Source organism: Streptomyces sp. NPDC028368 (assembly GCF_055565615.1).
The window spans coordinates 1-57,671 of record NZ_JBVHTY010000019.1 but is presented as its reverse complement, the minus strand read 5'-3'; the positions used below and the strand labels follow the sequence as shown (position 1 = coordinate 57,671).

At 71.7% G+C, this 57,671-nt stretch carries 47 protein-coding genes, 1 tRNA gene and 1 rRNA gene (1 of these 49 running past the window's edge); 17 read left to right on the top strand and 32 right to left on the bottom strand.

Annotated elements, in window-relative coordinates:
* A protein-coding gene (locus ACZ4S3_RS33655) for a trypsin-like serine peptidase (RefSeq protein WP_467941317.1) crosses the window boundary here: on the top strand, positions 1-459 show its 3' portion. It extends 729 nt beyond the left edge of the window; only the last 459 of its 1,188 coding nucleotides appear in the window; the start codon falls outside the window, past its left edge; the stop codon is at positions 457-459.
* Between the two features lie 127 nt (positions 460-586).
* Here ACZ4S3_RS33655 and hflX read toward each other — a convergent pair whose 3' ends face one another.
* The 6 genes from hflX to miaA form a co-directional block, all read right to left on the bottom strand.
* The gene (gene hflX / locus ACZ4S3_RS33650; protein ID WP_467941314.1) at positions 587-2,074 is read right to left on the bottom strand and encodes a GTPase HflX; all 1,488 of its coding nucleotides are present in this window, start codon (positions 2,072-2,074) and stop codon (positions 587-589) included.
* 223 nt (positions 2,075-2,297) lie between these two features.
* On the bottom strand, positions 2,298-3,824 hold the full coding sequence (locus ACZ4S3_RS33645) for a M1 family metallopeptidase (protein WP_467941310.1): 1,527 nt from the start codon (positions 3,822-3,824) through the stop codon (positions 2,298-2,300).
* 109 nt (positions 3,825-3,933) lie between these two features.
* Positions 3,934-6,105 carry a RelA/SpoT family protein gene (locus tag ACZ4S3_RS33640; protein WP_467941306.1) on the bottom strand — a complete coding sequence of 724 codons (2,172 nt, stop codon included), beginning with the start codon at positions 6,103-6,105 and terminating at the stop codon, positions 3,934-3,936.
* A 160-nt stretch (positions 6,106-6,265) separates the two neighbouring features.
* Complete coding sequence (gene dapF, locus ACZ4S3_RS33635) at positions 6,266-7,138, bottom strand: diaminopimelate epimerase (RefSeq protein ID WP_467941302.1); 873 nt, start codon at positions 7,136-7,138, stop codon at positions 6,266-6,268.
* Positions 7,139-7,191: 53 nt separating this feature from the next.
* A complete protein-coding gene (locus ACZ4S3_RS33630) occupies positions 7,192-7,722 on the bottom strand; it encodes a hypothetical protein (protein WP_467941556.1) in 531 nt (176 codons plus the stop codon).
* Between the two features lie 108 nt (positions 7,723-7,830).
* The gene (miaA, locus tag ACZ4S3_RS33625; RefSeq protein ID WP_467941298.1) at positions 7,831-8,769 is read right to left on the bottom strand and encodes a tRNA (adenosine(37)-N6)-dimethylallyltransferase MiaA; all 939 of its coding nucleotides are present in this window, start codon (positions 8,767-8,769) and stop codon (positions 7,831-7,833) included.
* Positions 8,770-8,948: 179 nt separating this feature from the next.
* Here miaA and ACZ4S3_RS33620 point away from each other — a divergent pair, with 179 nt between their 5' ends.
* Positions 8,949-9,248 (top strand): hypothetical protein, encoded by a 300-nt coding sequence (locus tag ACZ4S3_RS33620; RefSeq protein ID WP_467941295.1) that lies wholly within the window; start codon positions 8,949-8,951, stop codon positions 9,246-9,248.
* Positions 9,249-9,420: 172 nt separating this feature from the next.
* On the opposite strand, the gene ACZ4S3_RS33615 is transcribed toward ACZ4S3_RS33620, so the two are convergent.
* From ACZ4S3_RS33615 to ACZ4S3_RS33605, 3 genes are all read right to left on the bottom strand, one after another.
* Positions 9,421-10,131 carry a class III extradiol dioxygenase subunit B-like domain-containing protein gene (locus ACZ4S3_RS33615; RefSeq protein WP_467941291.1) on the bottom strand — a complete coding sequence of 237 codons (711 nt, stop codon included), beginning with the start codon at positions 10,129-10,131 and terminating at the stop codon, positions 9,421-9,423.
* An 84-nt stretch (positions 10,132-10,215) separates the two neighbouring features.
* Positions 10,216-11,730 carry a tRNA (N6-isopentenyl adenosine(37)-C2)-methylthiotransferase MiaB gene (gene miaB / locus ACZ4S3_RS33610; RefSeq protein WP_467941288.1) on the bottom strand — a complete coding sequence of 505 codons (1,515 nt, stop codon included), beginning with the start codon at positions 11,728-11,730 and terminating at the stop codon, positions 10,216-10,218.
* Positions 11,731-11,867: 137 nt separating this feature from the next.
* Positions 11,868-12,485, bottom strand: coding sequence for a maleylpyruvate isomerase family mycothiol-dependent enzyme (locus ACZ4S3_RS33605; protein WP_467941284.1), 618 nt, complete (start codon positions 12,483-12,485; stop codon positions 11,868-11,870).
* Between the two features lie 131 nt (positions 12,486-12,616).
* Here ACZ4S3_RS33605 and ACZ4S3_RS33600 point away from each other — a divergent pair, with 131 nt between their 5' ends.
* Positions 12,617-13,519, top strand: coding sequence for a LysR family transcriptional regulator (locus ACZ4S3_RS33600; protein ID WP_467941280.1), 903 nt, complete (start codon positions 12,617-12,619; stop codon positions 13,517-13,519).
* Positions 13,520-13,574: 55 nt separating this feature from the next.
* Positions 13,575-14,573, top strand: a complete 999-nt coding sequence (locus ACZ4S3_RS33595) for a TAXI family TRAP transporter solute-binding subunit (RefSeq protein WP_467941277.1) — start codon at positions 13,575-13,577, stop codon at positions 14,571-14,573.
* Here the strand turns inward: ACZ4S3_RS33595 and ACZ4S3_RS33590 are convergent.
* The 4 genes from ACZ4S3_RS33590 to ACZ4S3_RS33575 all read right to left on the bottom strand — a co-directional run bounded on the left by ACZ4S3_RS33590 (position 14,563) and on the right by ACZ4S3_RS33575 (position 18,633).
* Positions 14,563-16,050, bottom strand: a complete 1,488-nt coding sequence (locus ACZ4S3_RS33590) for a DEAD/DEAH box helicase (RefSeq protein ID WP_467941274.1) — start codon at positions 16,048-16,050, stop codon at positions 14,563-14,565. The two genes, ACZ4S3_RS33595 and ACZ4S3_RS33590, sit on opposite strands and share 11 nt — an antisense overlap.
* A 12-nt stretch (positions 16,051-16,062) precedes the next feature.
* Complete coding sequence (locus tag ACZ4S3_RS33585; RefSeq protein ID WP_128509838.1) at positions 16,063-16,266, bottom strand: cold-shock protein; 204 nt, start codon at positions 16,264-16,266, stop codon at positions 16,063-16,065.
* Positions 16,267-16,459: 193 nt separating this feature from the next.
* Positions 16,460-17,875 (bottom strand): sensor histidine kinase, encoded by a 1,416-nt coding sequence (locus ACZ4S3_RS33580; RefSeq protein WP_467941271.1) that lies wholly within the window; start codon positions 17,873-17,875, stop codon positions 16,460-16,462.
* Between the two features lie 14 nt (positions 17,876-17,889).
* A complete protein-coding gene (locus ACZ4S3_RS33575) occupies positions 17,890-18,633 on the bottom strand; it encodes a response regulator transcription factor (protein ID WP_467941269.1) in 744 nt (247 codons plus the stop codon).
* A gap of 313 nt (positions 18,634-18,946) precedes the next feature.
* Between ACZ4S3_RS33575 and ACZ4S3_RS33570 the strand changes: the two genes are divergently transcribed.
* From ACZ4S3_RS33570 to ACZ4S3_RS33535, 8 genes are all read left to right on the top strand, one after another.
* Positions 18,947-19,732 (top strand): amino acid ABC transporter ATP-binding protein, encoded by a 786-nt coding sequence (locus ACZ4S3_RS33570; RefSeq protein ID WP_467941267.1) that lies wholly within the window; start codon positions 18,947-18,949, stop codon positions 19,730-19,732.
* Between the two features lie 56 nt (positions 19,733-19,788).
* Positions 19,789-20,700 (top strand): glutamate ABC transporter substrate-binding protein, encoded by a 912-nt coding sequence (locus ACZ4S3_RS33565; protein ID WP_467941265.1) that lies wholly within the window; start codon positions 19,789-19,791, stop codon positions 20,698-20,700.
* A 134-nt stretch (positions 20,701-20,834) separates the two neighbouring features.
* The gene (locus ACZ4S3_RS33560) at positions 20,835-21,482 is read left to right on the top strand and encodes an amino acid ABC transporter permease (RefSeq protein WP_467941262.1); all 648 of its coding nucleotides are present in this window, start codon (positions 20,835-20,837) and stop codon (positions 21,480-21,482) included.
* 73 nt (positions 21,483-21,555) lie between these two features.
* Complete coding sequence (locus ACZ4S3_RS33555) at positions 21,556-22,485, top strand: amino acid ABC transporter permease (protein WP_467941258.1); 930 nt, start codon at positions 21,556-21,558, stop codon at positions 22,483-22,485.
* A gap of 201 nt (positions 22,486-22,686) precedes the next feature.
* Complete coding sequence (locus ACZ4S3_RS33550; protein ID WP_467941254.1) at positions 22,687-24,459, top strand: FAD-dependent monooxygenase; 1,773 nt, start codon at positions 22,687-22,689, stop codon at positions 24,457-24,459.
* Positions 24,452-24,538: a putative leader peptide gene (locus ACZ4S3_RS33545; protein WP_342671165.1), complete on the top strand. Its 87-nt coding sequence runs from the start codon at positions 24,452-24,454 to the stop codon at positions 24,536-24,538. Before ACZ4S3_RS33550 ends, ACZ4S3_RS33545 begins: the two co-directional genes overlap by 8 nt.
* Positions 24,539-24,617: 79 nt before the next feature.
* Positions 24,618-25,172 (top strand): cupin domain-containing protein, encoded by a 555-nt coding sequence (locus ACZ4S3_RS33540; RefSeq protein WP_467941252.1) that lies wholly within the window; start codon positions 24,618-24,620, stop codon positions 25,170-25,172.
* Positions 25,173-25,221: 49 nt separating this feature from the next.
* Complete coding sequence (locus tag ACZ4S3_RS33535; protein ID WP_467941251.1) at positions 25,222-25,599, top strand: rhodanese-like domain-containing protein; 378 nt, start codon at positions 25,222-25,224, stop codon at positions 25,597-25,599.
* Between the two features lie 19 nt (positions 25,600-25,618).
* Here ACZ4S3_RS33535 and recX read toward each other — a convergent pair whose 3' ends face one another.
* From recX to ACZ4S3_RS33515, 4 genes are all read right to left on the bottom strand, one after another.
* Entirely contained in the window at positions 25,619-26,290 is a 672-nt protein-coding gene (gene recX / locus ACZ4S3_RS33530; RefSeq protein WP_467941246.1) for a recombination regulator RecX, read from the bottom strand.
* Positions 26,291-26,295: 5 nt separating this feature from the next.
* Positions 26,296-27,417, bottom strand: a complete 1,122-nt coding sequence (recA, locus tag ACZ4S3_RS33525) for a recombinase RecA (protein WP_467941242.1) — start codon at positions 27,415-27,417, stop codon at positions 26,296-26,298.
* 197 nt (positions 27,418-27,614) lie between these two features.
* Positions 27,615-28,895, bottom strand: coding sequence for an AI-2E family transporter (locus ACZ4S3_RS33520; RefSeq protein ID WP_467941239.1), 1,281 nt, complete (start codon positions 28,893-28,895; stop codon positions 27,615-27,617).
* A 96-nt stretch (positions 28,896-28,991) separates the two neighbouring features.
* A complete protein-coding gene (locus tag ACZ4S3_RS33515) occupies positions 28,992-29,186 on the bottom strand; it encodes a DUF3046 domain-containing protein (RefSeq protein ID WP_467941236.1) in 195 nt (64 codons plus the stop codon).
* Positions 29,187-29,264: 78 nt separating this feature from the next.
* Between ACZ4S3_RS33515 and ACZ4S3_RS33510 the strand changes: the two genes are divergently transcribed.
* Entirely contained in the window at positions 29,265-30,188 is a 924-nt protein-coding gene (locus tag ACZ4S3_RS33510) for a hypothetical protein (protein ID WP_467941233.1), read from the top strand.
* A gap of 35 nt (positions 30,189-30,223) precedes the next feature.
* Here the strand turns inward: ACZ4S3_RS33510 and ACZ4S3_RS33505 are convergent, their stop codons facing one another.
* Genes ACZ4S3_RS33505 through ACZ4S3_RS33495 form a run of 3 tightly spaced genes read right to left on the bottom strand, consistent with a single transcriptional unit; the run spans position 30,224 to position 32,254 of the window.
* Entirely contained in the window at positions 30,224-30,532 is a 309-nt protein-coding gene (locus ACZ4S3_RS33505; RefSeq protein ID WP_467941229.1) for an AzlD domain-containing protein, read from the bottom strand.
* Positions 30,529-31,305, bottom strand: coding sequence for an AzlC family ABC transporter permease (locus tag ACZ4S3_RS33500; RefSeq protein ID WP_467941225.1), 777 nt, complete (start codon positions 31,303-31,305; stop codon positions 30,529-30,531). Before ACZ4S3_RS33500 ends, ACZ4S3_RS33505 begins: the two co-directional genes overlap by 4 nt.
* Before the next feature lie 10 nt (positions 31,306-31,315).
* On the bottom strand, positions 31,316-32,254 hold the full coding sequence (locus ACZ4S3_RS33495) for an AraC family transcriptional regulator (RefSeq protein WP_467941553.1): 939 nt from the start codon (positions 32,252-32,254) through the stop codon (positions 31,316-31,318).
* Positions 32,255-32,371: 117 nt separating this feature from the next.
* Here ACZ4S3_RS33495 and ACZ4S3_RS33490 point away from each other — a divergent pair, with 117 nt between their 5' ends.
* The 3 genes from ACZ4S3_RS33490 (at position 32,372) to ACZ4S3_RS33480 (ending at position 38,943) form a co-directional block, all read left to right on the top strand.
* A complete protein-coding gene (locus ACZ4S3_RS33490) occupies positions 32,372-37,153 on the top strand; it encodes an Lhr family helicase (RefSeq protein ID WP_467941222.1) in 4,782 nt (1,593 codons plus the stop codon).
* Positions 37,154-37,254: 101 nt separating this feature from the next.
* Positions 37,255-38,043 (top strand): Fpg/Nei family DNA glycosylase, encoded by a 789-nt coding sequence (locus ACZ4S3_RS33485; protein ID WP_467941219.1) that lies wholly within the window; start codon positions 37,255-37,257, stop codon positions 38,041-38,043.
* Positions 38,044-38,166: 123 nt separating this feature from the next.
* Positions 38,167-38,943, top strand: coding sequence for an SDR family NAD(P)-dependent oxidoreductase (locus tag ACZ4S3_RS33480; protein WP_467941215.1), 777 nt, complete (start codon positions 38,167-38,169; stop codon positions 38,941-38,943).
* A 480-nt stretch (positions 38,944-39,423) separates the two neighbouring features.
* Here the strand turns inward: ACZ4S3_RS33480 and ACZ4S3_RS33475 are convergent, their stop codons facing one another.
* From ACZ4S3_RS33475 to ACZ4S3_RS33435, 9 genes are all read right to left on the bottom strand, one after another.
* A complete protein-coding gene (locus ACZ4S3_RS33475; RefSeq protein WP_467941211.1) occupies positions 39,424-39,894 on the bottom strand; it encodes a Dps family protein in 471 nt (156 codons plus the stop codon).
* A gap of 191 nt (positions 39,895-40,085) precedes the next feature.
* Complete coding sequence (locus ACZ4S3_RS33470; RefSeq protein WP_046925688.1) at positions 40,086-40,469, bottom strand: helix-turn-helix domain-containing protein; 384 nt, start codon at positions 40,467-40,469, stop codon at positions 40,086-40,088.
* A gap of 94 nt (positions 40,470-40,563) precedes the next feature.
* Positions 40,564-41,100 (bottom strand): CinA family protein, encoded by a 537-nt coding sequence (locus ACZ4S3_RS33465; RefSeq protein ID WP_467941207.1) that lies wholly within the window; start codon positions 41,098-41,100, stop codon positions 40,564-40,566.
* The gene (pgsA, locus tag ACZ4S3_RS33460; protein WP_467941204.1) at positions 41,097-41,747 is read right to left on the bottom strand and encodes a CDP-diacylglycerol--glycerol-3-phosphate 3-phosphatidyltransferase; all 651 of its coding nucleotides are present in this window, start codon (positions 41,745-41,747) and stop codon (positions 41,097-41,099) included. The genes ACZ4S3_RS33465 and pgsA overlap by 4 nt, the downstream gene beginning before the upstream one ends.
* On the bottom strand, positions 41,744-43,237 hold the full coding sequence (gene rimO, locus ACZ4S3_RS33455) for a 30S ribosomal protein S12 methylthiotransferase RimO (protein WP_467941201.1): 1,494 nt from the start codon (positions 43,235-43,237) through the stop codon (positions 41,744-41,746). The genes pgsA and rimO overlap by 4 nt, the downstream gene beginning before the upstream one ends.
* A 103-nt stretch (positions 43,238-43,340) precedes the next feature.
* Complete coding sequence (locus ACZ4S3_RS33450) at positions 43,341-44,180, bottom strand: helix-turn-helix domain-containing protein (RefSeq protein ID WP_467941197.1); 840 nt, start codon at positions 44,178-44,180, stop codon at positions 43,341-43,343.
* Between the two features lie 196 nt (positions 44,181-44,376).
* Positions 44,377-47,130: a DNA translocase FtsK gene (locus ACZ4S3_RS33445; RefSeq protein WP_467941195.1), complete on the bottom strand. Its 2,754-nt coding sequence runs from the start codon at positions 47,128-47,130 to the stop codon at positions 44,377-44,379.
* 113 nt (positions 47,131-47,243) lie between these two features.
* Positions 47,244-47,900 (bottom strand): response regulator, encoded by a 657-nt coding sequence (locus ACZ4S3_RS33440; RefSeq protein WP_467941193.1) that lies wholly within the window; start codon positions 47,898-47,900, stop codon positions 47,244-47,246.
* 256 nt (positions 47,901-48,156) lie between these two features.
* On the bottom strand, positions 48,157-53,670 hold the full coding sequence (locus ACZ4S3_RS33435) for a HAMP domain-containing protein (protein WP_467941191.1): 5,514 nt from the start codon (positions 53,668-53,670) through the stop codon (positions 48,157-48,159).
* Positions 53,671-53,957: 287 nt separating this feature from the next.
* Here ACZ4S3_RS33435 and ACZ4S3_RS33430 point away from each other — a divergent pair, with 287 nt between their 5' ends.
* Entirely contained in the window at positions 53,958-56,600 is a 2,643-nt protein-coding gene (locus ACZ4S3_RS33430; RefSeq protein WP_467941189.1) for a SpoIIE family protein phosphatase, read from the top strand.
* Between the two features lie 52 nt (positions 56,601-56,652).
* On the opposite strand, the gene ACZ4S3_RS33425 is transcribed toward ACZ4S3_RS33430, so the two are convergent.
* The 3 genes from ACZ4S3_RS33425 to rrf all read right to left on the bottom strand — a co-directional run.
* Positions 56,653-56,725 (bottom strand) — tRNA-Thr (locus ACZ4S3_RS33425).
* Between the two features lie 61 nt (positions 56,726-56,786).
* Positions 56,787-57,464, bottom strand: coding sequence for a DegT/DnrJ/EryC1/StrS family aminotransferase (locus ACZ4S3_RS33420; RefSeq protein WP_467941186.1), 678 nt, complete (start codon positions 57,462-57,464; stop codon positions 56,787-56,789).
* A 115-nt stretch (positions 57,465-57,579) separates the two neighbouring features.
* Positions 57,580-57,671 (bottom strand): 5S ribosomal RNA (rrf, locus tag ACZ4S3_RS33415); the annotation flags it as partial.

The following is a 57,671-nucleotide window of genomic DNA, read 5'->3' as shown; positions in this document are numbered from 1 at the left end:
GGCGCCGTGCCGGGCGTGCCGATGGCTCCGTACGACTTCGCGCTGATGCATGTGAAGTCCGAGGCAGGCACCGGCGGCAAGTCGCTGGAGGAGATGGCCGGCGGCGCGTACGAGGTGGACTTCAACGCTCCGGCGATCGGCAAGATCCCGAGCCTGACCGCGCAGGGCTACCCGGCCGAGGCACCGTTCGACGGCGCCTCGCAGCAGCAGTGCACCGACAAGCCGACCCGCCTGTCGATGGACGCCAAGAAGCCGACCATGTACCGCATCGGCTGCACGATGACCGGTGGCTCCTCCGGTGGCCCCTGGTTCATCAAGGGCAAGGACGGCAAGCCGGTCCTGGCCTCCAACATGTCGATGGGTCCGCGGCCCGCCAAGTGGGCGGCCGGCCCGCACCTGGGCCCCGAGGCCAAGTCCCTCTTCGACGCGATGAGCAAGAAGTGGGCCAGCAAGCAGTAACCCGGTGAGGGTGGGTGCCGGCCTCGCTTCGGCCGGCCCCCGCCGCACCTCCCACGCATGATGAAGGCCCGCCCGGGGATTCCCCGGTGCGGGCCTTCGTCGTGTGCGCCGTGGCCGTACGGGTCCGCTAGGCGGCCGGGACGAACGGCTGGAACTCGGCGGCCAGTTCCTCGTGCACCCGCGCCTTGAGGACCGTGCCGTCCGCGGTGTGCTCCTCGGAGATGACCTCGCCCTCGGCGTGTGCGCGGGAGACCAGGGCGCCCTGGGTGTAGGGCACCAGCGCCTCGATCTCGACCTGGGGGCGCGGCAGTTCCTCGTCGAGCAGGGCGAGCAGTTCCGTCATGCCCTGGCCCGTACGGGCCGACACGGCGAGGGCGTGCTTCTCGTTGCGCAGCAGCCGCTGCAGCACCAGCGGATCGGCGGCGTCCGCCTTGTTGACGACCACGATCTCGGGCACGTCCGTCGCGCCCACGTCGCGGATCACCTCGCGTACGGCGGCCAGCTGCTCCTCCGGCACCGGATGCGAGCCGTCGACCACATGCAGGATGAGGTCGGAGTCGGCGACCTCCTCCATCGTGGAGCGGAACGCCTCGACGAGGTGGTGCGGCAGGTGCCGGACGAAGCCGACGGTGTCGGCGAGGGTGTAGAGCCGCCCGCTGGGGGTCTCGGCCCGGCGGACGGTCGGGTCCAGGGTGGCGAACAGGGCGTTCTCCACCAGGACACCGGCGCCGGTGAGGCGGTTGAGCAGGGAGGACTTACCGGCGTTGGTGTAGCCGGCGATGGCGACCGAGGGGACCTTGTTGCGCTTGCGTTCCTGGCGCTTGATGTCCCGGCCGGTCTTCATCTCCGCGATCTCCCGGCGCATTTTCGCCATCTTCTCGCGGATCCGCCGCCGGTCCGTTTCGATCTTGGTCTCACCGGGACCACGGGTGGCCATGCCGCCGCCCGCCGAACCGGAGCCGCCGCCACCCATCTGCCGGGACAGCGACTGGCCCCAGCCACGGAGCCTGGGGAGCATGTACTGCATCTGCGCCAGCGAGACCTGCGCCTTGCCCTCCCGGGACTTGGCGTGCTGGGCGAAGATGTCGAGGATCAGGGCGGTGCGGTCGACCACCTTGACCTTGACGACGTCCTCGAGATGGATCAGCTGGCCCGGGGAGAGCTCACCGTCACACACCACGGTGTCCGCCCCGGATTCGAGCACGATGTCGCGCAGTTCCAGGGCCTTGCCGGAGCCGATGTAGGTGGCCGGGTCGGGCTTGTCGCGGCGCTGGATGACACCGTCGAGCACCAGGGCGCCGGCGGTCTCGGCGAGCGCGGCGAGCTCGGCGAGCGAGTTCTCCGACTCCTGGACCGTGCCGGTGGTCCAGACACCGACGAGCACCACGCGCTCCAGGCGGAGCTGGCGGTACTCGACCTCGGTGACGTCTTCGAGCTCGGTGGACAGGCCTGCCACACGGCGCAGCGCCGCACGCGCCGAGCGGTCGTACTGGTCGCCGTCACGCTCCCCGTCGATCTCGTGGCTCCAGGCGACGTCCTCTTCCATCAGGGCGTCGGCCCGAAGGCTCTCGGGGAGGCGCTGCCGGTCCTGCGGAAGGGAAGAAGAGGAGGTCATTTGATCCTTTGTGTCGTTGGGAAGTCCTCGTCGGGGACCTCGCGGTCCCACCGGGACTGTCGCTGGTGACAACGTCTGAGCCACGCGGGAGATTCCCGGCCGCTTCGGCGTCGACCCGAAGATGGTCGCACGGCCCGTCACGGCCCGTCACGCGGGTTTCCGGCGTTTTCCCGCAGCGGGGCGCCCGCTGTGCCTCGGACGGCCCACCGGGGCCCCTCGCCGGTCAGTGCGTGCGCGTGACCCGCCACTCCGGGTGGCCCGGCATCGGCGGGGTCTTCGCGCCGTAGAGCCAGCCCTGGAAGAAGCCGGTCAGGTCCTCGCCGGCGATCTCGGAGGCCAGGTGGACGAAGTCGGCGCTGCTCGCGTCGCCGTCGCGGTGGCGGGTCAGCCAGGTGCGTTCGAGGCGGTCGAAGGCAGCGGGGCCGATCTTGTGCCGCAGTGCGTAGAGGATCAGTGCTCCGCCGTCGTAGATGACCGGCCGGAAGATGCTGATCTTCTTGCCGGGCTTGGCGATCTTGGGCGCCGCGGGCGGGCCGCCGTCGGCGCGCCAGCGGTCCGAGAGCTGGTACGCCCGCTGCATCCGGGTGTCCCAAGAGGCCTTGGGGCCGCCCTTCTCCTGGGCGTAGAGCCCCTCGTACCAGGTGGCGTGGGCCTCGTTCAGCCAGACGTCGGACCAGCGGTGCGGGCTGACGCTGTCGCCGAACCACTGGTGGGTCAGCTCGTGCACCATGATCGACTCGACGTACCACTCGGGCAGCCGGCCGGTGAACAGGCCCTTCTCGAAGAGCGAGAGGGTCTGGGTCTCCAGCTCGAAGCCGGTTTGGGCGTCCGCGATCAGCACCCCGTAGTTCTCGAAGGGGAACGGGCCGACCTTGCTCTCCATCCAGGCCAGCTGACCGGGGGTCTTGGCCACCCAGCGGGCGAGCGCCGCGCGGTCGGCGACCGGTACGACGCTCCGCACCGGCAGGCCGTGCGGTCCCGCGCTCCGCAGCACGACCGACCGGCCGAGGGACACCTGCGCCAGCTCGGGTGCCATCGGGTGGGCGGTCCGGTACGTCCAGATCCGGCGCGGCCCGCGCTCGGCCCGCTCGAGGGGCTCCCCGTTGGCGACGGCCGTCACGCCCTGGGGGGCGCTGATACGGAAGGTGAAGGACGCCTTGTCGGAGGGGTGGTCGTTGCAGGGGAAGACGCGGTGCGCGGCGTCGGCCTGGTTGGCCATCGCCAGCCCGTCGGCGGTACGGATCCAGCCGCCGTCGCTCTTGCCGCGCGGGTCGCTGGTGTGCCGTACGACGATCCGCAGCTGCTCCCCCGGGGAGACGCCGGCGACCGGGGTGACCACCAGGTCCTCGCCGTGCTGCTCGTAGTGGGCGGGCAGGCCGTCGATCTCCACGGAGCTGACCTTGCCGCGGGCGAAGTCGAGGTTGAGGTGGTCGAGTGCCGCGGTGGCGCGGGCGGTGATCTCGGTGACGGCGTTCAGCGGCCGGTCGTTGTGGCCGGAGTAGTCCAGGTCCACGAGGTAGGACGTGACGTCGTAGCCGGGGTTGCCAAGGGTGGGGAACAGGCGGTCGCCGATACCGAGCGCGCCGGGGGCGGCCGGGGGCGGGGCGGCGCCGATGAGGGCGACGGCGGCCAGCGAGAGGGCGGCGGCGCGGCGGCCGGCCCGCCGTGGGATCGACCGGCGCGGGAGGCGGGACGCGGCAGCGGCGGGACGCTCGGTATCGGGGGACGGTCGACGCGAGGGAAGCGACATGGGCTACCGCTATCAGCGCGGGTCCCCGGCCCGTGGACGGCACGGCACTACGGCACTCGAAAGGGCGGTGGTTCAGGCGTCCGGCTTACGCCCGGGTGCGGCGCGGCCGTCAGGGGCGTAGCGCGGCGGCCGGCCTGGCCCGCCCCGCGCGCAACACATCGAAGACGCCAGGCACTTCGCGCATCGCCCGCATCAGGGAGGGCAGGCCGGCGGCGTTGGGCAGATGCAGCGTGTAGGTGTGGCGTACCCGCTGCTCATGCGGGGGTTCGACGGCGGCGGACACCACGGCGACGCCCTGGGCGGCGATCGCTTCGGTGAGGTCGGCCAGGAGGTGCGGCCGGCTGAAGGCCTCGGCCAGGAGGGTCACCCGGCAGCCGTGACCGGTCCGGCCCGCCCGCCGCCAGCGCACCCCGACCGGCTGCCGGCCGGTCGCCGCCATACGCGCCACGACGGGACACAGGGCGCGGTGCACGGTGACCGTGCCGCCCCGTACGGCGAATCCGGTGACGTTGTCGGGGGGCACGGGGGTGCAGCAGCGCGCCAGCCGTACGGACGCGCCGGGCAGATCCGCGACGGCCAGAACGGCGGCGGGGGTGATCTCGGCCGTGTCGCAGGGGTCGTGATCCGTGGCGGCGGGGCCTGCCTGGGGGGACTCCGGGGGCGGCTCGCCGGTGTCCGTCCCGGTGGGACGCGACAGCCACCGGGAGATGGACAGCCGGGCGGCTGGGGTACGGGCGTGGTCGAGCCACTCGGGTGCGGGCCCGGTGGCGGAGTCCGGGGCCATCAGGAGATGCAGGCTGTCGCCGTCGCGGAGGACGGTGGCGAGGGTGGCGAGGCGGCCGTTGACCCGGGCGCCGATACAGCAGTGCGCCGCCTCGCCGTACCGGGCATAGGCGGCGTCCACACAACTCGCCCCCGCGGGCAGCCCGATACAGCCGTCCGCGGGGCCGTTCGCCGGGCCGCCCGCGCAGAAGACCGTGATCTCCAGGTCCTGCGCCAGATCGTCGCGCAGCGAGGTCCAGAAGGTGTCCGGGTCGGGGGTGGTGCGCTGCCATTCCAGGAGGCGGGAGAGCCACCCGGGGCGGGTCGGGTCGGCCCGTTCACCGTCCGGGGCGTCCGGTCCGTCCGTGGGGGCGTACGGGTTGCCCAGCGCGATCACCCCGGCCTCGGCGACCCGGTGCATCTGGTGGGTGCGGATCAGCGTCTCGGCGATCTCCCCGGACTCGCCGGTGACGGCGGTGTGCAGCGACTGGTAGAGGTTGAATTTCGGCGCGGCGATGAAGTCCTTGAATTCGGAGACGACCGGGGTGAAGCAGGTGTGCAGCTCGCCGAGGACCGCGTAGCAGTCGGCGTCCTCGGCGACCAGGACCAGCAGCCGTCCCAGGTCGGCGCCGGTCAGCTCGCCCCGGGTGAGCCGGACGCGGTGCACGGAGACGAAGTGCCGTGGCCGCACCAGGACTTCGGCGTGGATCCCGGCCTCGTCCAGGGTCGTCCGGACCCGCGCCGCGATGGCGGCCAGTGGGCCGGGCCGGGTGGTGTGCTCGCTGACGAGGCGGCAGGTGGTGGCGTACTCCTCCGGGTGCAGGATCGCGAAGACCAGGTCCTCCAGCTCCGTCTTGAGCGCCTGGACGCCGAGGCGTTCGGCGAGCGGGATCAGGACGTCGCGGGTCACCTTGGCGATCCGGGCCTGCTTCTCGGGGCGCATCACGCCGAGGGTGCGCATGTTGTGCAGCCGGTCGGCGAGCTTGATGGACATCACGCGGACGTCGTTCCCGGTGGCGACCAGCATCTTGCGGAAGGTCTCCGGCTCGGCGGCCGCGCCGTAGTCGACCTTCTCCAGCTTCGTCACCCCGTCGACCAGATAGCAGACCTCGTCGCCGAACCGAGTCCGCACCTGATCGAGCGTCACTTCCGTGTCCTCGACGGTGTCGTGGAGGAGGGAGGCGGTCAAGGTCGTGGTCTCCGCGCCGAGTTCGGCGAGGATGAGGGTGACCGCGAGCGGGTGGGTGATGTACGGCTCGCCGCTCTTGCGCATCTGCCCGCGGTGCGAGGACTCGGCCAGCGCGTACGCCTTGCTCAGGATGTCCAGGTCGGCGTCGGGGTGGTGGCCGCGGTGCACCTTGGCGACGTGTTCCAGGGCATCGGGAAGGCCGTCGCGGGGGGCCGCACCGAGCAGCGCGGCGCGCCCGATCCGGCGCAGCCCCTGTACATCCAGCCGGGGGCGGCCGCGCCTGCGGCCCGCTGCTCCGGGGTTACCAGGGTTAGTGGCCTCTGCGCTCATGGGCACCTCCGGCAGCGTCGACCGGCGGTTGGACGTCGTCACTCGGAACGTCCGGGCCGGTGCTTGATGCTACCGAGCCCATCACGCACCGCTGTCCACCTCTCGCTCAGCGTGAAACAGATCACCCATTCGAGCGAATTTCCGGACGACAACGTGTCCGTCAGGCGAGCGCCGTGGTCAGCCAGCCCGGGTCGAAGGTGCCCTCGGCGACGATCACGGCCGGTCCGGTCATTTCGACCGTGCCGTCGGGCAGCTCGGTGATCGACAGGCTGCCGCCGAGTACGTCGACGGTGTAGGTGACGGGCAGGCCGGTCCCGGCGGGATCGATGCCGTCCCGGCGGGCGGCGGCGACCGCGACCGCGCAGGCGCCGGTGCCGCAGGAGCGGGTCTCACCCGAACCGCGCTCGTGCACCCGCATCGCCACGTGCCGCGGGCCGCGGTCGACGACGAACTCGATGTTCACGCCGTCCGGATAAACCCCCGCTGGGCTGAACGGCGGTACGGCCCGCAGTTCCCCGGCGTGGGCCAGATCCTCGACGAAGGCGACCGCGTGCGGGTTGCCCATGTTCACGTTGCGGGCCGGCCAGCTGCGGCCGTCCAGGGTGACCACGACGCTCTCCTCGGGCAGCTCGGCGCGGCCCATGGAGACCGTGACATCGCCGGTCTTGGCGAGGTGCACCCGGCGCACTCCGGCGCGGGTGGCGATGGCGAGTTCGCCCGGCTCCACCAGGCCGGCGTGCAGCAGATAGCGCGCGAAGACGCGGACGCCGTTGCCGCACATCTCGGCGATGGAGCCGTCGCCGTTGCGGTAGTCCATGAACCACTCGGCCTCGTCGGCCATCGCGCGCGCCTCGGGGTGCGCCGCGGACCGCACGGCATGCAGCAGGCCGTCGCCGCCGAGCCCGGCCCGCCGGTCACAGATGCGGGCGGCCGCGGCCGCGGACAGGTCGAGGCGGCCCTCCGGGTCGGGAACGATCACGAAGTCGTTCTCGGTGCCGTGGCCCTTGAGGAAAGCGATGCGCTGCGTGGTCACCCTTGAATCGTACGGGCGGCCGCCCGGGGTCGCGCGTACGGGTCGTGCCGGGGTCAGCGCAGGCGGGCGACGCGCCAGATGGCGAGGGCGGCCAGGACGGCGACCACCGCGGCGTAGATCACCACGATGCGCCAGCCGGCGCGGCGGCCGGAGCCGGGTACCGGCAGTCCCGGCCAGGTGTGGCCGACGCGGCGGGCGGCCATCATGCCCCAGCCGGCGGCGCAGCAGCACAGCAGCAGGCCGAGCATCGCTATCACCGCGCCGCCGTCGCCGCCGAATTCGAAGGCGAGCGGGAAGGCGAACATCAGGGAACCGACGGAGGCGAGCACCACGATCGGCGCGAGCTGCCACAGGCGCAGCCGGCGCGGCGGCCGCAGTTCCCGGAAGGACTCGCCGCCGTCGGTGGGAGCGTCGCTGCCGGCGTCCGGGGCGTCCGAGTCGTCCAGGGTGGCCGGCTCGGCGAGCGGGGCGTCATCGGTGGTGGTCATGTCGTCGTGCGAGTCCGGGCCGTCCTGGGCCAGCGGCATGCCGTCGGCGTCGCTGAGGTCCGTTTCCTGGGCTCCGTTGCGAGGGCCGGCCTCCATTGCCACGCGCCCTCCCCACTGCAGACTGCACGCCTCGATCGAAGGTCGATGATGACACGCCCTCAGGCGCCCGGATGACGGCCGGAGCGTCCCGATGCCATGACGTGATCAGGCTGTGACCGGTCGTTCGAGCAACGCCAGCGCGAGCCGCGGGAGGTCCGCGCGGCGGTCGGCGGCGCCGCTGAGCCAGTGGACGCGCGGATCCCGGCGGAACCAGGAATCCTGACGGCGCGCGAAGCGCTTGGTGGCGCGCACCGTTTCCTCGCGCGCCTCCTGTTCGGTGCACTCGCCCGCCAGCTGGGTGAGCACCTGCTGGTAGCCGAGCGCCCGGGAGGCCGTACGGCCCTCGCGCAGCCCTTCGCCCTCCAGGCGCCGCACCTCGTCCACCAGGCCGGCCTCCCACATGCGGTCCACCCGCCGCGCGATCCGCTCGTCGAGCTCGGGGCGCTCGACGTCGACGCCGATCTGGAGGGTGTCGTAGACGGCTTCGTGGCCGGGGAGGTTGGCGGTGAAGGGGCGGCCGGTGATCTCGATGACCTCCAGGGCGCGCACGATGCGGCGGCCGTTGCCGGCCAGGATCGCGCGGCCCGCCTCGGGGTCGGCGGCGGTGAGCCGGGCGTGCAGGGCGCCGCTGCCCAGTTCGGCCAGCTCGGCCTCCAGGCGGGCGCGCACCTCGGGGTCGGTGCCGGGGAAGTCGAGGGCGTCGATGGCGCCGCGTACGTACAGGCCGGAACCGCCGACCAGGACCGGCGTGCGCCCCTCGGCGAGCAGCCGGTCGATCTCGGCGCGGGCCAGCCGTTGGTACTCGGCGACGCTGGCCGCGCGGGTCACCTCCCAGATGTCCAGGAGGCGGTGCGGGACGCCCTGCTGTTCCTCGGGCGTGAGCTTGGCGGTGCCGATGTCCATGCCGCGGTAGAGCTGCATGGAGTCGGCGTTGATGACCTCGCCGCCCACGGCTTGCGCGAGCGCGACGCCCAGATCGGACTTTCCGGCCGCGGTGGGACCGACGACGGCGATGACCCGCGGAGCGGGAACGGCGGTGTTCACCCCGTCAGTCTCGCAAACTTCGCGCCCTCATCTCGAACGAGCGACGTGACGGGCCACCCATGGCGTCGTTGCCTGTTCGAGGTCCCGAGAGCCGGTGCACAACCGGCGCCCGGGGGCGGCGCAATGGGACGCTCCGGGCCACGACGGATTTCACCCATATGAGTACGGTAGGAGCTGTTATGAGCCTGTTTTCGCTGTTTCGGCGGCGCAAGGAATCCGCGGAATCCGAGGCGGCGGTGGCGTCGGCGGAGCCCGTGGAGTCGACGGAAGGGGCGGCAGAGGGGGAGGTGACCCAGGCGTCGGAGGCCGGTGCCGAGGGGGCGGCGACGCAGGAGGCGGCCGGGGGCCCGGAGGGCGAAGAGGCCCCGGAGGGACCGGAGGCGGCCGGCGCCGAGCCCGACGGGAACCCCGGGATTCCGCGGCAGCAGTCCACGGGCGCGGCGGCCGACAGCGACGCCGGGGACGGCGCCCGCAAGTAGGGCGGCACCCGGCGCGGGGCCCATGGGTGGTGCCGCGTGCGGCGGCGGGCAGAAGCGTCCGCCCGGCCGGGATACGGCGACGGCCGCGGGGCGGGACACCCCGCGGCCGTCGTGTGCGTACGGCTCGCCCGGCAGGGGGCGTAGGGCACCCCGGGGCCAGGGCGTACGGCCCCTAGGACCAGGTCGCCACGACGTAGCCGACCCCGTACGGCGCCTCCTCGCGCAGGAGTTCGCCGTGCAGCCCCGCGCCCTGGGCCGCGCCCGCCAGGACCTGCCAGCAGGCGCGTCCGGACGCCTGGAGATCGAAGGCGAGCTCTTCGTCGAGCGCGGTCAGTGCCGCCGTGTCGGCGGCGCCCAGGGCGCGGGCCGCCGCCGCGTCGAACCCCTCGGCCCGCTCGTCGAAGTACCCCGGGGCCTTCACCGTGCGGCGGGCGCTGCCGTCGCCCATCACCAGGAGGGCGACGCGGGGTGCGGAGGCGGCGATCTCGCGGCCCAGCGGCAGGCAGCGGTCGCGGGTGAGCGGTTCTCCTATGCCCAGGCCTTCGACGGGGGCGTCGGCCCAGTCGGCGCGGGAGAGCAGCCAGGCGCCGACCGACAGCGACGGCGGCAGTTCCCGCTCAACGGCGCCCTCCGCCGCACCCAGCGGCACCTCCAGGTCCACCCCGAAGCCGCGGAACGAGCCGATGGCGCCCTGCGGGTGCGGGCCCCGCCCCTCCTGTTCCGCCGGGCCGAGGACGACCAGCCGGTCGGGCCGGGCGGCGGCCAGCACACCGACCGCGTCGAGGCAGGCAGCCCGCAGCGCGTCCAGCTCGGGCGCGGCGCCGGCGGCGACCTCCGGGACGAGGAGCGGCGGGCAGGGGCAGATGGCGGCGGCTACGAGCATGCCACGCAGCGTAACGCCCCTGGTGCGGGGCGCCGCGGCGCGGCCACCGTTTCGGCTTCGGCCGGGCCGCCCGGTGGGCGCCGCTCAGTCGCAGCCGCAGCCCGCCGCCGGGGCCGGGGCGGACGCCGGGGCGCCGATCGTGGGCAGGCCGAGGAGGACGCCCTTGGGCTTTTCGGCCGGGGCGGTGTTGCGCTTCTCCCAGGCGTCGCCGGCCCGGGTGCGCCGGACCGCCCGGACCGGGCCTTCGGCAAGGAGGTGGTGCGGGGCGGCGTAGGTGATGTCGACGGTCACCATGTCGCCGGGGCGGACCGGTTCGCCGGGGCGGGTGAAGTGCACGAGGCGGTTGTCGGCGGCACGGCCGGACAGCCGGTGTGTGGCGTCGTCCTTACGGCCCTCGCCCTCGGCGACCATCACCTCCAGGGTGCGGCCGACCTGCTTCTTGTTCTCCTCCCAGGAGATCTCCTCCTGGAGGGCGGCCAGCCGCTCGTAGCGCTCCTGGACGACCGCCTTGGGAATCTGGCCCTCCATCTCGGCGGCCGGGGTCCCGGGGCGCTTGGAGTACTGGAAGGTGAAGGCCTGCGCGAAGCGGGACTCGCGGACCGTGTGCAGGGTCTGCTCGAAGTCCTCCTCGGTCTCGCCCGGGAAGCCGACGATGATGTCCGTGGTGATGGCGGCGTCCGGCATCGCGGCGCGGACCTTCTCGATGATGCCGAGGTAGCGCTCCTGGCGGTAGGAGCGGCGCATGGCCTTCAGGACCTGGTCGGAGCCGGACTGCAGCGGCATGTGCAGCTGCGGCATGACGTTGGGCGTCTCGGCCATGGCGGCGATGACGTCGTCCGTGAAGTCACGGGGGTGCGGCGAGGTGAACCGGACCCGCTCCAGGCCCTCGATCTTTCCGCAGGCCCGCAGCAGCTTGCTGAACGCCTCGCGGTCACCGATGTCGGAGCCATAGGCATTGACGTTCTGGCCGAGCAGGGTGATCTCGCTGACGCCCTCGGCCACCAGGGCCTCGACCTCGGCGAGGATGTCGCCCGGCCGGCGGTCCTTCTCCTTGCCGCGCAGCGCGGGCACGATACAGAAGGTGCAGGTGTTGTTACAGCCGACGGAGATCGAAACCCAGGCCGCGTACGCACTCTCGCGTCGCGTGGGCAGCGTCGAGGGGAACGCCTCCAGCGACTCGGCGATCTCGACCTGCGCCTCCTCCTGGATGCGGGCGCGCTCCAGCAGGACCGGCAGCTGCCCGATGTTGTGCGTCCCGAAGACCACGTCGACCCAGGGGGCCCTCTTGACGATGGTGTCGCGGTCCTTCTGGGCCAGGCAGCCGCCGACGGCGATCTGCATCCCGGGCCGGGCGGCCTTCTTGGGGGCGAGCTGGCCGAGGTTGCCGTAGAGCCGGTTGTCGGCGTTCTCGCGCACCGCGCAGGTGTTGAAAACCACCACATCGGCGCCGTCGGCATCCTTGGGCGCCCGGACGTATCCGGCGCCCTCCAGGAGGCCCGACAACCGCTCGGAGTCATGGACGTTCATCTGGCACCCGTAGGTGCGCACCTCGTAAGTTCCCTTGACGTCCACTGCCTGACTCCGGTCGCTGCTGCTCATGCGACAAGGGTAGGCGGTTCCTCGGACATCCCCCGACCCGGCGGCCGCCCCGGGCGCACCAGGCGCACCGGGCCGGTCGCCGTGGCTTTCCCGCCTCGTGGGCGGACCGTGTCGTCCTGCTCACCGCCGAAGCCGCCTCAAGCGGCGGCGAAACGGCCGCTCGCCTCCCCCCGGAGCCGGCCGGCCGGCAGCTTGCGGCCGAACGTGACCAGCGCCAGGTCCTGGGCGGTGCCGTACAGGGGTGTGCCCGTGCCGAAGGACCAGTCGAGGTCGTCGGCGTGCAGGGCGATGCCGGTGAGGTCGGCGCCGAAGAACTTGGCGGAGCGGGGGCGGACCGTGTCCAGGACGGTGCGCAGGCGGTCTTCGGGGACGCGGCGGTCGAGGTCCAGGGCGACCGCGATGTCCAGGCCGTGGATCACATCGTGGCCGAGCGCCGACGCGAGCCCGCCGACCGGCGGTGTCCAGGGGTGGTCGGCGTTGTCGCGGAGGAAGGCGGCCAGCTCCCGTGGCGAGGAGGCGGCCGCGTCCGCGCGGGCGCAGCGGTCGGTCATCCGGTTCAGATTGCCGCGCGCCTTGAGGAGTTCGCGCGCCTGCCGGCCGAACGAGTAGCGGAAGCCCATCGACATATGGGCCGCGACCTCCCTCACCCGCCACCCCGTACACAGGGTGGGTGCGTCCCAGGCGCCGGCCGGCAGCGCGTCCAGCATGTCCGCCAGTTCCCGGCGTTCGGCCGCGATCGCCGCTTTCATGTCCATGAGTGATCCCCTCCCCGGGCCGTTGATCAAGACCGTTGATCAAGGCCGTTGATCAAGCCGTGTCTCCAGGCTGTCGGGAGGGGCGGCATAAGTCCAAGAGAGGGTTTTTCTCGCCGCTAGCATCAGGAGTTATGGAACTCCGCCAGCTGCAGTACTTCATCGCCGTGGTGGAGGAGGCCAACTTCACCCGCGCCGCCGCCCGTCTGCACCTGGCGCAGCCGGGGGTGAGTGCGCAGATCCGGCAGCTGGAGCGGGAGCTCGGGCAGCCTCTGCTGGACCGGTCCGGCGGGTCGGTCACGCTGACGGAGGTGGGTGAGGCCGTACTGCCGTACGCGCGGGCGGCGCTCGCCGCGGTCGAGGGGGTGCGGGAGACGGTGGACGAGTTCACCGGGCTGCTCCGCGGCCGGGTCACGATCGGCGTGGTCTCCGGGGCGGCCGCCGACACCTTCGATGTGGCCTGTCTGCTGGCCGATTTCCACGACGCCCATCCCGAGGTCGAGATGGCTCTCACCGAGGACAACTCCGAGCGGATGCTGGCGGCGCTGCGCGGCGGTGAGCTCGATATCGCGGTGATCGGGCTGCCGGACGACCCGCCGCCGGGTATCTCGGCCCAGGTGGTGCTCGATGTCCCCCTGGTCGCCGCCGTCGCGCCGGGCGACCCGCTGCTCGCCCACGCGGGCCGGAAGGGCGTCCCGGCGGCCGCGCTCCGCGACCGCCCGTTGATCAGCCTGCCGTGCGGCACCGGTCTGCGCGCGGTGCTCGAGACCTTCTGCGCGGCGGCGGGATTCCGGCCCCGTATCGCCTTCGAGGCGGCCTCACCGCACCTGCTGGCGCAGCTCGCCGCCCGGGGCCTGGGGGTGGCCGTGGTGCCCGACCTGCCGGCCGACGCCGCGCGGGCGTACGGACTGCGGACGCTGCCGCTCACCGGACACCCGCCGCCACGTGGCCGGATCGCGCTGGTCTGGCGGACGGACGGGCCCGCCGGCCCGGCGGCCAGGGCCTTGCTGGGCCTGCTGCGCACAGCCCTCCAATAGCACGGTTGGGTATCCGCCCTCCCCTTGAGGCTCCGCGGCTGGCAGGATCCCGCCCATGGTCACTGCACTCCCCCGAATAAGCGGCCGCCGGGCTCTCCAGGTGACGATCGCGGCATTGGTCGCGCTCGCGCTGGCGACGTGGTGGCTGCTGTCGATGGGGGGCGAGCGTGCACCGGGCGGCCGGGTGACGCTGGCCACCGGGGTCCCGACGGGGGTGTACGAGCGCTACGGGGAGCTGCTCAAGCAGGATCTGGCGCACGACATGCCGGAGGTGGACCTGCGGCTGTCGCGCAGCGAGGGATCGATAGACAATCTGCGCCAACTGGTCAGCGGGCGCGCGGAGTTCACCATCGCGACGGCGGACGCGGTGTCGACGTACCAGGCCCGGCGCGAGCCGGGGGCGGACCGCTTGCGGGCCTGCGCGCGGCTGTACGACGACTACATGCAGCTGGTGGTGCCGAAGAAGTCCGCCGTCCGCTCGGCCGGCGGGCTGCGGCGGCTGCGGGTCGGGGTCGGGGCGGACGGCTCCGGCGTACAGCTGATCACCCGGCGGCTGCTGAAGGCGGCGGGGCTGGACTTCGACAAGGACATCACGCCGGTACGGGTGGGCATCGACCGGATGCCCCGGCTGCTGGAGCGGGGAGAGCTGGACGCCTTCTTCTGGTCGGGCGGGCTGCCGACCACCGCGGTGCAGCATCTGGCGCAGCGGTTCCCCATACGGCTGGTGCCGCTCGGGGATCTGAGCAAGGCGCTGCATGCGCAGGGCGAGCCCACCCGCTATTACCGGGCGGCGGTGATGCCCGCCGATGCGTATCCCAAGGTGCAGGACGGGCGGGCGGTCAAAACGATCGCGGTGGCGAATCTGCTGGTGACGACGGACCGGGAGGATGCCGCGATGACCTTCGGCATGACCCGGACCGTCATCAACAGCCGGGACTGGATCGGGCGCCAGGTGCATGCCGCACAGCGGGTGGACCTGCGGACGGCGGTGTTCACCGATCCGCTGGCCCTGCATCAGGGCGCCCGGCGCTATTACGTGTCGGTCAAGCCCTAGGGGCCTGGGTGGAGGGACGCCGGGCCGGACGGGCGCGCCGGGGGCGCCGGCGCCGGTTGGCGCCACCGCCGCCGCTGCCGGGGGCGGCGCCCGCGGGTGCCGGGGCGGGCGTGGCGATCACGACCGGGACGCCGGTGGGGGTCTGGGCGCCGGTGATCCGTGCCAGCTCGGCGTCGCCGGGGCGGACCTTGGCGGCGTTCGGGGTGATCTTCGCCTGGCGCATCAGCCGGGTCATATCGCGGCGCTGGCCGGGCGTGACCAGGGTGACGACGGTGCCGGACTCGCCGGCGCGGGCGGTACGGCCGCCGCGGTGCAGGTAGTCCTTGGCCTCGGTCGGCGGGTCGACGTTGACGACGAGGTCGAGGCCGTCGATGTGGATGCCGCGGGCGGCGACATTGGTGGCGATCAGGGCCGAGGCGTGGCCGGTGCGGAACTGCTCCAGGGTGCGGGTGCGCTGCGGCTGGGACTTGCCGCCGTGCAGCGCCGCGGCGCGCACGCCCTGGGCGAGCAGGTGCTTGGTGAGCCGGTCGGCGCCGCGCTTGGTGTCCACGAACATGATCACGCGGCCGTCACGGGCGGCGATCTCGGTGGTGGCGGCGCGCTTGTCCACGTCGTCCACGTACAGGACGTGGTGGTCCATGGTGGTGACGGTCGCGGCCGAGGGGTCCACGGAGTGGGTGACCGGGTCGGTCAGGAAGCGGCGGACCAGCTTGTCGACATTGCGGTCGAGGGTGGCGGAGAACAGCATCCGCTGGCCGTTCGGGTCGACCTTCTCCATCAGCCGGGTGACCTGCGGCAGAAAGCCCATGTCGGTCATCTGGTCGGCCTCGTCGAGGACGGTGATGGTGACGTCGTCGAGGGCGCAGGCGCGGCGGTCGAGCAGGTCGGCGAGCCGGCCCGGGGTGGCCACGAGCACCTCGGTGCCCCGGCGCAGCGTGTCCACCTGGCGGTTGATGGAGGTGCCGCCGACGACGGTGGCGGTGCGCAGGCCCAGCGCCGTGGCGTACGGCGCGAGCGCGTCGGTGACCTGCCCGGCGAGTTCGCGGGTGGGGACGAGCACCAGTGCCAGCGGGCGCTTGCTCGCCGCGCGCCGGCCCGCCGTACGGCTGAGCAGGGCGAGCCCGAAGGCGAGGGTCTTGCCGGAGCCGGTGCGGCCGCGGCCGAGGACATCGCGGCCGGCGAGGGTCGCGGGCAGGGTGGCGGCCTGGATGGGGAACGGCTTGCTGACACCTTGCGCACGCAGCGCGGTGAGGAGGGCCGGGGCCAGCGGCAGCTCGTCGAAGGAGCCGGCGGGCGTGGAGGAGGACGTCTCGGTGGACGGCTTCGGGTCGGCGCTCGGTCGCGGTGCGGTCGCTCGTGTCACGAAAGGCCCTTCAGGGGGAGGGGGTGGAGGTGCCCGTAAGGGAAGAGGGGTGGCTCCCGTACGGAAAAACGGGACGGGGCCCGCACCGGGGTGACCGGTGCGGGCCCTATCCACGACGCAGGTGCGTCAGGCGGGGACGATGTTCTCCGCCTGCGGGCCCTTGGGGCCCTGGGTCACGTCGAAGGTGACCTTCTGGCCCTCGAGGAGCTCACGGAAGCCCTGGGACTGGATGTTCGAGTAGTGGGCGAAGACGTCGGGGCCGCCGCCGTCCTGCTCGATGAAGCCGAAGCCCTTTTCCGAGTTGAACCACTTCACGGTGCCGGAAGCCATGTTTTTCTCCTTCATGGGGCAAACCGGAGACCACACTGCGCGGCCTCCCTGTCGCCGAGATGATCGCCCCACACCGGAACAGGTCCGGAAAACAATGAACGCCCGGGGCTTCCAGCCTCCGGGCGCGCACAAAGTTCATGGGTACCACAACTGCAACGTCGTCAAGACTAGCACAGCCGTACGGCGCGCCCGGTCACGGACCGGTACGCGGCACGGTGACGGTGACCTTCAGGCCGTGCGGGGAGTGCGGGGCGTAGGCGATGGCGGCGCCGCCCGCGGCGAGCAGCGCGCGGCTGATCGACAGGCCCAGGCCGGAACCGGAGACGTTCTGGTGGCGGCTGCTGCGCCAGAAGCGGTCACCGATGCGGTCGAGCTCGTCGCCGGTCAGGCCGGGGCCGCGGTCGGTGACGGTGATCCGTACCCACTCGCCGTCCGCCGCGACGGCCACGGTGACCGGCTCGTCGGGCGGGGTGAACTTCAGGGCGTTGTCGACGACGGCGTCCAGGGCGCTGGAGAGCGCCACGGGGTCGGCCCAGCCGGTGACCGCGCTGTGGCCCTCGTAGGTGAGGCGGACGCCCTTGCCGTCGGCCATCGGGCGCCAGGAGTCGACGCGCTCGGCGGCCAGGGCGGCGATGTCGGTGAGCTGAAGGTCGGCGGCGGCGTGTTCGGCCAGGGCCATGTCCAGGAGGTCGTCCAGGACGCGGGCCAGCCGCTTGCCCTCGGTGCGGACCGAGGCGACCTCCTCGTTGCCGTCGGGGAGCTCGAGGGCCAGCAGCTCGATGCGCAGCAGCAGGGCGGCGAGGGGGTTGCGCAGCTGGTGGGAGGCGTCGGCGACAAAGGCGCGCTGCTGCTCCAGGACGTCCTCGACATGGTCGGCCATCTCGTTGAACGAGCGGGCCAGTCTGCGCAGTTCCGGCGGTCCGGCGGTGGCGGCGACGCGGGCCTTCATCCGGCCGGTGGCGATGTCGTGGCTGGCCGTGTCCAGCACCCGTACCGGCCGCAGCACCCAGCCGGTGAGGCGGACGGCGGCGGCGACGGCGACGAGCATGGCCGCGCATTCGCCGGCCGCGATCAGCAGCCACCACTGCACGACGCGCGCCCGCAGCTGCCCGGTGGGCGAGTCGGTGACGACCACGGCGACCACATCGCCGTCACGGATGACGGGCGAGGCCACCGGGATGCGGCCGGTGCCGTCCCAGGGCCAGATCTGGTGCGGGTCATGGCTGCGGCGGCCGGCCAGCGCCTCGCTGAAGGCCTGCGCGCCCTCGCCGTCCCTGGGCACCGGCAGGTTCCTGGGGGCGGCGGCCATCGGGGTGTGGTCGCGGTAGAAGACGCCGGCCCGGATGCCGTAGAGGTCGTAGTAGCGGGCCAGTTCGGTGCTCAGGGTGACGCGCCGCTCGTCCTCGTCGGGGCTCTTGGTGTCGGCTCCGGCATCGGGGCGGGCGGTGACGAACTGGGCGAGCGAGGCGAACCGCGCGGCGTCGTCGATCCGGTCGACGACCAGCTTCTGCTGTTCCACGCCCGCGGTGATCACGGCAAGCGGGACGCCGAGGGCGAGCAGCACCCCGGCCATGAGGACGATGAGGAGCGGGAGGAGTCGGGTGCGCACGTGCCGGGCGGCCTTCAGGACGCCGGGGAGGCGGGGGTTCCGGCGGCAGGGGTTCCGGCGGCGGGGACGACGAGGCGGTACCCCACGCCCCGTACGGTCTCGATCAGCGCGGGCATCCGGAGCTTGGCGCGCAGCGAGGCGATGTGCACCTCCAGGGTGCGGCCGGTCCCCTCCCAACTCGTCCGCCACACCTCGCTGATGATCTGCTCCCGGCGGAAGACGACCCCGGGGCGCTGGGCGAGCAGCGCCAGCAGATCGAACTCCTTGCGGGTCAGCGGCACCGCGGTGCCGTGCACCGACACCTGGCGGGTGGGAAGTTCGACGGTGACCGCGCCGAGGCGCAGCGCCTCCTCCTGGGCGGTCTCCTCAGCCGGCTGCTCGCCGCCACTGGTGGCGTTGCGCCGGCTCACCGCGTGGATACGGGCGAGCAGTTCGCCGGTGTCGTAGGGCTTGACCACATAGTCGTCCGCGCCGAGGTTGAGGCCGTGGATGCGCGAGCGGACATCGGAGCGCGCGGTGACCATGATCACCGGGGTGGCGCTGATCTTGCGGATCCGGCCGCACACCTCGAAGCCGTCCTGGTCGGGCAGGCCCAGGTCGAGCAGGACCACCGCGAACGGCTCCGCGTCATCGGGCAGCAGGGCCTGCAGCGCCTCCTCGCCGCTGCGGGCGTGCCGGACCGTGAGGCCGTGCCTGGCCAGCACCGCGGACAGGGCCGCCGCGACATGGTCGTCGTCCTCGACGAGCAGCAGTCTCATCCGGCCCTCCTTCTTCTTCGGTGCGTGCGGTCGGTGCGTGCGGTCGATGCCTGTGGCCGGACGGGTACGTGCGTACCGGCCACAGGGCATCTACGGCGATAGGGGGTGCGCGCGTCAAGAGGCGGCCGCCGGTGCGCCACCATCCGTTACCCAGCCGGTACGACCGGACGCCGCGCCTCCGCCACGTCCCGTTCACATGGAGTGTCCCAACGCGGCCGGATCGTTATGCTCAATTCTCCCTCAGATGTAATGACGCTGGTCGCAGGCCGTCATTAGGGTCCTCCACAACCGAGGAGGACGGAGCTGTACGCCGATGAGCGAAGTATCGGTGACCAAGAACGCCGAGGAGCCCGCGCCGACGGGTGACCCGCTGGTCGTGCTGGACAACGTCAACAAGCACTTCGGCGCGCTGCACGTGCTCCAGGACATCGACCTGACGATTCACCGGGGCGAGGTCGTCGTGGTGATCGGGCCCTCCGGGTCCGGCAAGTCGACGCTCTGCCGCACCATCAACCGCCTGGAGACGGTCGACACCGGCGGCATCACCATCGACGGCAAGCCGTTGCCGCAGGAGGGGCGGGAGCTGGCCCGGCTGCGTGCCGACGTCGGCATGGTCTTCCAGTCCTTCAACCTCTTCGCGCACAAGACGGTGCTCGAGAACGTGATGCTGGGGCAGATCAAGGTCCGCAGGAAGCACCGGAATGCCGCCGCCGAGAAGGCGCGCGAACTGCTCGACCGGGTCGGCGTCGGCACCCAGGCGGACAAGTACCCCGCGCAGCTGTCGGGCGGTCAGCAGCAGCGCGTGGCGATCGCCCGTGCGCTGGCGATGGACCCGAAGGTGATGCTGTTCGACGAGCCCACCTCCGCGCTGGACCCGGAGATGATCAACGAGGTGCTGGAAGTCATGCAGCAGCTCGCCCGGGACGGCATGACGATGATCGTGGTCACGCATGAGATGGGCTTCGCGCGCTCCGCGGCGAACCGCGTGGTCTTCATGGCGGACGGCCGCATCATCGAAGAGGCCGAGCCGAACCAGTTCTTCAACAACCCGCGCAGTGACCGCGCCAAGGACTTCCTGTCGAAGATCCTCCACCACTGAGGCCGCAGTTGAGCCACCATGATTGCCAACACTTGTTGAACCAAAGGATGTTGACCATGAGGATTCGTAAGACTGCTGCGGCCGGTGCGGTGGTGCTCGCGCTGGCGGCCACGGCGACCGCATGCGGCGGCGATTCGGGCTCGGCGGGCGACAAGCCGGCCGGCGGCGACGTCTACAGCCACGACTACACGCCTGCCAAGAACGTGAAGATCGACTCGGCGACGCTGAAGAAGGCGCAGAAGCGCGGCAAGCTGGTCATTGGTGTCAAGGCCGACCAGCCGTTCCTCGGCTACCAGGACCCCTCGACGAAGAAGTACTCCGGTTTCGATATCGAGATCGCCAAGATGATCGCGGCCGACCTGGGCTTCTCCACGAAGCAGATCTCCTTCCAGACGGTCAACTCCAACGTCCGTGAGACCAAGATCTCGAACCACGACGTCGACTACTTCGTCGGTACGTACACGATCAACAACGAGCGCAAGAAGCAGGTCGGCTTCGCGGGCCCGTACTACACGGCCGGCGCGGACCTGCTGGTGCGCAAGGACGACAAGTCCATCACCGGCCCGGACAGCCTCAAGGGCAAGAACGTCTGCTCGATCACCGGCTCGACTCCGCTGCAGGAGATCAAGAAGGCGAAGTACGGCGCGCACACCATCGAGGGCCAAACCTACTCGGACTGTGTGAAGCAGGTGCTCGACGGCTCCGCCAACGCGGTCACCACCGACGACGCGATCCTCAAGGGCTATGCCGCCCAGCGTCCCGACAAGCTCCGTGTGGTGGACAAGCCGTTCACCAAGGAGCCCTACGGCGTCGGCATGGACAAGAACGACAAGGCCCTGCGCCTTGCGATCACCGAGGCGCTGGAAAACCACATGAAGAACGGCGACTACGAGAAGGCGTACCGAGGCACGCTCGGCAAGTCGGGCTCGAAGTACGTCGCGCCGCTGATGCCGCTGCCGCGCTACTGAGGCGCTCGCGCGCTCTCCCGGCTGCGCCGCCCCGTACGCCCGCCGCGGCGGGTGTGCGGGGCGCGCCGTCTTCCGGCCACCGCGTGCCGCCCCGTCCCTTCCCGCCGTCGACCTGACCGCTCCGCGGAGACCCCATGAACGTACTCCTCGATCATCTGCCCGCGTTCCGTGACGGGTTCCTCGGAACCCTGGCGATCACCGCCGCCAGCTCGGTGATCGCCCTGGTACTCGGCGTTGTCATAGCCGGTTTCCGGGTCTCCCCGATCCCGCCGCTGCGCGCGTTCGGGACGGCCTGGGTCACGCTGCTGCGCAACACCCCGCTGACCCTGCTCTTCCTGGTGGCGACCTTCGTCGTACCGCAGATCCTCTTCCAGGGGGCCAGCCCGTTCGTGCTGGCCATGCTGGCGCTGGGCTTCTACACCTCGTCGTTCGTCTGCGAGGCCGTCCGGTCCGGCATCTCCACCGTGCCGATCGGCCAGGCCGAGGCCGCGCGCAGCATCGGCATGTCGTTCTCCCAGACTCTGCGCCTGATAGTGCTTCCGCAGGCCACGCGCACCGTGCTGCCGCCGCTGAGCAGCATCTTCATCGCGCTGACGAAGAACTCCGCGATCGCGGGCGCGTTCAGCGTCACCGAGATGTTCGGCTTCTCCAAGCTGCTCAGCGACAAGGGCTACCCGATCGGCTGGATCTTCCTGTGGGTCGCGCTCGCCTACCTCGTCATCACCTTCACCATCAGCGGTTTCTTCCGGCTGGTGGAGCGCCGGATGGGAGTCGTGCGATGAGCGGACACGGCAGGCGGAAGGACACGGCGTGGGTGCCACGCACGGGCGGGGCGGAACGAAGCGAGGTTAGGGCATGAGTGGTGCCAGCGTTCTCTATGACGTACCAGGGCCGAAGGCGAAGGCACGCAACCGCATCTACAGCGTCGTCGGAGCGCTCGCGGTACTGGCCCTGATCGGCTACGTGGGGCTGCGGCTGTACCAAACGGGCCAGTTCGAGCCCGCGAAGTGGAACATCTTCAACAACGCGGGCGTACGCGCCAGCATCCGCGACGGCATCCTGACCACCCTGCAGGTGTTCGCGGTCGCGGCGGTGCTCTCCCTGGCCCTGGGCGTGCTGCTCGCCGTGGCGCGGCTGTCGGACCACAAGCCCGTCCGCTGGGTGGCAACCGGGTTCATCGAGCTGTTCCGGGCCATCCCGCTGCTGATCACGATCTATGTGATCTGGGTCGTCATGCTCATCAACCGGGACACGCTCGGCCTGTCCGGCAACCAGCCGCAGTTCTGGGCGCTGGTGCTCGGGCTGACGGTCTACAACGGTTCGGTGCAGGCCGAGGTGCTGCGGGCCGGCATCAACGCCGTACCGAAGGGGCAGCGCGAGGCCGCCTACGCGCTGGGGCTGCGCAAGACACAGGTCATGACGACGGTGCTGCTTCCGCAGGCCGTCCGGGCGATGCTGCCGACGATCATCAGCCAGCTGGTGGTCACCCTGAAGGACACCTCTCTCGGCTACATCATCACGTTCGAGGAACTCCTCTACTCGGGGCGCCTGATGGCCAGCAACATCATCGTGGGCGGCGACGACGTCTACGTTCCGGTCATCATCGTCATCGGCGCGATCTACATCGCGATGTGTCTGGCGCTGTCCGCGCTCGCCAACTGGATCGAGCGGCGCGGCCGCCGGGCCAAGACCGGCATCGGCGTGGTCGAGACGGGCGACGTGGGAACGGCCGCCGCGGTGGCGACCGTGGTGGGCCTCGACGGGGCGGCCGACACGTCGAACTGACGGCGGAACGGAACCTGACGCCACGACAGGCGGTCCGTGGACGGTACGGAGGCGGCGGCGCGCGAGCCGCCGCCTCCGTCACTTGACGCGAGCCGTCGCAATGGGTTGCATACGCTGTGTGATCACGCACCGGGCTCCCACTGCCAGTTCTGTCAGTTCTCCCACGTTCCGTCAGCACCGCGAGGCCCAGGGAGCCACGCCGTGGACCCGGTGATCGTCGTCGGGGCCGGCCCGGTCGGTCTCTGCCTCGCCCTCTCGCTCACCCGCCGTGGCGTGCCCGTCATCGTCCTGGACGAGACCGCCGGCCAGGACGACACCCGCCCCGCCCGCACCGCCGTGCTCCGCCAGGACACCGCCGCGTTCGTCGGCCGGCTCGGCTGCGCCGACACCCTGGAGAGCGCGGGCACCCGGTGGACGGCCTGGCGCACGGTACGCCGCCGGCGGCTGCTCGAGCGGGTCGCCTTCGCCTCCCGGATCCCGGACGATGCCGCCCCCGCCGCCCCCGCCTCCCCGGTACACCTCCCCCAGCACTCCCTGACCCGCGCGCTGCGCGCCGCGCTCGGCCAGGAGAAGCTCGCCCAGATCGTCACCGGCAGCCGGCTGGCCGAGCTGGAGCAGGACGAGCACGGCGTCAGCGCGCACACCCGCGGCCCCAACAGCACGTGGTGGCGCGGGAGTTACCTGGTCGGCTGTGACGGACCGCGGTCGACCGTCCGCAAGCTGCTGGGGATCCGCTTCCCGGGCCGCACCGCCGTCGAACGGCATGCGGTCGCCGCGCTGCGTACCGAGCTGCCCTGGCCCGGCGAGGCGCTGCTGCACCGTTCGCCGGCCCGGCACGGCGGCGGCCCCGGCGGCCCCGCCCTCGAAGTATCGGCCCGGCCGCTGCCCGACGGCGTCTGGCGGCTGGACTGGCTGTTGCCGCCGGGCCGCGAGCTGGTCACCCCGGATGTCCTGGTGGCCCGGATCCGCGACTCCCTGGCGGGGTGGGCGGTGGAGCCGGGGGCCGAGAGCGGCGAGCACCCGCGCGGGCGCGGCCCCGCCCGGGAGGTCCCCCCGTACGAACTCCTCGACACCGGCGTGCACACCGTCCACCACCGGCTGGCCCGGACCTGGCGGCAGGGCCGGGCGTTCCTCGCCGGGGACGCCGCGCATCTGCTGGGCGCGCTCGGCACCCAGGGCCTGGACGAGGGGCTGCGGGACGCCGAGAACCTCGCCTGGAAGCTGGGCCTGGCCTGGCATCAAGGCGCCTGCGAGACGCTGCTGGAGAGCTATCAGGCCGAGCGCCGGGGCGCGGTGGCGGCCCGGCTGCGCGCCGCGGACCAGGCACTGCCGCTGCTGCGGGACGGCGGCGCGGTGCGCTGGCGGACCGTACTGCCGGGCGCGGCGCGCGGGCAGAGTGCGCTCCTGACGGACGGCCATCTGGGCCGCGGCCCGCTGGGCGCACCGCCCGCCTATCCCCGTTCCCCGCTCGCACCGGCCGGGGGGCAGGCGGGTGCCACGGAGGTGGACACCCCTGCCGGGTCGCCGGCCTGCGACGTACCGGTGACGGCCGGCGACGGCTCGGTGGTCCGGCTGCGGGACCGTCTGGGGCGCGGCCTCCTGGTGGTGCTGGTGGCGCCCGGCACCGGTGTCTGGGACCGGCGGCACTGGCAGTCGGCGGGCCTGATGCCGCAGCTGACCGGCGCGGTCGAGGCGCTGCCGATGCCCGCCGAGATCCTGGTCACCGAGGCCTATCCGGGCGCCGCCGCGCACACCGTCCTGGTGGTCCGGCCCGATGGCCACCTGGTCACGGCGCTGTCCGGCGTCCGCCCGGCCGAGCTGTCCGCGTGCGCGACCGCGGTACGGGGCGGCGGGGCGTACGGGCACCAGGACGAGGGTTTCGGTGCCGGTGACGGCGAGGACACGCGGTCCGGCCCGCCCGCTCCCGCTGTTGACCCTGTGGGAGCGCCCATGCTTCACTCCGAAGGTGACTGATCACGGCTCGCGATTCTGGCGGAGGGTCCATCTGGACCTGGTCCGCTATGCGGGCTGCATGTGTCGTCCGTCCGTTTGATCCGCATCCCCTTCCCCGCGCGGCCCCGCGCTTCCCTCCGGTGGCCGCGCCTCTTTCGCGATCACTCAGGACGGTTCCCGTGCCCGATGTACGTACCCCTGCGCGCCCGCACAGCAGCGGCGAGGGCGCAGACCAGGACCGCGGCCCCAGCGCCTCGGACCTCCTCGAATTCGCCCGCCGCAGCGCCGCGGACACCGCACTCATCGCCTCGCTCCCGCTCGACCCCGAAGGCCGCACCTGGATCCGGCTGGACGGGCCGGGCGGCAGCGAGGCCTGGCTGATCGGCTGGCCGCCCGGAACCGGCACCGGCTGGCACGACCACGGCGGCTCGCGGGGCGCCTTCGCGGCGGCCTCGGGCGAGCTGACGGAACAGTCGCTCGCCGCCCAGCTGCCCACCGAGGGCTGGAAGACCCTGGAACTCGCCGATGGCGTGGACCGCGAACGGCGGCTCAGCGACGGCCGCGGCCGGGCGTTCGGACCGCACCATGTCCACCAGGTGCTCAATCTGTCCGAGGACACCCACGCGGTCTCGGTGCACGCCTACTACCCGCCGCTCCCCCTGATCCGGCGCTACAGCCGCACCGGTCCGGTACTGCGGCTCGAAGAGGTCGAGCGTCCGGAGGAGTGGCAGTGAGCGAGCACAGCATGGGGGTCCCCCGGTCGGAGACCGGGGGAGTGTCGGCATGAGCGCCGTCGACGAACTGCTCGCGCGGGCCCGCGGCGAGCTGCGGCGGGTGGATCCGCAGGAGGCCGCCGCGGTCCAGGAGGCGGGCGGGTTGCTGGTGGACATCCGGTACGCGGCGCTGCGGGAGCGCGACGGCACCATCCCCGGCGCGCTGATCGTGGAACGCAACGAGCTCGAATGGCGCCTTGATCCCACGGGCGACCACCGCGCCCCCGAGGCCACCCGTCACGACCTGCCCGTCGTGGTGATCTGCAACGAGGGCTATGCGTCCAGCCTCGCGGCGGTGTCCCTGCGCCACCTGGGTCTGCGCCATGCGACCGACCTGGCCGGGGGCTTCCAGGCATGGCGGGCGGCGGGGTTGCCGGTCCGGGGATGAGCCCACCGGCAGGCGGGCCTCAGATATCCGGCAGATGCCGCTCCAGCAGCTCCGGGTCCTCGCCCTCCTCCTCCAGGGCCCGGCGGACCACCCGGAGGGCGAGGCCTTCCGGGTATCCCTTGCGGGCCAGCATTCCGGCCAGGCGGCGCAGGCGCTTGTCACGGTCGAGGCCTCTGGTCGCCCGGAGTTTGCGGTCGACCAGCTCCCGGGCGGTGGACTCCTCCTGTTCGGCGTCGAGACGGCCGACGGCCTCATCGATCAGGGCGGAGTCCACCCCCTTGGTGCGCAGCTCGCGAGCCAGGGCGCGGCGCGCCAGGCCGCGGCCGTGGTGGCGGGAGTCCACCCACGCGTCGGCGAAGGCGGCGTCGTCGATCAGGCCGACGTCCTCGAAGCGGGAGAGCACCTCCTCCGCGGCTTCCTCGGGGATGCCCCGCTGACGCAGGGCGTCCCCGAGCTGCTTGCGGGTACGCGGGCTCCCGGTGAGCAGGCGCAGACAGATCGCCCGTGCCTGCTCCTCAGGCGTACGCGGTGGTTCCGTCCCGGCCCTCGACGAGGCGGAACCACCGCTGTCCATACGGCCCTTGGGGCCCTTACGGCCCGTGCGGCCCATGCCGCCGTGACGGGTCTCGGCGTCGCCCGCAGCGCTGGGGGTGTCGTCCTCGCTGCCCGGCCATTCCGTTCGCCGTGTCATGGCGGTTAGCTCTTGGCCGTGGCGGCCTTGGCGCCCTTGGCACTCTTTGTCGCGGCCGCCGGAGCCGGGGCGGCTGCGTCGGCCGCGGCACCCGCGGCGTCCGCGCCGGGCTCCGCGACGGGCTCCTGCGGCTTCACGCCGATGCCGAGCTTCTCCTTGATCTTCTTTTCGATCTCGTTGGCGAGATCCGGGTTGTCCTTGAGGAAGTTACGGGCGTTCTCCTTGCCCTGCCCGAGCTGGTCGCCCTCGTAGGTGTACCAAGCCCCGGACTTCCGGATGAAGCCGTGCTCCACACCCATGTCGATCAGGCCGCCCTCGCGGCTGATGCCCTGGCCGTAGAGGATGTCGAACTCGGCCTGCTTGAAGGGCGGCGCGACCTTGTTCTTGACGACCTTGACGCGGGTGCGGTTGCCGACCGCATCGGTGCCGTCCTTGAGGGTCTCGATACGGCGGATGTCCAGGCGCACCGAGGCGTAGAACTTCAGCGCGCGGCCACCGGTCGTGGTCTCCGGCGAACCGAACATCACGCCGATCTTCTCGCGGAGCTGGTTGATGAAGATCGCGGTGGTCTTGGACTGGTTGAGCGCGCTGGTGATCTTGCGCAGGGCCTGGCTCATCAGCCGGGCCTGGAGGCCGACGTGGGAGTCACCCATCTCACCCTCGATCTCGGCCCGCGGCACCAGGGCGGCGACCGAGTCGATCACGATGAGGTCGAGCGCGCCGGAGCGGACCAGCATGTCCACGATTTCCAGCGCCTGCTCGCCGTTGTCCGGCTGGGAGAGGATCAGGGCGTCGGTGTCCACGCCGAGCTTCTTGGCGTACTCGGGGTCGAGCGCGTGCTCGGCGTCGATGAACGCGACGGCGCCGCCGGCCTTCTGGGCGTTCGCGACGGCGTGCAGGGTCAGGGTCGTCTTACCGGAGGACTCCGGGCCGTAGACCTCGACCACGCGGCCGCGCGGGATGCCGCCGACGCCGAGCGCGACGTCGAGCGCGGTCGAGCCGGTGGGGATGACCTCGATGGGTTCGTTCGGGCGCTCCCCCATGCGCATCACGGCGCCCTTGCCGAATTGCCGTTCAATCTGTGCGAGCGCGGCGTCCAGCGCCTTCTCGCGGTCAGTGCCTGCCATGGGTTCCACCCGATTTGCTTGAGTCGATCGCTTCACGTCCATGACGCTAACGCCTGCCACTGACAATGCGCCCGGACCCGGCTCCGGCCTGTGGATAACTCCGCGGAAAGCCGCCAGAACACAGGCCGGGACCCCCATAAGAATGGATGTTCGATTTTGGTGTCAAGCGTGCCACTCAGCACCCGTTCCGTCACGGCTCAGCCCTCGGCCGCCACGCCCCGCTCGCCGGCCGGGTCCTGCCCGCCCGGGCCGTCCTGGCCCTCCACGTCCGCCTCACGGTCCTTGAGCGGGGCCGACGGCTGGTCGTCGTGGAGCGTGCGGCGGATGCGGGCGAGGGCCCTGGCGCCGCGTGTTCGGCGGCCCCTGCCGTGGACGCGGAGGTCGTCGGTGACCTCGTAGCGCTTGACGTACGCGCCGAGGAACGCCTGCAGCGTCGCGGTCGCCGGAATGGCGATCAGAGCGCCGACCGCGCCCATCAGGGCCGTGCCCGCGACGACCGAGCCGAAGGCGACGGCCGGGTGGATGTCCACCGTCTTGGCCGTGATCCGGGGCTGGAGGAGGTAGTTCTCGAACTGCTGGTAGACCACGACGAAGCCGAACACCCACACCGCGTACCAGGGGTCGACCGTGAACGCGATCAGGATGGGCAGGGCGCCCGCCAGGTAGGTGCCGATGGTCGGTATGAACTGCGAGACCAGACCGACCCACATGCCCAGCGCCGGGGCGTAGGGCACGCCCAGGATCTCCAGCAGGACGTAGTGCGCGATACCGGAGATCAGCGCCATCAGTCCGCGCGAATAGAGATAGCCGCCGGTCTTGGCGACCGCGATCTCCCAGGCCCGCAGCACCTCCGTCTGGCGCCGCGGCGGCAGGACGGAGCACAGTGCACGGCGCAGCCGGGGGCCGTCGGCGGCGAAGTAGAAGGAGAACAGCGCCACGGACAGGAGATTGAACAGGCTGCCCAGCACCGTGGCGGAGACGGCGAGGACGTTGTTGGCGCTGTCCTGGACGTACTTCTGCAGCCAGTCGGACCGGAGCAGGTTGTTCTGCACCTCGACCCGCGAGAGGTGGGTGTGGAAGGTGCTGTTCGACCAGCTGATGACGGAGTCCAGATACTGCGGGAACTCCTCCACCATCTTGGCGATCTGGCCGGCGAGCATCGAGCCGAGCAGCGCGAAGAACCCAGCCGCGGCGACGAGAATGCCGAGGAAGACCGCTCCGGTGGCCACTCCGCGGCGCACCCCGCGAGCCGCCATCCAGTCGACGGCCGGCTCGACGGCCAGCGCGAGGAAGAACGCGATCAGAATGTTCAGCAGCAGCGTGATCAGCTGGTGGAATCCCCAGGTGGCGAGCTGGAAGCAGGCCACCAGGGCGAGCGCCAGCACCATGGCGCGCGGCAGCCAGCGCGGCATCCGCGCATCGGGCCGGTCGTCGGGTCGTGGGGCGTCGTTGCTGGTGATCTCATCTGTCGCGGGCACTCAGCCAGTGTCGCGTACGGCGCCGACATTCCCGGCCGCGCCCCGGAAATCCCCAGGCCGTGACCGGCGGCCGGGCCCCGGGCACCGCTGCGGGGCTCACTGCTTGTCGTACGGGACGTCCATCGTCGTGCAGACCACCCGCCACACCTCTTTGGCGCTCCACCCCGCGTCCAGCGCCCCATGGACGGTCCGGCCGCCGAGGCCGGACATCACATGATCGCGCGCGAAGGAGTCGGCGTATGCCACCCCGAAATGATCTGCCATCCGCTGCCAGAAGACCGTCAACCGCATGCCTTCAGTATCCCGCCCTGGGAGGGCACCCGGGCACGAGCCGGTGCCGCCAAGCGTTTTCGGCCCTACGGTCGTGGCATGGCCGAAAACGTGAGCCCACCATCGACCCCTCTGGCGCGCGCCGAGCGCTTCATCTGGCTGACCGCCCGGGTGCTGGAGCAGCGGCTCTTCGAGTACCACTTCCTCGGCGGCGGGGCCGACCCGGTGCAGACCGCGCTCGCCGCGTACCGCAATGACGACGACGGCTACGGGCACGCGCTGGAGCCCGATCTGCGGGGCCCGGTCAGCCAGCCGCTGCACACCGCGCACGCCCTGAAGGTCCTGCACCGCATCGGGCGCTGCGACGGCCGCCAGGTGGAGCGGATCTGCCGCTATCTGACGCGGATCTCGACCCCGGAGGGCGCGCTGCCCGCGCTGCACCCGTCGCTGCGCGGCTATCCGGCGGCGCCCTGGATCCCGGTGGTCGACGATCCGCCGAGCGCCCTGCTGTCCACCGGCCCGGTGGTGGGCGTGCTGCACCGCAACGAGGTGTGGCACGCCTGGCTGTTCCGGGCCACGGACTACTGCTGGGCGGCGGTGGAGTCCCTGGAGGAGACCCATCCGTACGAGGTCGAGGCGGCGCTGGCCTTCCTGGACGGCGCCCCGGACCGTCCCCGGGCGGCCGCGGCGGCGCAGCGGCTGGGCAAGCTCGTACGGGATCAGGGGCTGGTGCTGCTGGATCCCCGGCGGGCGGCGGAGGTCCCGGTGGCGCCGGGGTACGCCCCCGGGGAGCACCACCTGGCATACGACTTCGCGGCGGCGCCCGACTCACTGGCCCGCCAGTGGTTCAGCGACGCGGAGATGGACCGGGCGCTGGACCACCTCGCCTCGCTCCAGGGGGAGGACGGCGGCTGGCCGGTCAACTGGCGGGTGTGGGCGCCGGGGACGGCCCTGGAATGCCGGCCGATGGTGACGCTGGAGGCGCTGCTGACCCTGCGGGCATACGGGCGCGCCATCGGCTGAACCGGGCGCGCCCGCGCCGGGCCTGCCCGGGACGGTCACCCGCCCAGGGCCCGCACCCCGGCGGCGACGGCCACCGCGACTCCGACGACCAGCAGGAACGGTGCCCGCAGGACGAGCGCGACGGCCGCGACGGCCACGCCCGCGGCCTTGGCGTCCAGGATCAGGTGCCGGCCGTCGCTGAAGGTCTGCTGGGCGGTGAGCGCGGCGAGCAGGGCCACCGGGAGCAGCGCGGCCAGCCGTTTGACGAGCGGGCGCTCGAGGATGCCGGCGGGAGCCAGCAGGCCGAGGTACTTGACCAGGTAGCAGCCGACGGCGGTGACGCCGATCGCGATCCAGACGGTCATGACCGGTCCTCCTGGGGGTCGGCGTGGGGTGCGGTCCCGGTGGCGCGCTCGCGCCGCCCCTGGACGAACAGGACGGCGGGGGCGGCGAGCGCCGACAGCAGCACCGGTATGCCGGCGGGCAGCACCGGCAGCGTCACCAGAACCAGCACCACCGCGAGGCCCGCGGCGACCCGTTCGACGGTGGTCTTGAGCATCGGGGCCAGCAGCGCGAGGAAGACCGCGGGACCGGCCGCGTCCAGGCCCCAGGTCTCGGTGTCGCCGAGCACCTCGGCCCCCAGGGCGCCGCCGAGGGTGGTGAGGTTCCACAGGACGTACAGGCTCAGCCCGGTGACGGTGAAGCCGAGGCGGGCGCTGCGCCGGTCGGGCTGGGCCACGGTGACGGCGGTGGTCTCGTCGATGATCCAGTGGGCGGCGAGCGGCTTGACGGAGGCCCGGTAGCCCAGGAGGGCGGACAGCCGCAGCCCGTAGAAGGCGTTGCGGGTACTCAGGAAGAACGCTCCGGCGGCCGCGGTGAGCGGGTTGCCGCCCGCCGCGAGCGCGCCCACGAGGGCGAACTGCGAGGCCCCGGTGAACACCAGGAGGCTGAGCGCGCAGGTCTGCAGGACGCCGAGCCCGGCGCCGGCCGAGGTCACGCCGAAGGCGAAGCCGGAGAGGCCGACGGCGATGCCGACGCCCAGCGCGTCCCGGATGACGGCGGAGTCGGGTTTCGCGGCTTCCGCCGGCCCGTCGGGCACGGCCCGCTCCGTGATGGGTATCTGTGTCTGTTCTGGCACACCCCCGACGTTAGGAGGCGGCGTCCCCGGTGGTCTTGTACGTTATTGCGCCGCCCACCCGGGCCGCGCGCTCGCGGCGGTACGCGCCCGGCGGCACCCCGACGATGCGGGTGAAGTGCCGGTTCAGATGCGGCTGGTCGGTGAACCCGACGGCGACGGCGGTCTCCGCGGGCGCGCTGCCGCCTTCCAGGAGGCGGCGGGCGCGGCGTATCCGGGCGTCGGTGAGCCAGGTGTGCGGCGGCATCCCGTACGCGTCCTTGAAGGCCCGCAGCAGCGCGAACGGACTTGTCCCCAGTTCCTGGGCGAGCTTCTCCAGGGAGGGCGGGTCGGCCATCCGCTCGTCCAGGAGGGCCCTGGCGCGGGCGGCGGTGCGGGCGCCCGCCGTACGGGGTGTCCGGGCCGGGAGCGGCCCGCCGTAGCGCCGCAGGAGCCGGGCCACGGCCATCCGCAGCAGAGTGTCGGCAGCGAGGGCGTTACCGGCCTCGGCGGCGCGGTGGACCTCGGTGATCATGCGGCCGAGGTACGGGTCCTCGGTGACGGTCTCGGCGAAGCCCGCGGTGCCGCGCAAGGCCGTGGTCTCCCCGGCTATTTCTGCGACGAGTCCGGCCGACGGGTAGAGCGTGGCGTAGGCCCATCCCTCGGGTGCACCGGCCCGCGCGGTATGCGCGACCTCCGGGTTGATCATGACGACCCCGCCGAGTCCGGCGCGGACGAGGCCCTGCGAGAGGCCGACCTCCTCGATGCCGTCGGTGACCGCGCAGACGACGTACCCGTCGTGGGCATGACGGGGGAAGGAGTGCCGGACGTAACGGGCGCGCAGCAGGTCGAGGCCGGGCAGCTCGGCGTAGCGCCAGTGGCGGGCCCATTCTCCGCGGGCCCGCGGCGCGATGTCCGGGCCGGTCGCGCCGCCGGCGGCCGGACCGTCCGTGCCGTCCCCGCTTCCCGTGATCACGCTGTCAATTCTGCGCCCGTCGGGCGGCCGCCGGACGGTGTGTCCGCACCCTGGACGGGCGGCTGCGGCCGCTGCGGGGCCGCGTTGTCAGTGGTCCGGTGCACGATGGAGGACATGGCCAAGTCAGCGCTCGATTCGTTCTCCCCCGCGACCCGCGGCTGGTTCGCCGGGGCCTTCAGCGCGCCCACCGCCGCGCAGGAGGGCGCGTGGCGGGCCATCGGTGCGGGCTCGGACGTCCTGGTGGTGGCGCCGACGGGCTCCGGCAAGACCCTCGCCGCGTTCCTGGCCTCGCTGGACGCGCTGGCGTCCGCGCCCCCGCCCGCCGAGCCGAAGAAGCGCTGCCGGGTGCTGTACGTCTCCCCGCTGAAGGCCCTGGCCGTCGATGTGGAGCGCAATCTGCGCAGCCCGCTGACGGGCATCCGCCAGGAGTCGGTGCGGCTCGGGCTGCCCGAGCCGGACATCACGGTGGGCATCCGCTCCGGTGACACCCCGCCCGCCGAGCGCCGGTCGATCGCCAACCGCCCGCCGGACATCCTCATCACCACCCCCGAGTCGCTGTTCCTGATGCTGACGTCCTCGGCCCGGGAGGCGCTGGCGGGCGTGGAGACGGTCATCCTGGACGAGGTGCACGCCGTCGCCGGGACGAAGCGGGGCGCGCATCTGGCGCTCTCTCTGGAGCGGCTGGACGAGCTGCGCGGCGCCGACGGGCCGGGCGGCGGCCGTCCGGCCCGCCGGATCGGCCTGTCGGCGACGGTGCGCCCGGTGGAGGAGGTCGCCCGCTATCTGTCGCCGCAGCGGCGGGTGGAGATCGTCCAGCCGCCGTCGGGCAAGCGGTTCGACCTCTCGGTGGTCGTCCCCGTGGAGGACATGGGCGAGCTGGGCGGATCCCCCGTCAAGGAGGGCGATACGGGCGAGAAGCCGTCCATCTGGCCGCAGGTCGAGGAGAAGATCGCCGACCTCGTCCAGGCGCACCGCTCCACGATCGTCTTCGCCAACTCCCGCCGGCTGGCGGAGCGGCTGTGCAACCGTCTCAACGAGATCGCCTACGAGCGGGCCAACGGTGAGCCGCTGCCCGAGCACCACTCCCCCGCCGAGCTGATGGCCGAGTCCGGGGCCGCCAAGGGCGCCCCGCCGCTGCTGGCCCGCGCCCACCACGGTTCGGTCTCCAAGGAGCAACGCGCCCAGGTGGAGGAGGACTTGAAGGCGGGCCGGCTGCCCGCCGTGGTCGCCACCTCCAGCCTGGAGCTGGGCATCGACATGGGCGCGGTCGATCTGGTCGTCCAGGTCGAGTCGCCGCCGTCGGTCGCCTCCGGGCTGCAGCGGGTGGGCCGGGCCGGCCACCAGGTCGGCGCGGTGTCCCGGGGCATCGTCTTCCCCAAGTACCGCGGCGATCTGGTGCAGGCCGCCGTGGTCACCGAGCGGATGCGTTCGGGCGCCATCGAGGCGCTGCGGGTGCCCGCCAACCCCCTGGATGTGCTGGCCCAGCAGATCGTCGCGATGACGGCGATGGACACCTGGGACGTCGAGGAGCTGCTGGCCGTCATCCGGCGGGCGGCGCCGTTCGCCGCGCTGCCCGAGTCGGCGTTCACCGGCGTGCTGGACATGCTCGCCGGCCGCTATCCCTCCGACGCCTTCGCGGAGCTGCGGCCGCGCATCGTATGGGACCGCGTCGCGGGGACGGTGACGGGCCGCCCCGGGGCGCAGCGGCTGGCCGTCACCTCCGGTGGCACGATCCCCGACCGCGGCCTGTTCGGCGTCTTCCTGGCGGGCGGCGACTCCGGGAAGGGAGGCGGCGGGCGACGGGTGGGCGAGTTGGACGAGGAGATGGTCTACGAGTCCCGGGTCGGCGATGTCTTCACGCTCGGCACGACGTCCTGGCGCATCGAGGACATCACCCGCGACCGGGTGCTGGTCACCCCCGCCCCCGGGGTGCCGGGCCGGCTGCCCTTCTGGAAGGGCGACCAGCTGGGCCGCCCGCTGGAGCTGGGCCGGGCCCTGGGTGCGTTCCTGCGCGAGATCGCCTCGCTCGCCCCTCAGGACGCCCGTGCCCGCCTCGCCGCCGCCGGTCTCGACGACTGGGCGGCCGACAACGTCCTGGGCTATCTCGCCGAGCAGAAGCAAGCCTGCGGGCATGTCCCGGACGACCGCACGATCGTCGTCGAGCGGTTCCGCGACGAGCTCGGCGACTGGCGGGTGGTCGTCCACTCCCCCTTCGGCGCGCAGGTCCACGCCCCCTGGGCGCTGGCCCTCGGCGCCCGCCTCGCCGAGCGCTACGGCATGGACGCCCAGGTGATGCACGCCGATGACGGCATCGTGCTGCGGCTGCCGGACGCGGACCTGATGGGCCTCGACCTCCTCGACGGCGACGCCCTCGAGGCGGCCGCCGGCCCGGGTCCGGGCGCCCGGGGCGCGGAGTACGACCCGGAGCAGTCGCCCGTCGGGGCCGCCGATGTCGTCTTCGACCACGGCGACGTCGATCAGCTCGTCACCGACCAGGTCGGCGGCTCCGCCCTGTTCGCCTCCCGGTTCCGCGAATGTGCCGCCCGCGCGCTGCTGCTGCCCCGGCGCAGCCCCGGCAAGCGCACTCCGCTGTGGCAGCAGCGCCAGCGCGCCGCCCAACTCCTCCAGGTGGCGAGCGAGTACGGCTCCTTCCCCATCGTGCTCGAGGCGGTCCGCGAATGCCTCCAGGACGTCTTCGACGTACCGGGCCTGACGGAGCTGATGGGCGACATCGAGGCCCGCCGGGTCCGCCTGGTGGAGGTCACCACCCCCGAGCCGTCCCCGTTCGCCCGCTCACTGCTGTTCGGCTACGTCGCACAGTTCCTGTACGAGGGCGACTCCCCGCTCGCCGAGCGCCGCGCCGCCGCCCTCTCCCTGGATTCCCGGCTGCTGGCCGAGCTGCTGGGCCAGGCCGAGCTGCGCGAGCTACTGGACGCCGAGGTGCTGGCCGAGCTGGAGCGCGAGCTGCAGTGGCGTACGGACGACCGCCGGGTCAAGGACACCGAGGGCGTGGCCGATGTGCTGCGGATGCTGGGGCCGCTGACCGACGCCGAGCTGGCCGAGCGCGGCGCCGATCCGGCCTGGCCGCGGGAGCTGGCCGCCGCCCGCCGCGCCATCACGGTGCGGATCGCCGGCGCCGACCACTGGGCGGCCATCGAGGACGCCGGGCGGTTGAGGGACGCGCTGGGCACGGCCCTGCCGGTCGGCGTCCCGGAATCGTTCACCGAGCCCGTCAAGGACCCGCTGGGCGACCTGCTCTCCCGATACGCCCGCACGCACGGCCCGTTCACCTCCGAGCAGGCCGCCGCCCGCTTCGGCCTCGGTACGGCCGTCACCGATGGCGCCCTGCACCGCCTGGCCGCCGCCGGCCGCGTCGTCCAGGGCGAGTTCCATCCGGCCGGCATCGGCCAGGAATGGTGCGACGCGCAGGTGCTGCGCAGGCTGCGCCGCCGCTCGCTCGCCGCGCTGCGCGAGGAGTTGGAGCCGGTGCCACCCGCCGCCCTGGCCGCCTTCCTCCCCCAGTGGCAGCATGTCGGCTCCCCGGCCCCGGCGGCGGGCCCGCGCGCCGGGTCGTCGCCCGGCCTGCGCGGCATCGACGGCCTGGTCCGCGCCATCGAGCAGCTCCAGGGCGCCCCGGTCCCCGCGTCCGCCCTGGAAAAGCTGGTGCTGCCGTCCCGCGTCGGCGATTACGCCCCCGCGCTCCTGGACGAGCTCACCGCCACCGGCGAGGTGGTGTGGGCCGGCGCCGGCGCGCTGCCGGGCAAGGACGGCTGGCTCTCGCTCCATCTCGCCGACACCGCGCCCCTTCTGCTCCAGCCCCCGCTTCCCCTCGAGCTGACCGCCCTGCACGAATCCGTTCTCGCCGCCCTCGCCCCCGGTTACGGCCTGTTCTTCCGCCAGATCGCCGACCAGGTCCGGGCCACCACCCACCCCGACGCCTCCGACCCCCAACTCGCCGATGCCGTCTGGGACCTGGCCTGGTCCGGGCGGCTCACCAACGACACCCTCGCCCCGCTGCGCGCCCTGCTCGGCTCGGGCCGCACGGCCGGGTCCACCGCCCACCGGGCCCGGCGGTCGATACCGCGGGGAAGGTATGGCTCGCTGACCGCCGCCACCGGCCGTACGGGCCGCCCCACCGCATCCCGCAACGGCCCGCCGACGGTCGGCGGCCGCTGGTCCCTGCTCCCCGCCCTGGAACCGGACACCACCCACCGCGCCCACGCCCTGGCCCGTACGCTCCTGGACCGGCACGGCATCGTCACCCGCGGCGCGGTCGCCGCCGAGGGGGTCGAGGGCGGATTCTCCGCCGCGTACCGCGTGCTGGCCGCGTTCGAGGAGTCCGGGCAGGCCCGCCGCGGCTATGTCGTCGAGGGGCTCGGCGCGGCCCAGTTCGCGATGGACGGCGCGGTCGACCGGCTGCGCGCGGTCAGCACGCAGCGGGAACGTGCGGGCGATGATGCGCTGCCGGGCGGGAGCCGTACGGGGTCCGGCTCCGGCGGCCCGCAGCGCGCCGTCGTCCTGGCCGCCGCCGATCCGGCCAACGCCTATGGCGCCGCCCTGCCCTGGCCCGATCCGCCCGAGGGCTCGACGCACAAACCGGGCCGCAAGGCGGGCTCGCTGGTCGTCCTCGTCGACGGCGAGCCGGCGCTCTACATGGAGCGCGGCGGCAAGACCCTGCTGATCTGGCCGCGTGGCCAGGATGCGGCCGAGCACGGCACCGACGCCCGCGTCCAGCCCGCCGTGGCCGCGCTGTGCGAGGCCGCCCGCGCCGGCGCCCTCGGCACCATCACCACCGAACGCATCAACGGCACCTCGGCCCTCACCTCCCCCTATGCCCCCGTCCTCGAATCCGCCGGCTTCCATCCGACCCCGCGCGGGTTCCGGCTCCGGGGGTGACGGCGTGACGGCACCGCCCCGAGGTGGCCCCGCGCCGCCCGCGGCTCCCGGCTCCACACACCGGACAGCCGCGCGGCCACCGCCGCCGGCATGATGGCCCCATGCCCGAAGGCGACACCATCTGGCGTCTGGCCCAGCGTCTGCACCAAGCGCTGGCCGGCAGCCCGCTGACCCGCTGCGACCTGCGCGTTCCCCGGCTCGCGACGGTGGATCTGACCGGCCGCACGGTGCTGGAGGCGGTCCCGCGCGGCAAGCATCTCCTCACCCGTATCGAGGGCGGCCTGACCCTGCACTCCCATCTGCGGATGGACGGCGCCTGGAAGATCTACGCCCCGGACGAGCGCTGGCGCGGCGGCCCCGCGCACCAGATCCGGGCGATCATGGGCACCGCCGAGCACACCGCCGTCGGCTACCGCCTCCCGGTCCTCGACCTCTTGCGCACCGCCGACGAGTCCCGGGTCGTCGGCCATCTGGGCCCCGACCTCCTCGGCCCCGGCTGGGATCCGGCCGAAGCCCTGCACCGGCTGCTCGCCGACCCCGAACGCCCCTTGGGCGAGGCCCTGCTGGACCAGCGGAATCTGGCCGGTATCGGCAATGTCTACAAGTCCGAGCTGTGCTTCCTGCTGCGCGCCTCCCCCTGGCTCCCCATCGGCCGGCTGCCCGCGCCGGAGCGCGCCCCGGCGCTCGCCAAGAAGCTCCTCGAAGCCAACAAGCGCCGCCCCGTCCGCGTCACCACCTCCAGCGCCCGCCCCGACCGCCGGCTGTGGGTCTACGGCCGCGCCGGACGCCCCTGCCCACGCTGCGGCGCCCCCGTACGCACCGCCGACCGGGATCCGGCCGCCGAGGAACGCGTCACCTACTGGTGCCCGGCCTGCCAGCCCGACCCGTAGCACCGCATCGGCCCGTAGCGCCGGACCGCCCCGTAGCACCGACCGGTCCCGGAAACCGGGCCCCGGAAACCCGGCCCCGCCCGCCAATTGACGGCCCGTCAGCTCTCTCCTTACCCTCACCCCATGCCCCTCACCGCGTACGACCTCACGGGCCGCACCGCGGTCGTCACCGGCGCGGCGAGCGGCATCGGCCGCGCCACCGCCGTCCTCCTCGCCGAGGCCGGCGCCACCGTCCACTGCGCGGATCTCGACGGCCAGGGCGCCGAGAAGACGGCCGCGGCCATCGCCGCTTCCGGCGGCGACGCCCATCCGCACCACCTCGACGTCACCCGGCGCGAGAGGGTGGCCGCCGTGGTCGAAGCGGCCCGCCGCACCACCGGCCGCCTCGACGTGATGGCCAATATCGCCGGGATCATGCACACATCCAGCGTCCTGGAGACCACCGACGCGGACCTGGACCAGGTCTGGAACACCAACTTCAAGGGCGTGCTCCACGGCTGCCAGGAGGCCGCCCGCGCCATGATCGCCACCGGCACCCGGGGCAGCATCGTGACCATGGCTTCCGGCGCCATCGACACCGGCGCTGCGGGCCTGCTCTGCTACGGCGTCGCCAAGGCCGCCGTCGTACAGCTCACCAAAACGCTGGCCACCGAGGTCGGCCGGTACGGGATCCGCGTCAACGCGGTCGCCCCCGGCTGGGTCCGCACGGCGATGACGGACCGCCACAGCGCCGAGGCCCAGCAGCAGGCCGAAGGGCCGATGATCCGGATGTCTCCTCTGCGGCGGGTGGGCGAGCCCGAGGACATCGCACACGCCGTACTCCACCTGGCCTCGGACGCCTCATCCTTCACGACCGGCCAGATCCTCCGCCCGAACGGCGGCGTCGCCATGCCCTGGTGAGCACCGCCCTGCCCCTCTGAAGCGATATCCCGCGCCCCTGCGCGCCCTTCCCCCGACCCACCCAGGGAACGCAGTGCACCGGCAGCAGGCTGAGCCCCCAGCTCCCCATCACCACCGCCCCCTCGACCGTTCCCGCCGCCTGCGGCCACAGCGTCAGCCGGAGCGCGGCACACCACCACAAGGCCCCGATGAGGGCCCCGGCTATCCGGCGGCCGGGCACAGCCCGGGGGCGCCGACCGGCCGGCCGCCGGGCCGCCGGCCGCTCCGCCGGGCCGCGGGCCGTAACGTCATGCCACGCCATGGCTTGCCTCCCTCGGCCGACGCTAGACGGGCCCGCAGCCGGGCGGGAGAGCGCACCGGCGCGCACGCGGGGCGCAGCGGGATATGCCGCGCCATATGCCGCGCCTGCCCGCGGGCGGGGCGCCGCACAGCGGGCTGCGCGGCCGGTCGACGGAAGTCACCGTCAGGCCGTCCGCCACGTCACTGGGACTCCGCCTGGAACATCCAGTGATGCTTCTCCAGGTCGGCGGTCAGCCCGATGAGAATGTCCTGGCTCACCGGGTCGGGCTCCGCGGTGTCGATGATGCGCTCCCGCATCCGTTCGACGACCGCCGCCAGGCCCGTCACCAAGGTCTGCACCACCTCGCCGTCCTTGATCCAGCCGTCCGGCACCTCGCCGATGCCGCTGGTCTTGGCGACCGTCACGGCCCGCCCGTCCGGCGGCACGCCGATCGCCGACGCGCGCTCGGCAACGGTGTCCGCGTGGGTACGCGCAGTGTCCACGACCTCGTCGAGCTGGAGGTGGATGGAGCGGAAGCGCGGGCCGACGACGTTCCAGTGCACCTGCTTGGAGATCAGGGAGAGATCCACCAGGTCGACGAGGGCTCCCTGCAGGGCGTTCGCGACGATGGCACGGTCACCGTCGGACAGCGGGCTGTTGACCACAGACATCCAGCTACTCCTGTTCAAGAGAAACATCAGATCTGGGTAGATTTACCCCGTATCGCCCATCGTATAAATGATCGGATGCTTTGGGGCAGGTCAAGCGGGCCAGCCGAGCGGCCCGACAGGTCCGCACAGGCAGCACAAAGCCCCGGACGGCTGCTGCCGACCGGGGCTTTGCGTACGTTCGAACAGGAGTGTCAGGCCGCGACGACATCCACGACGTCGGCCGGGGACTTGATCGTCACGCGGTCTTCCGGCACACCGGCCAGAGACGTGACGGACACCGAATTGAGCTTCGGCCGCACCGGTGCCGGTACCGGGTCGCTCGCGGCCGCGGACGCTGCCAGCTCGGCGAGCGCCAGCTCATCGCTGACCTCCCGCATGAGCTCTGACATGCGCACATCCAGCGCGTCACAGATCGCCGAGAGCAGTTCGGAGGACGCCTCCTTCTGCCCCCGCTCCACCTCGGACAAATAGCCGAGCGATACCCGGGCGGAGGAAGAGACCTCGCGCAGGGTTCGGCCCTGGCGCTGACGCTGTCGGCGCAGCACGTCACCCAGCAGGCGACGAAGCAGAATCATCGCTGGCTCCCTCCTCGGACCTCGGATCCGGATCCTTCTCGCCCCACCGTACCGCCTTGGGCCCTGGCCGTGCCGGGCGTGAGTTCGTGTTCACTCAGGGCTGCAAACATCCATTCCCCCCGTGTTGTTCCGTATCCTGTGCCGCACATTTTTCTGTCAGTTCGCTCAACAACAGTGCAAGCACGGCATGAACGGTGTCCTGGCGGATACGGTCACGGTCCCCGTCCAGCGCCAGCCGGCGCACCTCACCGGTGCCGTCCGGCCCCTCGACCGCCACGAAGACGGTGCCCACGGGCTGCCCGTCCTGCGGCTCGGGCCCGGCGACGCCGGTGGTCGCGATGCCCCAGTCGGCACCGAGGACCCGCCGGACACCGCGCGCCATCTGCCGGGCGACCTCGGCGTCGACGGCCCCGCGCGCCTCCAGCAGCGCGCCGTCCACGCCCAGCACATCCCGCTTGAGCTCGGTCGCATACGCCGTCACCGATCCCCGCACCACCCGCGAGGCCCCGGGGACGGCGGTCAGCGCGCCCGCCACCAGGCCACCGGTCAGCGATTCGGCCACTGCCAGGCTCTGCCCGCGCCCGGCGAGCGCATCGAGCGCCCCGGCCGCCGCAGACCCCGGCCCGGTCACCGTGCCGCTTCCCGCTCAGCCCGTTCGGCGCGTTCCCTGGCAAGCCCGGCCCGGCGCATGACGACGGCCTGGCGGACGTAGTCGACTCCGGTGGCAACCGTCAGGATGACGGCCACCGCCATCACCCACCAGCGCAAGGTGGCCAGCGGGCCGGTCAGCAGCAGGACGTACATCCCGACCGCGGTGCCCTGTGCCAATGTCTTGATCTTGCCGCCGCGACTGGCCGGAATGACGCCGTGCTTGATCACCCAGAACCGCATCGCCGTGATCCCGAGCTCCCGGAAAAGGATCAGACCCGTCACCCACCAGGGCAGATCCCCCAGCACCGACAGACAGATCAACGCCGCACCCATGATCGCCTTGTCCGCGATCGGGTCGGCGATCTTGCCGAAGTCGGTGACCAGGTTGTACGTGCGCGCCAGATGCCCGTCGAAGATATCGGTGATCATGGCGACGGCGAAGGCCGCCCAGGCGAACGCGCGCCAGGCCGGGTCCGTTCCGCCGTCGTGCATCAGCAGCAGCACGAAGGCCGGGACCAGCAGCAGCCGCAGCATCGTCAGGACGTTGGCGATGTTCCACAGCCCGGCCTGCCGGACGGCCGGCGCCGTGCGCGGCCCGCCGGCGGCGGAAGCCGGGACTCCGCTCATCTGCCCGCCTCCTCGGTACACGCGGTGCCGTCCAGCGACAGCACCTCCGCCACGAGATCGACGCCCTCGCTCGCAACAACCTTTGCTTCGACCATACGACCGGGGACGAGGTCCGCGCCGTCCCGGCCGTTCGAGAGAAGCGTGACGCCGTCGGTCTCCGGCGCCTGGTGCGCGGCCCGCCCGACGACACCGTCCTCCTCGTCGATCCGGTCCACCAGCACCCGCACGGTCTCGCCGACCCGCTCTTCCGCGCGCTGCGAGGTCAGCTCCTCGGCCAGCCAGGACACCCGCGCCAGCCGCTCGGCGACCACCTCGGGGTCGACCTTGTTCTCGTACGAGGCGGCTTCCGTGCCGTCCTCGTCGGAGTAGCCGAAGACGCCGACGGCATCCAGGCGCGCCTCGGTGATGAAGCGCTCCAGCTCGGCCAGGTCGCTCTCGGTCTCGCCCGGGAACCCGACGATGAAGTTGGAGCGGGCACCGGCCTGCGGCGCCTTCGTACGGATCTGCTCCAGCAGGCCCAGGAAGCGGTCGGTGTCGCCGAAGCGGCGCATCGCGCGCAGCACACCCGGCGCCGAGTGCTGGAAGGACAGATCGAAGTACGGCGCGACCTTGTCCGTCCCGGTCAGGACATCGATCAGCCCGGGGCGCATCTCGGCGGGCTGCAGATAGCTGACCCGGATCCGCTCGATGCCGTCGACCGCCGCCAGCTCCGGCAGCAGCGTCTCCAGCAGCCGGATGTCGCCCAGGTCCTTGCCGTAGGAGGTGTTGTTCTCGGAGACCAGCATGACCTCCTTGACGCCCTGCTCGGCCAGCCAGCGGGTCTCCCCCAGCACATCGGAGGGCCTGCGGGAGATGAACGAGCCGCGGAAGGAGGGGATCGCGCAGAACGAGCAGCGACGGTCGCAGCCGGAGGCCAGTTTCACCGAGGCCACCGGGTTGCTGCCGAGTCTGCGGCGCAGCGGCGCACGGGGCCCGGAGGCGGGCGCAACGCCCTCCGGGAGGTCCTCGGGGGGAGTGTCCTGGGCGTGGCCGGGCAGCGCGATCTGATCGGCGCCCTGGCGCTCGGCCGGGCTGATCGGCAGCAGCTTGCGGCGGTCGCGCGGGGTGTGCGAGGCGTGGACGCCGCCGCTCAGGATGGTCTGGAGGCGGTCGGAGATATCGCTGTAGTCGTCGAAGCCGAGCACTCCGTCGGCCTCGGGCAGCGCCTCGGCGAGCTCCTTGCCGTAGCGCTCGGCCATGCAGCCGACGGCGACGACGGCCTGGGTCCGGCCATGATCCTTGAGATCGTTGGCTTCCAGCAGGGCGTCGACGGAGTCCTTCTTGGCGGCCTCGACGAATCCACAGGTGTTGACTACGGCGACATCCGCGTCGGCGGCTTCCTCGACGAGCTCCCAGCCGTCCGCTGCCAAGCGGCCTGCGAGCTCCTCCGAGTCCACCTCGTTACGGGCGCAGCCAAGAGTGACAAGGGCGACGGTACGGCGTTCGGGCATAGGGCTCAGCCTACTTCGTCCCGCCGACAGCCATGTCGCGCAGGTCTGTGCCACCGGTCCCGGGCGCCCCGGGCCCGGCGGCGGACGCGATTTCTGGCCGCGCTCAGCCCGCCTGGGGGTCTCCCGGGGTGTAGCTCAGCCGCTCCACCGAACCCTCGTCCCCGACCCGCTTGACCTCCTTGCCGTTGACGTACAGCTGTACGGCGCCGGCGTTGCCCAGGACAAGATCGATCCGCTTCTTGTCGGTGAAGGTCTTGGACTCGCCCTTCTTGAGCAGGCCGTCCTGGAGGAGCTTGCCGTTGGCGTCCTTGGCCGAGACCCAGCTCTGCCCGTCACGGGCGGTCACCTTGATCGTGACCTTGTCCTTGGGCAGTCCGGCGATGGCGCTGTCGGACGGCGCGGGGACGGTGGGCTTGATCGTCGGCCTGGTGGTGTTCGGCGCCGGTGCGGGCTTCTTCTCGGCATTGGCGGTGCCGCCGGCCGCGACCGGCCCGTCGCCGCCCTTGCCGCCGCCGCTGAACAGCGTGAAGCCGACGAATCCGATGACGGCGACGATCGCCGCGACCATCGCGGCGGTCCAGTTCGGACGGCGCGGCTCGGAGCGGATCCGCTCGGCCTCGAAGAGGGGGGTGGGGACGGCCGGCTCGGGACGCCCGCCGTGCTCGGCGTCGAACTGGCTGATCAGGGGTTCGGGGTCGAGGTCGATGGCGCGGGCGAGCGTCCGGATATGCCCCCGCGCGTAGACGTCGCCGCCACAGCGCGAGAAATCGTCCTGCTCGATCGCCTGCACGATGGGGATGCGCACCCGTGTGGCCGCACTGACCGCTTCCACGGTCAGTCCTGCTCCGGTACGGGCCTGCTGGAGGGCTCGACCGACGGAAGGCCGGTCGTCTTCGGGGGAGTTGCCGATGGACACGGGGGCGCCTTTCGAGCGTGTAGCCACCTGCTGGAGGTTCAGTCTAGGGGTGGAGCGAAAGGGTCGGGCAAGCGGGAGAGCGCAGTTTGTACGCCATCAGAACGCCCGCGAAGGGCCAGTCGAGCGCGATGATGAGCCGTCATTCCCGCACCTCCCTCAACTTGACGTATCAGCAGGAGAAACGGTTGCTTTCTCTCACGTACGAGTGACCCGGATGGGTGTGCTACTCGGTAGCTTCCCCCCGGATGACCGAGAGCACTCCGTCCAATTCATCCGGCTTCACCATGACATCCCGTGCCTTGGAACCCTCGCTGGGCCCGACGATGTTGCGCGATTCCATCAGATCCATCAGCCGTCCGGCCTTGGCGAAGCCCACCCGCAGCTTGCGCTGGAGCATCGACGTCGACCCGAACTGGGTGGAGACCACCAGCTCGGCCGCCTGGCACAGCAGATCGAGGTCATCGCCGATGTCCTCGTCGATCTCCTTCTTCTTGGCGGTGCCGACGGTGACGTCGTCGCGGAAGACCGGCGCCATCTGGTCCTTGCAGTGCTGCACGACGGCCGCGACCTCGGCCTCGGTCACAAAGGCGCCCTGCATCCGGACCGGCTTGTTCGCGCCCATCGGCAGGAAGAGACCATCCCCCTTGCCGATCAGCTTCTCGGCACCAGGCTGGTCGAGGATGACGCGGCTGTCGGCGAGCGAGGAGGTGGCGAACGCGAGCCGGGAGGGCACATTGGCCTTGATCAGGCCCGTGACGACATCGACGGACGGGCGCTGGGTGGCCAGCACCAGATGGATCCCAGCCGCGCGGGCGAGCTGCGTGATGCGGACGATCGAATCCTCCACATCCCGCGGCGCGACCATCATCAGGTCCGCCAGCTCGTCGACGATGACCAGCAGATACGGGTACGGCGCCAGCTCCCGCTCACTGCCCTCGGGCGTCTTGAGCTTGCCGTCACGCACGGCCTGGTTGAAGTCGTCGATGTGCCGGTATCCGAACGCCGCGAGATCGTCGTAGCGCAGGTCCATCTCGCGCACCACCCACTGCAGCGCCTCGGCGGCCCGCTTGGGGTTGGTGATGATCGGCGTGATCAGGTGCGGGATGCCCTCGTACGCGGTCAGCTCGACCCGCTTGGGGTCGACCAGCACCATCCGGACGTCCTCCGGGGTGGCGCGCACCATGACCGAGGTGATCAGGCAGTTGATGCACGAGGACTTTCCGGAGCCGGTGGCGCCCGCCACCAGGACGTGCGGCATCTTCGTCATGTTGGCCATGACGTAGCCGCCCTCGACGTCCTTGCCGAGCGCCACCAGCATCGGGTGCTCGTCGCCCGCGGCGTCCGCCAGGCGCAGCACATCGCCGAGGTTGACCATCTCGCGGTCGGTGTTGGGGATCTCGATGCCGACCGCGGACTTGCCCGGGATCGGGCTGATGATGCGGACGTCGGGGCTGGCCACGGCGTAGGCGATGTTCTTGGCCAGCGCCGTGATCTTCTCGACCTTGACGGCCGGACCGAGCTCGACCTCGTAGCGGGTCACCGTCGGGCCCCGGGTGAAGCCCGTGACCGAGGCGTCGACCTTGAACTCCTGGAAGACATTGCTCAGCGAAGCCACTATCGCGTCGTTCGCGGCGCTGCGGGTCTTGCCGGGACCACCGCGCGCGAGCAGGTCCAGGGACGGCAGGGAGTAGGTGATGTCGCCGGACAGCTGCAGCTGCTCGGCGCGCGGCGGCAGATCGCCGGACGGCTCGGGGGCGGCCTTGGTGAAGTCGGGCACGGCGGGACGGGGCGCGGCCGCGGGCCGCTCCGCCTCACGGGCCGGCGGCACCGCACCGCTCTCGCCGCCCTTGGTGTCCTCGTGGTCCTGGCGCTCCCCGGAGATGCCGCTGCTGAGCCCGGCGACGAGCGGCGAGGGCTGGACGCCGTGCAGCACCGCGCCGTCCAGCGCGGCGGCGGCCGCGGCGGCGACATCCACCGCGTCCATCGGCCGGTCCATCGCGGGCTGTACGGACGCCCGGCGCGGGCGGCGCCGCTTGTTCAGCGCCTCTTCCTCGTACGCGTCCGGGTCCTCGGCGGCGTCCCGGCGCGCCGTGCGGACGGGCTGCTCGCGCCACTCGTCCGCGTACGGCGCCGCGTCCTCGAAGTCCGCCTCGGACTCCGCGGGCGAGAACACCCCCAGCCTGATGCCCACCGCGCGCAGCCGCTGCGGGATGGCGTTGACCGGCGTCGCGGTGACCACCAGCAGCCCGAAGACGGTCAGCAGCACCAGCAGCGCCACGGCCAGGGTCTGCCCGACGGTGAAGATCAGCGGCTTGGACGCCGCCCAGCCGACATAACCGCCCCCGTCCTGTATCGCGGCGAGCCCGTCGCCCCGCCCCGGCGATCCACAGGCCATCGCGACCTGCCCGAGTACACCGACCACCAGCGCGGACAGCCCGATGACGATCCGGCCGTTGGCCTCGGGCTGCTCGGGGTGGCGCATCAGCCGTACGGCGATCACGCCGAGCAGTATCGGCACGACCAGGTCGAGCCGGCCGAAGGCACCGGTGATCAGCAGCTCGACGAGGTCGCCGACCGGGCCGCTGAGGTTGGACCAGGTGCCGGCCGCGATCACCAGCGCCAGACCGAGCAGCAGCAGCGCCAGACCGTCCTTGCGGTGCGCCGGGTCGAGGTTCTTCGCGCCTTGGCCGAAGCCGCGGAACACCGCCCCGATGCCGTGCGCCGCCCCGAGCCAGCAGGCGCGGGCGAGGCGGTAGACGCCACCGGTCGGTGAGGGCACCGGCTGCGGGGCCGCCTTCTTGGCGGGCGCCTTCTTCGCCGGGGCCTTCCTTGCCGCGGCGGTCTTCTTCACCGGCGGCTTCTTGGCGGACGGTTTCCTCGCGGCGGCCTTCTTCGCGGCGCCCGAAGACTGTCCGGCACGCTGCTTGGAGGGGCCCGCCTTGCTCTGGGTTCCCTTGCCGGACGTACGTGAGGCCATGGCGACGAGATTACAGGCGTCGGCAAGCGTGTCACGAGCGCACGCCGCTTCACCCATTCGTGTCGCGCATCCGCCTCATGAAAGACCGTCAGTCACCTGCCGCCGCGAGCCGCTCAGCCCGCCCCGCTGCCCGACCCCGGTTCCAGCGCGTCCAGGGCCCGGCGCAGGCCGGTCAGTTTGCGCTCCAGATGCGCGGCGGTGGCCACCGCGGCGGCCTCCGCCGTCTCATCCAGTTGCTTGGACAGCGCCTCCGCCTGCTCCTCGACCGCGGCCAGCCGCGCGGACAGCTCGGCAAGCAGCCCCGCGGACTCCTTGGCCTCCGAGCTCGGCCGCCCGCCCTCCAGCTGGAGCCTCAGCAGCGAGGCCTGCTCGCGCAGTTGGCAGTTCTTCATGTACAGCTCGACGAAGACCGAGACCTTCGCGCGCAGCACCCACGGATCGAACGGCTTGGAGATGTAGTCGACCGCGCCTGCCGCATAGCCGCGGAAGGTGTGATGCGGGCCGTGGTTGATGGCCGTCAGGAAAATGATGGGGATATCGCGGGTGCGCTCGCGCCGCTTGATGTGCGCGGCGGTTTCGAATCCGTCCATCCCCGGCATCTGCACATCGAGCAAAATCACCGCGAAGTCGTCCGTGAGCAGTGCTTTGAGCGCTTCCTCCCCGGACGATGCCCGCACCAGTGTCTGATCGAGCGCAGAGAGGATCGCCTCCAGCGCCAGCAGATTCTCCGGCCGGTCATCGACCAGGAGGATCTTGGCCTTCTGCACCATGGCCCGTCCTCCTCGCCCCGGCATGGAACCGGACGCCGCCCCAGGGGACGACTCCGTCACGTCGCCCGTTCTTGTGCCGGTCATGGTAGCTGCACCCCGCCTGTCGCCACACCCTGTCACCGCGATGTCACTGTGCACGTAGCAGAAACGCAGCGAGAGACCAGAAGGTTCCCCGAATACCGCGCTTCCACACGTCCGCGGCAACAGTGAGTCAGCACGCGATGATCCTCTTTCGACTCCCATACTGGACGCCGCATCACCTCGCGCGCATCCATTGCTCCATGACCGACAACAGATGATCGGTATCCACCGGCTTGGTCACGTAGTCGGAGGCCCCGGAGTCGATGCTCTTCTCCCGGTCGCCCTTCATCGCCTTCGCGGTCAGCGCGATGATGGGCAGCCCGGCGAACTGCGGCATCCGACGGATCGCGGCCGTGGTCGCATAGCCGTCCATCTCCGGCATCATGATGTCCATCAGGACCAGGACGACATCGTCGTGCTGCTCCAGCACCTCGATGCCCTCCCGGCCGTTCTCCGCGTACAGCACCGACAGCCCGTGCTGCTCCAGGACGCTGGTGAGTGCGAAGACGTTACGGATGTCGTCGTCGACGATCAGCACCTTCTCGCCGTGGAAACCGCCGCCGCCCGCCGCTCCCGGGTCCACCAGATCCTGGCCGTTGCCGATCCAGGGCTCCTCGGCGGACTGCTGGGTGGTCGGCTCCGACGGGTGCTGCGGCGCCTGCTGCGGCGGGGTGGGCGCGGGCCGGCCGGGCAGCGCGAAGCGTCGTGCACCGGGCGAAATCCCGCGTCGGCGCCGCCTGTTGAGGCTGGATCCGGAATCCTCGTTTGGCAGCGTGTCGAGTTCGGCCTGCCGCCCGACCTCCGTCTCCCGTGCCTCCGCGTCCATCGCCAGCCCGCCGGCCACCAGCTGCGGGTAGCCCTGCGGCGGCAGCCCGCCGGGGTTGTGCGGCAGGTAGAGCGTGAAGGTGGAGCCGCGGCTGGGCTCACTGGCGGCGTGGATCTCGCCGCCCAGCAGCCGGGCGATCTCCCGGCTGATGGACAGGCCCAGGCCCGTACCGCCGTACTTGCGGCTGGTCGTGCCGTCCGCCTGCTTGAACGCCTCGAAGATGACCCGCATCTTGCTGGACGCGATGCCGATGCCGGTGTCGGTCACCGAGAACGCGATCATGTCGGAGTCCGGGTCGCGCAGCGAACCGTGCTCCAGCAGCTGCTCGCGGATCGCCACCGGGACATCCGCACCGGCCGGCCGGATCACCAGCTCCACGGCGCCGCTGTCGGTGAACTTCACCGCGTTGGACAGCAGATTGCGCAGCACCTGCAGCAGCCGCTGCTCGTCGGTGTGCAGCGTCGCGGGCAGCTCCGGGGAGACCCGTACGGAGAAGTCGAGCCCCTTCTCCGCGGTCAGCGGCCGGAACGTGGCCTCGACATAGTCGACGAGCTGGACCAGCGCGATCCGCGTCGGGCTGACGTCCATCTTGCCCGCCTCGACCTTCGACAGGTCCAGGATGTCGTTGATCAGCTGGAGCAGGTCGCTGCCCGCACCATGGATCGTTTCGGCGAATTCGACCTGCTTCGGGGAGAGATTCCCCTCGGCGTTGTCGGCCAGCAACTTGGCCAGAATGAGCAGGGAGTTCAGCGGCGTGCGCAGCTCGTGCGACATGTTCGCCAGGAACTCCGACTTGTAGCGCATCGAGACCGCGAGCTGCTCGGCGCGCTCCTCCAGGACCTGCCGCGCCTCCTCGATCTCGGTGTTCTTCACCTCGATGTCGCGGTTCTGCGCCCGCAGCTGCTCGGCCTTCTCCTCCAGCTCGGAGTTGGACAGCTCCAGCGCCTTCTGCCGGCTCTCCAGCTCGCCGGACCGCTCCTTGAGCTGCTCGGTCAGCTCCTGCGACTGCTTGAGCAGCACCTCGGTCTTGGTGTTCACCGAGATGGTGTTGACGCTGGTCGCGATCATCTCGGCGATCTGGCTGAGGAAGTCCTTCTGGATCTGGGTGAACGGCTGGAAGGACGCCAGCTCGATCACGCCGAGCACCTTGTCCTCGAAGAGCACCGGCAGCACGATCACATTCGCCGGCGGCGCCTCCCCCAGCCCGGAGGCGATCTTGAGGTAACCGGAGGGAACGTTCTCCACCAGGATGGTGCGCCCCTCCTCCGCCGCCGTGCCGATCAGCGTCTCACCGGGCTTGAAGGTCGTGGGCATGCCGCCCATGGCATAGCCGTACGAACCCATCAGCCGCAGCTCGTACGCGCCCGCCTCGCCGCCGTCCGCGCCGATCTCCCGGCTGTCGGGCTGGGCCGCCAGGAAGAAGGCGCCGTGCTGCGCGGAGACCGCGGGCGACAGCTCGCTCATGATCAGGGTCGCGACGTCCTTGAGGTCGCGGCGGCCCTGCATCAGACCGGAGATCCGGGCGAGGTTGCCCTTGAGCCAGTCCTGTTCCTCGTTGGCGAGGGTGGTCTCGCGGAGCGTGGAGATCATGGTGTTGACGTTGTCCTGGAGTTCCAGGATCTCGCCGGCCGCGTCCACATCGATGCGGACGTTGTGATCGCCGAGGGTCACCGCCGCGGCGACCGCGGCGATGGCCCGCACCTGACGGGTCAGGTTGCCCGCCATCTCGTTCACCGATTCGGTCAGGTCCTTCCAGGTGCCGGCCACGCCCCGCACCTGCGCCTGACCGCCCAGCTGGCCTTCCGTACCCACCTCGCGGGCCACCCTGGTGACCTGTTCGGCGAACGAGGACAGCTGGTCGACCATGGTGTTGATGGTGGTCTTCAGCGCGAGGATCTCGCCCCGCGCATCCACATCGATCTTCTTGGTCAGATCGCCCTTGGCCACCGCGGTGGTGACCATCGCGATGTTGCGGACCTGGCCGGTCAGGTTGTTGGCCATGGAGTTCACGGACTCCGTCAGGTCCTTCCACGTACCGGCGACACCGGGGACGCGGGCCTGACCGCCCAGGATGCCGTCGGTACCCACCTCACGGGCCACGCGCGTGACCTCGTCGGCGAACGACGACAGCGTCGTGACCATCGTGTTGACCGTGTCGGCCAGCTGCGCGACCTCGCCGCGCGCCTCGACCGTCACCTTCTTCGTCAGATCACCGTTGGCGACCGCCGCCGAGACCTGCGAGATGTTGCGCACCTGGATGGTCAGGTTGTTGGCCATCAGGTTGACGTTGTCGGTGAGGTCCAGCCAGATACCGGTCGCGCCCGGTACCCGCGCCTGGCCGCCCAACTGGCCCTCGGTGCCCACCTCACGGGCCACCCGGGTCACCTGCTCGGCGAACGACGACAGCTGGTCGACCATCGTGTTGACGGTCGTGACCAGCTCGAGAATCTCGCCCTTGGCATCGACGGTGATCTTCTTCGACAGGTCGCCGCGGGCCACCGCCGTCGTGACCTCGGCGATATTGCGCACCTGCGACGTCAGGTTGTTCGCCATGAAGTTGACGGACTGGGTGAGGTCCTTCCACGTGCCACTGACGCCCTGCACCTCGGCCTGGCCGCCCAGGATGCCCTCGGTGCCCACCTCGCGGGCGACCCGGGTGACCTGCTCGGCGAAGGAGGACAGCTGGTCCACCATCGTGTTCAGGGTGTTCTTCAGCTCGAGGATCTCGCCCCGGGCGTCCGCGTCGATCTTCTGCGACAGGTCACCGCGCGCGACCGCCGTCGCGACCTGCGCGATGTTGCGGACCTGAGCCGTCAGGTTGCCGGCCATGCCGTTGACGGAGTCGGTCAGATCGCGCCAGACACCCGCGACGCCGGGCACCTGCGCCTGACCCCCCAGCCGGCCGTCCGTACCGACCTCCCGGGAGACCCGGGTGACCTGCTCGGCGAACGCGGAGAGCTGGTCGACCATCGTGTTGATGGTGTTCTTCAGCTCCAGGATCTCGCCGCGCGCATCGACATCGATCTTCTGCGAGAGGTCACCGCGGGCCACCGCCGTCGTCACCTGGGCGATCTGCCGCACCTGCGAGGTCAGGTTCCCCGCCATGAAGTTGACGGAGTCGGTCAGCTCCTTCCAGGTGCCGCTGACGCCGTCCACCCGGGCCTGACCGCCCAGCCGGCCCTCCGTACCCACGTCCCTGGCCATCCGCGTGACCTGGTCGGCGAAAGAGGAGAGCTGATCCACCATGGTGTTCACGGTGTTCTTCAGCTGGAGCATCTCACCGGAGACGTCGACGGTGACCTTCTGCGACAGATCACCGTTGGCGACCGCCGTCGTCACCTGCGCGATGTTGCGCACCTGTCCGGTCAGGTTGCGGAAGGCGGTGTTCACGGAGTCCGTGAGGTCCTTCCACGTACCGGCCGCGCCCGGCACCGCCGCCTGGCCGCCCAGCTCGCCCTCGACGCCGATCTCCCGCGCCACCCGCGTCACTTCGGCACCGAACGACGAGAGCTGACCCACCATCGTGTTGACGGTGTTCTTCAACTCCAGCATTTCACCGGCCACATCGACGGTGACCGTCTGCGACAGATCACCGTTGGCGACCGCCGTCGTCACCTGCGCGATGTCCCGCACCTGCGCCGTGAGGTTGCGGAACGCGGTGTTCACCGAGTCGGTGAGGTCCTTCCAGGTCCCCGCCGCGCCCGGCACCTGCGCCTGGCCGCCGAGCTGGCCCTCGGCCCCGACCTCGTTCGCCACCCGCGTCACTTCGTCCGCGAAGGTACGCAGGGTCTCGGTCATGGTGTTGATGGTGTCGGCGAGCTGCGCGACCTCACCGCGCGCACTGACCGTGACCTTCTGTGACAGATCGCCGCTCGCGACAGCGGTCGTGACCTGGGCGATCCCGCGAACCTGGGCGGTCAGGTTCCCGGCCATGAGATTGACCGAATCCGTCAGGTCCTTCCACACCCCGGCGACGCCGGGGACCTGTGCCTGGCCGCCGAGCTCGCCCTCCGTACCGACCTCACGGGCGACCCTGGTCACCTCGGAGGCGAACGAGGAGAGCTGGTCCACCATCGTGTTGACGGTGTTCTTCAGCTCCAGCATCTCGCCGGCGACATGCACCGTCACCTTGCGCGACAGATCACCCTTGGCGACCGCCGTGGTGACGAGAGCAATGTCACGCACCTGTGCGGTGAGCCGGGACGCCATCGTGTTGACGGATTCCGTCAGATCCTTCCAGGAACCCGACATTCCGCGCACCCGCGCCTGCCCGCCGAGCTTGCCCTCCGTACCGACCTCGCTGGCCACCCTGGTGACCTCGTCGGTGAAAGCGGAGAGCTGATCGACCAGCCCGTTGACCGTACGGCCGACCTTCAGGAACTCCCCGCGCAGCGGATGCTCCGAGGAGCTGTCCGAACTGCGCGACCGCAGGTCCATCCGCTGTTCCAGGTCACCCTCGGACACCGCCGACAGCACCCGTCCCACCTCGGAGACCGGCCGTACGAGGTCGTCCACCAGGGCGTTCGAGGCATCGATGGCCGCCGCCCAGGACCCCTCGGCGGCGCCGACCTCGAGCCGCTCCGTGAGCTTTCCCTCACGTCCGACGACCCGGCGCACCCGCGCCAGCTCGCCCGTCAGATGCAGATTGCGGTCCGCCACCTCGTTGAAGACCGCCGCGATCTCCGACATGACGCCTTCGCCGGAAACCGTGAGCCGCTTGCGGAAGTTCCCGTCCCGCATGGCGACAAGAGCGACCAACAGCCGATTCAGGGCAGCCGTATCCACCTCGGTCGTCCCGTTGTTCCGGGATCGTCCGCCTTTTGCGCGCGTGCTTACGCCCCGCGCCGCTGCGCCAGACTCCACCGTGTCCCTCCCGCAAGGGTCGACCGTTCTACCCGGGCTTTCTCTTGATACTTGCCCAGTGTTTCACCATGGCCCAACGAGGCCATAACAGTTCGGCAGCATCGCACACCGTCCCGGGGCACGATTAGGGCGGAAACACATGTGACCGGCATCCTCGGGCGCGGCGAAGGTAAGTAACCTGGCATACGGCTGTCCATCCGCCCGGCCGTCCAGCACGGGCGGTGGTGAGCACAACAGGTAATCGGAGGGGCGCCGCGAACATGGGGGAGCAGATCACCGACACACGCATGAGGAGACCAGTGATCACCGCGCGGGCCGCCGCCACATTCGAGCCGGTCGGGCGCTCGGTCGCCACAGCCCGTGCGTTCGTCAGAGACACCCTCCAGGGCTGGGGCTACGGCGACATCGTCGATGACGCCGTCGTCCTGACGAGCGAACTGGTCACCAATGCCGTGGTGCACGCCGGCACGGCCGCCGATGTGCTGTGCCTGCGCACGGACAGCGGCGTGCGGATCTCCGTCGCCGACCGCTACCCCGAACGCGAGATTCCGCTCCAGAACGCCGGCCAGGCCATGGTCCACCCGGACCGCGAAGGCGGCCGTGGCCTGCTGCTGTGCGGCGCGCTGGCCTCCCGCTGGGGCGTGGAGTACACCGCGGCCCAAAAACACGTCTGGTTCCAGCTCGAGCTCCCCGAACGCCCGGCCGGCACCCGCTCCGCCGGGCCCGCGCTCCCGGTGGCCGCCCTCCCGGTCACCGACACCCGGGTCCGCGTCGCCGTCGTACAGATCGACCGCGCCGGCTGCATCAGCTTCTGGAACGACGACGCCCAGGACCTCTTCGCCTATGACCAGGAAAAGGTCATCGGCAAACCGATCACCGACTTCGCCGCCTGGCCGCACACCCCCGGCACCGGCACCGGCATCGCCGAGGCCCTCGAGCTCTCGCGCTGGGAGGGCTCCTACGGCATGCGGGGCGCCGACGGCCGCGTCGTCCCCGTCTACGCCTCCCACCTGCGCGTCCGTGACGCCGACGGCGAGGCCTCCACGGTCTGCCTCCTGGTCCGCGACCATGAGCGCGCCATCCTGCAGAGCCCGCAGCGCACCCCCGCCCCGGACGCCGCCTCGCAGGCCGCCCAGTCCGAGGGCCGCTCCTCCGACCCGTTCGAAGTCTTCATCGGCTCCCCGGCCCCCGACGACCTCGACGGACTGCTCCAGCGCACGGTCGAGCGCGCCCGCGACATGCTCGACGGCGACGCCGCCTACCTCCTGCTGGCCACCGACGACGAGACCGAGCTCGAGGTCCGCGCCTCCACGGGCCTGCCCTCCGCCCGCCAGCGGTTCGCCCGCGTCCCCGTGGAGGCCGGATCCGGACGCTACGGCTCCGCCCGGATGCCCGCCGTCCACGAAGACCTCACCGCCGTCCCCGGCGCCGTCCCCCTGCTCAGCGGTACGGGCATGCGCTCGGTGGTCACCGTCCCGCTGAAGGTCGAGGGCCGGCTGACCGGCTCGCTCGGCGTGGCCGCGGAGGGCCCCGGCCGCTACAGCAACGAAGAAGCGCTCCGACTCCAGTTCGCCGCCGACCGCATCGCCCTCGCCGTCGAACGCGCCCGCCTGACCGAGCTGGAGAAGCTGCGCCGCGGCTCCCTCTCCTTCCTCGTGGAGGCCTCCGACCTCCTGGCCGGCACCCTCGACCGCGACCAGACCCTGGCCCTGATGGCCCAGATGACGGTCCCCACCCTCGCCACCTGGTGCGCCGTCTACACCGTCGCCGACCAGACCTCCGAGCCGGAGCTCTCCTACGTCCTGCACGAGGACGAGGACCGCATCGACGGCCTCAAGACGCTTCTGCAGAAGGTCGACCCGCCCGAGCCGGTGCCGACCCCTGGCGCCCGCGTATGGACCGCCCCCAGCGACGCCGCGCACGACGCCGCCCTGCGCACCTCCATGCGCAGCCTGGGCCTGGGCAACTCCGCCCGCCCGTCCACCGGACCGGGCGCCACCTTGGCCACCGCCTCCGCCGTCGGCGGCGAGACGGTCGTCCTCCCCCTCGTCGCCCGCAACCGCGTCATCGGCATGCTGACCCTCGGCAAGCCCACCGAGGAACACTTCCGCCAGGAAATCCTCGAACTCGCCGAGGACCTCTCCCGCCGGGCCGCCCTCGCCCTGGACAACGCCCGCCTGTATTCCGAGCGCACGGCCATCAGCCAGTCCCTGCAGCGCAGTCTGCTGCCCCCGGAGCTGCCCGACATCGCCGGCGTCGAGGTCGAGGTCATCTACCGCGCGGCCGGCGAGGGCAACGAAGTCGGCGGCGACTTCTACGACCTCTTCCCGATCCGCGACGGCGCCTACGGCTTCGCCATCGGCGACGTCTGCGGTACGGGCCCGGAGGCGGCAGCCGTCACCGGCCTGGCCCGCCACGCCCTGCGCCTGCTGGCCCGCGAGGGCTTCGGCGGCCCCGCCGTCCTGGAACGCCTCAACGCCGCCATCCTCGACGAGGGCGCCCGCAGCCGCTTCCTGACGCTCCTTTACGGCGAGCTGTGGCCCCAGCCCGACGGCAGCGCCCTCCTGAAGGTCGTCTGCGCGGGCCATCCCCTGCCGCTCCGCCTGCGCCAGGACGGCACGGTCGAACCGGCCGCCGAACCCCAGCCCCTCCTCGGCGTCATGGACGACCTCGAGCTCTACGAGCAGACCGTCACCCTCGACCCCGGCGACGTCCTGCTGTGCGTCACCGACGGCGTCACCGAGCGCCGCGAGGGCACCCGCATGCTCGGCGACGACGGCCTCACCGACGTCCTGACGACGTGTACGGGCCTGACGGCCGGCGCCGTCGCCGCCCGCGTCCTGCGTGCCGTGGAACGCTTCGCCGCCGAACCGGCCTCCGACGACATGGCCATCCTCGCCATGCGCGTCCCCGAGATCCAGCCCGGCTGACGCCGCATACACCGAAGGCCCCCGCCAGTTGGCGGGGGCCTTCGTTATCCAGAGCCCCAATACGGAATCGAACCGTAGACCTTCTCCTTACCATGGAGACGCTCTGCCGACTGAGCTATTGGGGCGCAGCGACGAAAGAAATACTACCCGATCTCCGCAGCAGCTCCGAACCGCCCGGCAGCCCTCCTAAAAGGCCGGCTGCAGCAATCCCCCCAGCGCATTGCAGGCGCTGACCATCTTCTGCAACTCCCGCCGCGACAAATCCCCGTCCAACGGCAACGCCAGCGTCTCGTCAACGGCCCGCTCGGTGTGCGGCAGAAACACATCCCGCCGCAGCCCCGGCATCCGGTACACCGGCGCCTGTACGGGAACCCTGCACGCCACGCCCTTGGCCCGCAACGCCCGCGCAAACGCATCCCGGTCCGGCCGCCCGTTACCCGGCACCCGCACCACATATTGCTCATACGTGTGCCCCGCAGCCGGCACCGGCGTAGCGACACCGCGGAGCCTGCCGTCCAGATACGTCGCCAGCGCCCGACGGCGCTCGACACCGTCCGGCCGCACCCCCGGCTCATCCTCGACCAGCACCAACAGCCCGTGCCGCTGCCCGACTTCCCGGATCCATCCCGTATCGGCCTGCCGGCCGAAGCGATGTATCGCCACGACCGCCGCCGTCCTGCTGGTCACCACGTCCGCCACCGCGGCGGGATCGAGGCAGTAACTGTCGGCGTCCACATCGGCGAACACCGGCACGGCGCCCAACTGCACCACAGCCTGCGCCACTTCGGCGTTGCCGTACGCCGGCACCACGACCTCGTCACCAGCACGCACACCAGCGGACTCGAGCGTTCCAACTGTCCTCATGACGCGGATCCTGGCGACGCGAGGTGAACGTCAAGTTACGCCTCTCACCTGAAAATCAGAACAAAAAAGCTCCGGCTCCTGAACCAGAAGGTCCAGGAGCCGGAGCTGAATAATTGTTCGGCGGCGTCCTACTCTCCCACAGGGTCCCCCCTGCAGTACCATCGGCGCTGAAAGGCTTAGCTTCCGGGTTCGAAATGTAACCGGGCG

Bases quoted from the DNA above. Each gene is read 5' to 3' on its own strand.
- ACZ4S3_RS33470 (WP_046925688.1), bottom strand. From the start codon at position 40,469: ATGATTCTGCTTCGTCGCCTGCTGGGTGACGTGCTGCGCCGACAGCGT.
- ACZ4S3_RS33475 (WP_467941211.1), bottom strand. From the start codon at position 39,894: ATGTCTGTGGTCAACAGCCCGCTGTCCGACGGTGACCGTGCCATCGTC.
- ACZ4S3_RS33565 (WP_467941265.1), top strand. From the start codon at position 19,789: ATGAGGATTCGTAAGACTGCTGCGGCCGGTGCGGTGGTGCTCGCGCTG.
- ACZ4S3_RS33600 (WP_467941280.1), top strand. From the start codon at position 12,617: ATGGAACTCCGCCAGCTGCAGTACTTCATCGCCGTGGTGGAGGAGGCC.
- ACZ4S3_RS33485 (WP_467941219.1), top strand. From the start codon at position 37,255: ATGCCCGAAGGCGACACCATCTGGCGTCTGGCCCAGCGTCTGCACCAA.
- miaB (WP_467941288.1), bottom strand. From the start codon at position 11,730: ATGAGCAGCAGCGACCGGAGTCAGGCAGTGGACGTCAAGGGAACTTAC.
- recA (WP_467941242.1), bottom strand. From the start codon at position 27,417: ATGGCAGGCACTGACCGCGAGAAGGCGCTGGACGCCGCGCTCGCACAG.
- recX (WP_467941246.1), bottom strand. From the start codon at position 26,290: ATGACACGGCGAACGGAATGGCCGGGCAGCGAGGACGACACCCCCAGC.
- ACZ4S3_RS33605 (WP_467941284.1), bottom strand. From the start codon at position 12,485: ATGGACATGAAAGCGGCGATCGCGGCCGAACGCCGGGAACTGGCGGAC.
- ACZ4S3_RS33585 (WP_128509838.1), bottom strand. From the start codon at position 16,266: ATGGCTTCCGGCACCGTGAAGTGGTTCAACTCGGAAAAGGGCTTCGGC.
- ACZ4S3_RS33510 (WP_467941233.1), top strand. From the start codon at position 29,265: ATGGCCGAAAACGTGAGCCCACCATCGACCCCTCTGGCGCGCGCCGAG.
- ACZ4S3_RS33630 (WP_467941556.1), bottom strand. From the start codon at position 7,722: ATGGAGGCCGGCCCTCGCAACGGAGCCCAGGAAACGGACCTCAGCGAC.
- ACZ4S3_RS33420 (WP_467941186.1), bottom strand. From the start codon at position 57,464: ATGAGGACAGTTGGAACGCTCGAGTCCGCTGGTGTGCGTGCTGGTGAC.
- ACZ4S3_RS33445 (WP_467941195.1), bottom strand. From the start codon at position 47,130: ATGGCCTCACGTACGTCCGGCAAGGGAACCCAGAGCAAGGCGGGCCCC.
- ACZ4S3_RS33535 (WP_467941251.1), top strand. From the start codon at position 25,222: ATGAGCGCCGTCGACGAACTGCTCGCGCGGGCCCGCGGCGAGCTGCGG.
- ACZ4S3_RS33490 (WP_467941222.1), top strand. From the start codon at position 32,372: ATGGCCAAGTCAGCGCTCGATTCGTTCTCCCCCGCGACCCGCGGCTGG.
- hflX (WP_467941314.1), bottom strand. From the start codon at position 2,074: ATGACCTCCTCTTCTTCCCTTCCGCAGGACCGGCAGCGCCTCCCCGAG.
- ACZ4S3_RS33615 (WP_467941291.1), bottom strand. From the start codon at position 10,131: ATGCTCGTAGCCGCCGCCATCTGCCCCTGCCCGCCGCTCCTCGTCCCG.
- pgsA (WP_467941204.1), bottom strand. From the start codon at position 41,747: ATGAGCGGAGTCCCGGCTTCCGCCGCCGGCGGGCCGCGCACGGCGCCG.
- ACZ4S3_RS33555 (WP_467941258.1), top strand. From the start codon at position 21,556: ATGAGTGGTGCCAGCGTTCTCTATGACGTACCAGGGCCGAAGGCGAAG.
- ACZ4S3_RS33505 (WP_467941229.1), bottom strand. From the start codon at position 30,532: ATGACCGTCTGGATCGCGATCGGCGTCACCGCCGTCGGCTGCTACCTG.
- ACZ4S3_RS33570 (WP_467941267.1), top strand. From the start codon at position 18,947: ATGAGCGAAGTATCGGTGACCAAGAACGCCGAGGAGCCCGCGCCGACG.
- ACZ4S3_RS33620 (WP_467941295.1), top strand. From the start codon at position 8,949: ATGAGCCTGTTTTCGCTGTTTCGGCGGCGCAAGGAATCCGCGGAATCC.
- ACZ4S3_RS33440 (WP_467941193.1), bottom strand. From the start codon at position 47,900: ATGGTGCAGAAGGCCAAGATCCTCCTGGTCGATGACCGGCCGGAGAAT.
- ACZ4S3_RS33575 (WP_467941269.1), bottom strand. From the start codon at position 18,633: ATGAGACTGCTGCTCGTCGAGGACGACGACCATGTCGCGGCGGCCCTG.
- ACZ4S3_RS33645 (WP_467941310.1), bottom strand. From the start codon at position 3,824: ATGTCGCTTCCCTCGCGTCGACCGTCCCCCGATACCGAGCGTCCCGCC.
- ACZ4S3_RS33430 (WP_467941189.1), top strand. From the start codon at position 53,958: ATGAGGAGACCAGTGATCACCGCGCGGGCCGCCGCCACATTCGAGCCG.
- ACZ4S3_RS33515 (WP_467941236.1), bottom strand. From the start codon at position 29,186: ATGCGGTTGACGGTCTTCTGGCAGCGGATGGCAGATCATTTCGGGGTG.
- ACZ4S3_RS33480 (WP_467941215.1), top strand. From the start codon at position 38,167: ATGCCCCTCACCGCGTACGACCTCACGGGCCGCACCGCGGTCGTCACC.
- ACZ4S3_RS33640 (WP_467941306.1), bottom strand. From the start codon at position 6,105: ATGAGCGCAGAGGCCACTAACCCTGGTAACCCCGGAGCAGCGGGCCGC.
- ACZ4S3_RS33595 (WP_467941277.1), top strand. From the start codon at position 13,575: ATGGTCACTGCACTCCCCCGAATAAGCGGCCGCCGGGCTCTCCAGGTG.
- rimO (WP_467941201.1), bottom strand. From the start codon at position 43,237: ATGCCCGAACGCCGTACCGTCGCCCTTGTCACTCTTGGCTGCGCCCGT.
- ACZ4S3_RS33560 (WP_467941262.1), top strand. From the start codon at position 20,835: ATGAACGTACTCCTCGATCATCTGCCCGCGTTCCGTGACGGGTTCCTC.